Source organism: Anaeromyxobacter soli (assembly GCF_022808855.1).
GTDB lineage: Bacteria > Myxococcota > Myxococcia > Myxococcales > Anaeromyxobacteraceae > Anaeromyxobacter > Anaeromyxobacter soli.
Genome location: NZ_JAKZLF010000035.1, coordinates 1 through 43,530, shown reverse-complemented (window position 1 = coordinate 43,530; position 43,530 = coordinate 1). Strand labels below are relative to the sequence as shown.

Genomic DNA, 43,530 nt, shown 5'->3' with positions numbered 1-43,530 from the left:
CCCCGCCCCCCCCCGGCGGCGCCCCGCCACTGCCGGCAGTGCCGCATGACCCGGGCGTCCAGCTCGCAGGCCACCTGGACGCGCTCCAGCTCCTCGGCGGTCGGGCCCCGCTGACCGGTGCGACCGTAGTGCGTGCCGTGCTCGGGCTCCGAGATCAGCGGGACGAGGTTCACGAGGAACGCGCCGGCGCGGCGGACTGCCCGGGCGACGTCGGGGAGGTGCGCGTCGTTCACGCCCGGGATCACGACCGAGTTCACCTTCACGAGCACGCCGCGCGCGGCGAGCGCCGCGATCCCCTCGAGCTGCTGCGCGGACAGGAGCCGGGCGCCCTCGACGCCCCGGAGCTTGCGCCCGCCCCGCAGCACCCACGGGTAGATCCGCTCGCCGACGGCGGGGTCGATCATGTTCACCGTCACCGTCACGTGCCGCACCCCCGCCGCGGCGAGCCGCGCCGCGTGCTCGGGCAGGGCGAGGCCGTTCGTGGAGAGGCACAGGCGAAGATCCGGCGCCGCGCGCCGCACGCCCTCCAGCGTGGCGAAGGTGGCGTCCGGGTTCGCGAGCGCGTCCCCCGGCCCCGCGATCCCGACCACCGACAGCTCCGGGAGCTCCGCGGCGACCGCGAGCACCTTGCGCACCGCGTCCTCGGGGCGGAGCCGCTCCGACACCACCCCGGGCCGGCTCTCGTTCGAGCAGTCGTACTTCCGGTTACAGTAGTGGCACTGCACGTTGCACGCGGGCGCCACCGCGACGTGCACGCGCGCGAAGTGGTGGTGCGCATCCTCGCTGTAGCAGGGGTGATCGGCGACGAGCGCGGCGACGTCGGCGGGGAGCGCCGGCGGGGCGTCGCCGCAGCCGCGGCCGAACGTGCAGTTCGCCGCGGGGGGCGCGGCGTCGGGACGGGCGAGGACGGGCAGGCGCATGGCGTCCTCACGCCGCCAGGGGCTCGAACGAGAACGCGCCCTTCTTGCAGGTCCGGCCGCAGGCCTCGCAGCCGATGCAGTCGTCCGCGTTCTCGACCGCGGCGAACATCTTCGCGGACTCCTCCTCGTCCACCTCCGCCGGCGCGAGCACGCCGTGCGCGCAGATCTTGATGCACCGGCCGCACCCGATGCAGAGCTCGGGATCGATGTTCCGCACGAACCGTGGGGTCCACTCCCGCTTCCCGCGCGTCAGCCCCGTGATGAACGCCATGACCGTCTCCTCTCCCGTGTGGTGCGCCCTTCACGGCGCCGTTCAGTCGTCCTTCGCCTCGTCCGCCGGCGTCTCCGCCGCGGCGCCCGCTCCCGCGGGCGCCATCGCCTTGCGGAGCCACGGCGGCGGCCGGCCGCGCAGGACCTCCTGCAGCCGCTCGACCACCTCCGCCACGGCCACCTCGCCGCTCGTCCTCATCGGGTGGATGCGGCGCGAGACGAGCTTCGCCGCGGCGGGTCCGCCGATCTGCGCGGTGTAGACGATGGCGCAGCCGGCGAGCGCGCTCGCCCGCGCGGCGATGCGGTCCTCCTCGTCGTCGGCGCTCGTGATCGCGCTGACGCGCTCGAGGAAGCGGGCCGCGCCGGGCCCGATCTCCCACACGTAGAAGTGGTCCGCCCGCCCGAAGTGCTCGTCGATCCGCTCGCCCGTGGTGCTCGTGAACGCGATCCGCATGGTGACCTCCGCCGTCAGCTGTGCGCGAGCCGCTGCGCCTCGGTCGCGCTCGCCTGGAACAGGTTCGCCACCTCGAACACGAGGTTCATCGTGCCGCGGTAGCCGGCCCAGACCTTCTGGTGCGCGCCGAGCCGGTCGAACACCGGCACGCCCGCGCGCAGGTGGGCCTTCACCCCGAGCTTCGCGACCGCCTGGCGCCCGTTGGAGCTCGCGACGACGAGGTCCGCCCCCCGGGCCGCGGTCTCCAGATCCTCGAGGTCGCCGACGGACACCGCCCGCGCGGGCAGCGCGTCGAGGCCACGGGTCCGCGTCGCGGCGAGCGCGGCGCCGATCTCGCACCCCATCCCGTGCAGGAAGCGGGTGAGGCCCTTCAGGTGATCGGCCTCGAGCGCGAGCGCCACGCGCTTCCCGCCGAACGCGTAGTGGCTGTCCACCATCGCGTCCATGAGGCGGCTCCGCGCCCGGCGGAGCGCGCCGGGGACGGGCCGACCCGAGATCGCCGCGAGCGTCGCGACGAGCCGGTCCACCTCCCCGAGGCCCGTCACCGAGGTGAAGCCGTGGGCCGGGATCCCGAACGCCTCCTCCAGGCGGAGCGCGGCCCGGGCGAGCGAGTCGCCGACGTAGATCGTGGCGACGCTCCGCCCCGCGGAGCGGATCGCGTCCACCCCCACGCCGCCCGTCGAGAGCGGCGAGACCTCGTCGTCGATGTGGCCGTCGAGGGCGTTCGCGATGTCCGGGACGGCGACGACCGAGAGTCCGAACGCCTCGATCATGCCCTTCAGCTCCTCGACGTCGGCGGGAGTGAGGTGGGCGCCCGGGAGCAGCGTCACCTGCCCCGGGATCGGCGTCCCTCCCTCCGCGAGCGTGGTGACGAGGGCCTCCACCGCCGCGGCGTACCCCTCCTGCAGCGAGCCGCAGTAGTCCGGCGTGGACGCCCAGACGATGGGCACGCCGGCGTGCTCCGGGCGCTCCCGGCGGAACTCGGCGATCGCGCTCCGCACGTCGTCGCCCATGGTCTCGGTGAGCCCCGAGGTCATGACCCCGACGACGCCCGGGTGGAACTTCTCGATGACGCGCGCGAGCCCGGCCTTCAGGTTCCTCCAGCCCCCGAAGATGGCGGTGTCCTCGCTCATGGCCGTGGAGTTGAGGGCGATCGACTCCTTGAAGTGCCGCGAGAGCTGCAGCCGGATGAACGTCGAGCAGCCCTGCGCGCCGTGGAGGAGCCCGAGCATGCGATCCACGCCGAGGTACGCGAGCGTCGCGCCGAGCGCGGGCGAGTTCTTCTGCGGGTTCACCGTCGCGGCCTTGGCCGGCACCGCGACGCGCGACGCGGAGAGGTCCTCGGCGGCGAGCGCCGCCGCGTGGCCCCGCGCCGCCGCGCGCTCGGCCTCGAGGGCGGCCTCCGGCAGCTCCCAGGGCGCCCGCGCGGAGAGCGCGGGCCAGATGGGGTTGTTCACGGTGAGATCGAGCTGGCGGGCGAAGGTGACCATCCCCTCGTAGCCCGCGTACGGGTGCGCGCGGCCGTGGTTGATGTCGAGGAACGGCGTCCGCGTCTTGAGCGCGAGGAACTTCGTCTTTCCGCCCGCCACGACGAGGTCGGGCAGCTTCTCGCGCATGATCCCGAGGAGCCCGGCGGTCGAGGTGTCCTCGATGATGCGGGCGTCGCGGTGCATGAGCGCCTTCATGCGGTGGAAGTCCTCGAGCGTGGAGTTCTGCGTCCCCGCCGCGAGGATCTCGACGCCCAGCTCGCGCAGGGCGTTCACCATCGACCAGGTCTTCACGCCCCCGGTGAAGAGCACCGCGCGCTTGCCCTCGAGCCGCGCCCGGTGCGGCGCGATGCGCGCGCGGCAGCGCGCCTCCTCCTCGGCCACGAGCGCCTCCACCGCGTCGGCCATCGCGCTCGCCCCGTCGCCGCGCCCGCGATCGAGCTCGCGCGCGATGTGGCGCAGGGCGGTCGCGGTGTCGGTCATCCCGTAGAACGACTCCTCCAGGTACGGGATGCCCCAGCGCTTCTTCATCTTCCGCGCGAGGTTCGTGAGGCTCTTCGAGCAGATGATGACGTTCAGGCGGGCGCGGTGCGCGTGGCGCAGGTCGTCGAAGCGCGCGTCGCCCGAGATGCAGGACAGGATGCGGATCCCGAGCCGCTCGAAGAGGGGCAGCATCCCCCAGAGGTCGCCGGCGATGTTGTACTCGCCGATGAGGTTCACGTCGTACGGGGTCGTCGTCTCGGGCTCGGCCGTGCCGATCACGTGCTCGAGGAGGAGCTCGCCGGCGAGCCGGTTGCCGATGTTCTTGTCCCCGACGAACCCCGGGGTGTTCACCGGGATGACCGGGACCGGCACCTCCCCCGCGACCGACCTGCAGACGGCCTCCACGTCGTCGCCGGTCATCGCCGTGACGCAGGTGGCGTAGACGAAGATCGCCCGCGCCTCCGGGTAGCGCGACGCGAGGTCGACGATGGCGCGGCGGAGCTTCTTCTCCCCGCCGAAGACCACGTCGTTCTCGAGCATCTCCGTCGTGAAGCCGCGCCGGTAGAGCTGCGACCCGGAGGAGCGCGCGCCGCGGTTGTCCCAGGAGTTGCCGGCGCAGGCGATCGGCCCGTGCACGAGGTGGATGGCGTCCGTCACCGGCATGAGCACGACGCGCGCGCCGTCGAACGCGCAGCTCCGCTCGGTGCCCTCGCCGGGCTCGGACTTCTTGCAGAACCTCGGGGCGCCCTTCTCGCTCGTCTCGCAGTCGGGCGCGTCGTAGTAGTCGGGCCGCGGCATGGCCGCCTCGCTCGGGTTCGGGGTCGGGATCGAGCGCGGCCGCTACCGCATCATCTCGAAGAAGCGGTCCTCGCAGCCGTCGTCCTGGAGATCGATGAACTTGTTGCAGATCTCGGTGACCATGTTGACGACGCCCTGGTAGCCGACGAGCGGGTAGCGGTGCCTGTTGACGCGGTCGAAGATGGGGAAGCCGAAGCGGAAGAGCGGGATCTTCGCGTCGCGCGCGGCGAACTTGCCGTGCGTGTCGCCGATGAGCGCGTCCACCGGCTCCGTCACGAGCAGGGACCGCAGGTGCCACAGGTCCTTGTTCATGTAGACCTTCCCGTCCTTGCCGTAGGGCGAGGCGTCGAGCAGCGAGTGGAGCTCCTTCTCCAGCTTCTTCGAGCCCTTCGAGCAGAGGACGTGGACGGGCCTCGCGCCCATCTCGAGCAGGAAGGAGACGTAGCCGAGGAGGTAGTCGGAGTCGCCGTAGACGGCGAACCGCTTCCCGTGGACGTACTGGTGGGCGTCGGTCATCGCGTCCACCGCCCGGCCGCGCTCCGCCGCGAGCGCGTCCGGCACCGGCTTCTCGAACAGCTCCGAGAGCTTCAGGAGGAAGGCGTCCGTCTTGGCGATGCCCATCGGCATCGGCATGGAGACGTGCTTGCCGGAGTAGTTCTCCTTCACCCACCCGAAGGTCTTGGTGGTGGCGTAGGGCGCGACGGAGAGCGTCGCCTTGCCGTTGATGGAGTCGGCCGCCTCCTCGAGCGGGGTGCCGCCCGGATACAGGCGGTAGGTGCCGTCGAGGGGGGAGTCGAACGTCTCGGAGATGTCGGCGAGGAAGGTGTACGGGATCCCGAAGGCCTCGAAGATCCGCTTGTACTCACGGTAATTGCCGGTGTTCGCGTCGAAGCCGGCGATGAAGTTGAGCTTGCCGGTGCAGCGCCCCTCCACCGCCCTCCCCTCGGTCAGGGTCTCGAGGATGGCGCCGAGCATGGCGTCGTAGCCGTGGACGTGGGAGCCGCTGAAGCTGGGGGTGTTGGCGTAGGGGGCCGGGAGGTCCTTCGGGAGGTGCCCCTTGGCCCTCGCGTTCTTCAGGAACGACGAGACGTCGTCGCCGATGATCTCCGGCATGCAGGAGGTGAAGATGGCGATCATCTTCGGCGCGTAGAGCGCGCAGGCGTTCTCCAGCCCCTCGTGCAGGTTGTTCTGCCCGCCGAACACCGCGCCGTCCTCGGTCATGGCGCTGCAGACCGCCGGCGCGGGCTCGCGGAAGTGGCGGTTCAGCGTCGAGCGGTAGTAGGACGCGCAGCCCTGCGAGCCGTGCACGAACGGCAGCGTCCCCTCGAAGCCGTGGGCGCACAGCTCTGCGCCGAGCGGCTGGCAGGCGTGGGCCGGGTTCACCACCAGCGCCTGGCGCGCGAAGTTCTTCTCCCGGTACTCCGGCGTGTCGATCCAGGCGCGGACCCGCTCCTCGTCCTCGCGCGTGATCTCGCAGACGGGTTTGACGGTCAGTCCAAGGTTGTTCGCCATGTGTCGGTTCCTTCGGGCAAGCGGGTGGCGTTCCGTCCGGCGGGACGGCGGATCGAGGTCTCGAGAGGTGGCGGGGGCCGTGGCCCCCTCCGGCTAGAACGGCGACTTCACGAAGCCCCAGGTCGGGCTGTTGATCGCCATGTCGATGTCGCGCGCGAAGATCGGGAAGCCCTTGTACCCGTGGTACGGGCCGGAGTAGTCCCAGCTGTGCATCTGCCGGAAGGGCAGCCCCATCTTCTGGAACAGGTACTTCTCCTTGATGCCGGAGGCGACGAGGTCCGGCTTCAGGTCGTGGACGAACCGCTCGAGCTCGTACTCGGAGGCGTCGTCGTAGATGACCGTCGCGTCGGGCATCTCGGGGGCGGTCCGGTCGTAGTCGTCCGCGTGGGCGAACTCGTAGCCGGAGCCGACGACGACCATGCCGAGGTCCTCGTAGGCGCTGACGGTGTGGCGCGGTCGCAGGCCGCCGACGTACAGCATGACCTTCTTGCCCTCGAGGCGGGGCCGGACCTCCTCGATCACCTTCTGCATCATGGGATCGTACCTGGCGATGACCTTCTCCACGTTCGCCTTGATCCGGTCGTCGAACCGCTCGGCGAGCTTGCGCAGGCTCTCCTTGATCTTCGTCGGCCCGAAGAAGTTCAGCTCGATCCACGGCACGCCGTACTTCTCCTCCATGACCTTGCACATGTAGTTCATGGAGCGGTAGCAGTGGATGACGTTGAGCTTCACCTCGTGCGTCGCCGCGATGTGCTCCATCTGGCCGTCGCCCGTCCAGACGGCCTTCACGTTGAAGCCGCACTCCTCCAGGAGCGGCTTCGTCGACCACGCGTCGCCGCCGATGTTGTACTCGCCGATGAGGGCGATGTCGTACGGCGTCTCCGGCTCGGAGAACTCGCGCGTCTCGATGATGTAGTCGCGGATCGTGTCGTTGGAGATGTGGTGCCCGAGCGACTGCGAGACGCCGCGGAAGCCCTCGCAGTTGCAGGGGATGACCGGGAGGTCGAGCTCCTTCGACATCTGCTTGGCGACGGCGTTGATGTCGTCGCCGATGAGGCCGACCGGGCACTCCGACAGCACGGAGATGCCCTTGGCGAGCGGGAAGAGCTCCTTCGCCTCCCGCAGGAGGACGGCGAGCTTCTTGTCCCCGCCGTAGACGATGTCCTTCTCCTGGAAGTCGGAGGTGAACTGCATCGCGAAGTTGGAGACGCCGTTCACGCCGCTCATGAGGTTGCGGCGCGTGCCCCACGAGTACCAGCCGCAGCCGACCGGCCCGTGGGAGACGTGGACCATGTCGCGGATCGGCCCCCACACGACGCCCTTGGCGCCCGCGTAGGCGCAGCCGCGGGCGCTCATGACGCCGGGGACCGTCTTCCTGTTCGACTTCACGCAGGCGCTGCCCGACGCCTGGTCGTTCGGGGCGAGGTGTGGCGCGCGCTTCTTCTTCCCCTTCTCCGGATACGCCTCGAGCGTCCGGTCGATCATCGCCTGGGTCGACTCCTTCGTGATGCCGTCGACCGATTTCACCGAATTGGACATCGTCGTTCTCCTCGCCCGTGCCCTGCGCTACGCGCCCGCTGCCTCGGCGACGCCGACCTGGGACTCGTCCTCGTCCGCGATGATGCCGTACTGCATGAGCAGCTCCTCGAGCTCCTCCATCTGCAGCGGCCTCGGCACGACGAGCTTCCTGTTCTCGGAGATCTTCCGCGCCAGCTCGCGGTACTCGCTCGCCTGCTTGTGCTCCGGCGAGTACTCGATGACCGTCATGCGCCGCAGCTCGGCGCGCTGGACCTGGTTGTCGCGCGGGACGAAGTGGATCATCTGCGTCCCGAGCTTCGCCGCGAGCGCCTCGATCAGGTCCGCCTCGCGGTCGGTGTTGCGCGAGTTGCAGATGAGGCCGCCGAGCCGGACCTTGCCCGACGAGGCGTACTTCAGGATGCCGCGCGCGATGTTGTTGGCCGCGTACATGGCCATCATCTCGCCGGACACCACGATGTAGATCTCCTCGGCCTTGTTCTCGCGGATCGGCATGGCGAACCCGCCGCACACGACGTCGCCGAGCACGTCGTAGAAGACGAAGTCGAGGTCGGGGGTGTACGCCCCGTTCTCCTCGAGGAAGTTGATGGCCGTGATGACGCCGCGGCCGGCGCAGCCCACCCCCGGCTCCGGGCCGCCGGACTCGACGCACTTCACGTCGCCGTACCCGACCTTCAGCACGTCGGAGACCTCGAGGTCCTCGACGGTGCCGCGCTCGCGCACGAGGTCCATCACCGTCGTCTGCGCCTTCGAGTGCAGCATGAGGCGCGTCGAGTCGGCCTTGGGATCGCAGCCGACGATCATCACCTTCTTGCCGAGCGAGGCGAGCCCCGCGACCAAGTTCTGCGTCGTCGTGGACTTGCCGATGCCGCCCTTCCCGTAGATCGCGATCTGCCTCATGTCGTCTCGTTCTCCTCGCGGGGACCGTCCCGCGCCGTGTTCGCGAGGAGAGAGAGCAAGGGCCGTACCGCGGCCCCGCGCGCGAATCCTGCGCGCCCGGGAGGCGATCCGCCCCCGCGCGCGCAAGGCTCTCGCGCCGCGCGGCGCCGAGGCCTCCGCGCGTGTTCGACATCGGACGCTGCTCGCTGGGTGAAACCCGACATCACGTGCGGAACCCGACAGCGGGTCTTATGACCGGGGGCTGCGCCCTCAGGATTCGTCACATCTTCGGCTGCTGAACCGAGGGAGCGGCTTCGGTCGGCCGAGCGGCGCACCGCGCGCTCCGGCTGGGCATCGACGGGTCAGCACGCGCGCGCCGGAACGCTCCGGGCGGAGCACTGCGGGCGGCAGAGCGGTGAGCGTCACCGGCGGGGGCGCAGGGGTTCGGAAGCCCGGAAGTACGCGAGCGGCGAGTCGTCGCTCTGGCCGCGCGGCCATGCGACCCAACCCCGGTTCGCCGGAGGTTCTCCCAACTCCGGGCCGGCTGCCGCAGGGTCACGGCGCCCACATTCCCAGCTGCCTGACGGGACGCAGCGGCGCCACGTCAGCGAGCGAGAGCGACGATGGCCCGTCGCCCGCGTCGCGGCGGAAGCGATCCATGTGCTCGCGCCCGAAGGTGCTCTCTGCGTGAAGCAGGTTGTGAGCTCGGCAGGCGAGCCGAAGATTCTCGATCGTGGACGGTCCCCCGAGGGCGGCGGGCTGGATGTGGTCGAGCTCGAGCTTCCAGCGGCTGTTGCAGCGGCAGCCGTCCGGGCCGACCCAGGCGCAGCGCCCGCCGTCGCGCGTCCACACCGCGCGGCGCACTATCGCCGGGATCGTGGTCCTCGCGGCCGGCGGCTTCGCCGCGGTCTTCTTCGACGCGCTGGCAATCGTCGTCCCGGCCTGCTTCGCTCTCTTCGTCTTCCGCTCCGGCGCGACCGCGCCCTTGCGCTTGCCGTGCTTTTCGATGGCGCAGCGGATCGCCTCGTGGAGCACCGCCGCGAGGTCGCCGTCCGGGACCTTGTGCGACAGAAGCGACCGGAGCGTCTCGAGGTCCTCCTTGCAGGCGCGGTCGAGCGTGACCCGGAGCGACCAGTGGCTCTCCGAGACGGCGAGCGTCTCGGCCCGTCGCTTCGGCTGCGCTGCGGGGGGCGGGGGCCCCGGCAGAGCGCCGGCCGCGGGTCCCGGATCGAGGGTCGGCTTCGCGGTGCCGGGCTCGGTCGCCGTCTCGGCCTGCCCGGCATCGGAAGCTGGGAGCTGCAGCGCTGCGCTTCCCGCGGTGGGCGCGCGTTCGGTGAGCTTGCGGAGGCCAGCACGCGGAGCGGTGCGCGCCTGGACGGAGGCGACGAGGTGCTCGACCTCGGCCCGGGTCCGGAAGGCGGCGCGAGCGAGGAGGTCGTCCACGTTCTCCTCGGTGAGCACCTGGCCGAGGAGCGCGACGGTGGAAAGGCAGAGACGGCCATCGCGGAGTGGGGCTTCCAGTGTCGGAAAGCGTCGCAGCACGCGCATCGCCTGGATGCGCCGCCCGGCGGCGCCCTCGCGGAGGTGGAGCGCCTCAAGGCAATAGGCCCACAGGGACGCATGGCCGGCTTCAACGAAGGCGCGGCGCCGATCGAACTCGTCGAGGTGCAGGAGGAAGTCGACCTGAACGTTTCGTTCCTCTCCGGCGAGCTCGCGCAGGCGGATCGCGAGCGCGTTCGATTCGAGAGCAGCGGGCGCAGACATGGGTGTGCACCTCCAGTACACCCTTCGTAACACGCGATTTCCGGAGCTCCGGAGACGCTCCAGGCTCGCGCCTGCGCGGCGTTCTCCGCTGCGCCCTCGTCGGAGCCTCAAACCGATCGGCGCGCGCTTCACGCGCGGGGCACGTTCGCGAGAGCGGCCCTCCCGCGCCTACTCATATGCCGAGCGCGATCGAAGCGAGAAGGCGTCAATGGGAAATGTCTCACCCACCGCATCTGGGACGTCTTGCTTCGTCGCGAGAAGAGCCGCGGCACCGACCGGCACTACCGCTGGCGATAGTTGTCACCCAAGGTGAATACGGTCGACCTTCCGCGACGCTCCAGGGCGTGCTTCGGGGCGAGCTGCGGAGGCGCCTTCGAGAAGTCCGCGAGCTCCCCGCGCGAAGTCACGCCGTCGCTGGGCCCGGTTCGACCACGACGAGACGCTCGCCTGCTCCGCCGCCTTCCCGCGTTCATCGGGGTCGAGCACGAGCGCGTGCGCCGACCCCGTCGATGCCCCGAATCCGTCATGCGCACGGAAGCCGTGGTCGAAACACCCGCCGCTCGTCCGGCGAGTACCCGAACTTGTGACGAATGATGAGGGCTGCGCCCCCGCCCCGCCGAGCAGAGCTCGTCGGGGCCCCACCCCGGCGCGCCGGGTCCCGTGCGCCGCCGCGGGCGGCTTCGCCGCCATCGCGGTGGCGCCCCGCGGACTCGCTTCGCTCGTCGACTCGATTTCCGGAACATGATGCGCCGTTCAGGCTCAGCGGCCGCCGCGCCGCAGGCACACGAGGCGCGTCGCCCGCCAGCCCGTCCGCGCGTAGAAGGCGAGGGCCGGGTCGTTCTCCCGATCCGCGAGGAGCTGCAGGCGCGACGCGCCGCGCGCGGCGGCCCAGCCCTCGATCGCCTCGAGCAGCCGGCGCCCCACGCCGCGTCCGCGCTCCGCCGCCTCGACCACCAGGTCCTCGACGAGCGCCGCCGGCCCGCCCTCCGCGGTGGAGACGACGAGCTGGGCGGTGACCATCCCGACGACCTCGCCCCCGCGCTCGGCGACGAGCACCGCGCGCCGCTCCGGCTCGCCCAGCATGAGCGCGAGCCCGCGCCGCTGCCGCTCCGGGTCGGGGCGGAAGTCCGCCTCGATGGAGAACAGGATCCCGAGGAGCCGCGCGAGCGGCTCCGTGTCCGCGGGGGTGGCCCCCCGGATCCCGACGTCGTCGTCCACGTTCACCTCCGCGCGGCGCGCGGGCCGTTCAGAACCGCTCGACGGCGATCCCGTACTTGCGGACGCGCCAGTCGAGCTGGCGGACCGTCATCCCGAGCAGGCGCGCCGCCTTCGCCTTCACGAACCCGGCGCGCTCGAGCGCGAGCCGCACCTCGCGCTCCTCGCCGGCCGGGACGGCTCCTTCCGCGGCCGCCGCGGGCGGCGCGTCCAGGCCCGCCGCCCTCGCCCTCGCGTCGCGGACGCACGCGCACGCGTCCCCCGGCGCCTCGCGCGCCGGCTCGAGCCCGAGGTGGGCGGCCCGCAGCACCGCCGCCTCGGTCGAGACGATCGCCGCCTCGAGCACGTTCCGGAGCTGCCGGACGTTGCCCGGCCAGTCGTGCGCGAGGAGCGCCTCGAGCGCGTCCCCGCCGAGCCGCACCTCGCGCCCGTTCTCCTCCGACAGCTCGCGGACGAGGTGCTCCGCGAGGGCCGGGAGGTCCTCGCGCCGCTCGCGCAGCGGGGGGAGCAGCACGGTCACGACGGAGAGGCGATGGAAGAGGTCGAGCCGGAACTCGCCTTCCTTCACGGCGGCGTCGAGATCGCGGTTCGTCGCCGCGACGATGCGGACGTCGACGGTCACCGGGCGCCTCCCCCCCACGCGCTCGAACTGGCGCTCCTGGATGGCGCGGAGGAGCTTGGCCTGCGCGGAGAGGGACAGCTCGCCGACCTCGTCGAGGAACAGCGTCCCGCCGTCGGCGAGCTCGAAGCGGCCCTTCGTGCCGGCGGCGGCCCCGGTGAACGCGCCCTTCTCGTGCCCGAAGAGCTCGCTCTCGAGGAGCGCCTCCGGGAGCGCCGCGCAGTTGAGCGCCACGAAGGGCCGCCCGGTGCGCGGGCTCGCCTCGTGGAGCGCCCGCGCGACGAGCTCCTTCCCGGTGCCGCTCTCGCCGCGCACGAGCACGGTCGCCCGGCTGCGGGCGACCCGCTCGACGCGCTCGAGCACCTCGCGCATCCGGCGCCCCACCCCCACCATGCCCGGGAGCCGCGCCTCGGGCGCGCCGGCCTCCTCCTCCAGCACCGCCCGGCGGCGCGGGTTCTCGAGCTCCTGCAGCCGGACGCGCGCGCCGATCATGCCCGCGAGGATCTCGAGGAAGCGGAGGTCGCGCTCGAAGGAGATGGGGCCCGCGCTGTGGCGCCGGTCGACGGTGAGCACGCCCAGCGTGGTCCGGCCGTGGCGGACGGGGACGCCGAGGAACGCCCGCGGCTCCTCCCTGAGATCGCGCCAGGTCCCGGTCCGGTTGAGGAACAGCGGCTCGTCCCCCACGTCGGGCACGGCGATGGGCATGCCGGTCGCGAAGATCCGCCCGATGATCCCCTCCCCCGGCCGCAGGCGCCCGAGGATCCGCTCGCGGTCGCGCATCTCCGGCGCCGCCTCGATGAACACCTCCCCCGTCACGGGGTCGAAGAGCGAGAGGGTCCCGTTCTCCATCCCGAGCTCGAGCTGCAGCACCGCCAGCGTCGCGTCCAGGGCCTCGCGGAGATCCGTCGCGAGCCAGAGGACGCGCGCGGCGTCGTGCAGGGCCTGGACCTCGCGCGCCTCGCGGCCGTGCATGCCCTCCCCCATCGCAAGCGCGGTGCCAGCGTCTCGAGCGGGCGAGGGGGAGGCGCCGGTTCTTGCAGGACGCCGTGAACACGGCCGGATCCCGCGGGCTCCCGGCGCGACCGACCATGACGATCTCGCTCAACCGCTGCAACCTGCCTCCCTGGGTGATCGCGAGCTGCCAGTTCAACGAGCACCCCGTGCCTCTGGAGATCCAGGGCGTGCGGTCCTCGAACGCCTTCCTCTTCCGCGCGCTCGACGCGCTCGACGACCCGGTCGCGCGGGCGCTCATGTTCGACGACTGGCTCTCGGTGCGCTTCCAGCTCCATCACTGGGCCGAGCAGGCGACCGCCTCGGCGCGGCGGAGCCTCAAGAACTCCTACCTGCGCTTCCTGCGCGGCTGGGGCGTCGACGCGTCGAGCGTCGAGGGCGCGGTGCTGAAGGGCTGGGTCGAGAGCCGCATGGGCCTCCCGCCCTGCTTCCACCGCGCGCCGATCCGCGCCGTCGACGGGCCCGAGTACGCGCGCTACGCGCAGGACCGCACGCGCGGCAGCGCCTGCACGAGCGCGATCCTCGACCAGCTCGACCTCGTCTACACCTTCACGCAGTACGAGCTCGCGCGGCGTCGCCCGGGCGCGCGCTGGGTGACGCTCTGGCGCGGGGTGAACGATCCCGGCGACCACGAGATCGTCTCGCAGGTGGGCCGGCACGAGTGGATCGTACGGCTCAACAACCTCTGCTCGTTCACCGACGATCGCGAGCGCGCGTGGGAGTTCGGCTCGACCGTGTGGGAGGTGCGGGTCGCGCTCCCCCGCGTCTTCCTCGCGCCGGACGTCTTTCCCCGCGCCATCCTGCGAGGCGAGCGCGAGTGGCTCGCCGTCGGCGGCGAGGCGCGGGTCCGGCGCGTGCTCTTCTGAAGCCGACTCAAACCCGCGGTGGCGCCCCGCGACCGACGGGTGACAGCTCCACGAGGCGCGTCGAGAGCCGCCCGAGCTCCTCCACGAGCCCGGGGTCGAGCCGCCTGAGCCAGCGCCGCGGGATGGCGTCGGGGCCGTGGTACGCGCCGGCGATGGCACCGGCGATCGCCGCGGTCGTGTCGGCGTCGCCGCCCTGGTTCACGACCGCGATCAGGCACTCCTCGAACGATCGTGTCGCGAAGAAGAAGTGGAGCACGGTCTGGAGCGTGTCGACGACGTAGCCGGTGGCGAGGCCCGGGTACGGCGCGAAGCGGAAGCGCGGCTCGGCGGTGACGAGCGCGGCCGCGGCGGCGCCCAGGCGGCGCAGCGACAGCCCCAGGCAGCCGAGCTGGACGAGCTCGCCCACGAGCAGGCACGCCGCGTCGGAGAGCGGGTGGTGGTGCGTGAGGTGGCCCTGCTCGAGCGCGACGCGGCGGAGCATCGCGGGATCGCCGAGCGAGAGGAGCGCGACGGGCGGCATCCGCACCGCCGCCCCGTTGCCCGCGTCGCCGTCGTGCGGCGGTCCCTCGAGCGTGCCGTCGAGCATGTAGCGGCGGAGGCCGCGCCGGCAGGTCGAGCCGACGTCCACCGGTCCGGCCCGGAGCCAGCCGGCGAGCGCGTCCGCGGCGCCGCGGAGGGACCAGCTTCCCGCGGCGTCGATCGCGCGGGCGAGGCAGAGCGACATCTCCGTGTCGTCCGTGACGGTCCCCGGCCTCAGGTGAAGCCAGCCGCCGCCGGTGATCTCCCGATGCACGCCGAGCGAGGCGCGGATCTCGCTCGCCGTCATGAACTCGACGGTCGCGCCGAGCGCGTCGCCGACCGCCGCGCCCAGGAACGCCGCCCGGGCGCGGTCGCGCACGTCGGGGAGATGCAGGGAGAGCGGTGGCACGAGCGCCAGCCCTGCGAGAAGCGTACCCCGGTCGCCGCGGTGCCGCTCCTCCCGCGCCGACGAGCTGGAGGAGCTCGTCGAGCGGGACGACCAGGGCGCGACCACGGCACCGGTGGTGAAGTCGTCCCCGAGCCGCGAAGCGAAGCCGGGTCGCCTCGCCCGTCGCGTCGAGCTCTGGGTGTGGCCAGCGAGCGAGAGACCCCCCGGCCGCTGTGGCCAGGGTGCGGGCCATGGGCGACCTATCTGGGGGGGTCACGCCCTGGCGACCGGGATCTAGCTTCGGAGGTCTGCGGCCGAACAGGCGGCCGCGCCAGGTGACACCATGCCCGTCGGGATCGCGCTCCTCACCCTCTGCGCCGCTTTCGTGATGACGCTCGCCCTCGCGTCGCGCCGACGCCGCCGGACGCGGGCGCTCCCGGGTGGGCTCGACCTGGCCTCCACGGCCGACCTCCTCCCGGCCGGCCTGAAGCACCTCGGCGCACGGCTCAACGAGCCGCTCTCCCTCGGGCTCCGCATCCCCGCGCCCCATGCGGGGACCGCGCAGAAGCGGCTCGGCCAGCTCATCGGGCTCCGCTGACCCGAGGCGCCGCGCTCACCGCGCCACGATCCGCGCCACCACGTCCTTCTCGGGCGGGCAGGTCCCGCGGCCGTCGCAGTTGCTCGTCGTGACCCACACCGCGCCGTCCGGCCCCTGCTGAACGTCGCGGACGCGGCCGAGCCCCTCGGGCGGCTCGCCCTGCAGGTAGACCTCGTGCGCCTGCACGCGTCCGTCCTCGCGGAGCACGATCCGGTGCAGGTGGCGCGCGCCGAGGATCCCGACGAGGAAGCTCCCCTTCCACGCCGGGACCGCCTCACCGCGGTAGACGCTCCCCCCGCCCGGCGGCGCCGCGCGGCTCCAGACGATGGCCGGTGTGGTGACGCCCTCCCCCGTGTCGCAGGAGTACACGTCCGGCCAGCCGAGGTTCGCGCCGGCGCGCGCGACGTCCACCTCGTCGTGCCCGCTCCGGCCGGTGTCGCCGCTCGGGCCGTGATCGCCGACGACGAGCGTCCGCGCGTCGAGGAAGTCGAACGCCTGCGTGTTGCGGATCCCGAGGAGGAAGACCGGGCTGCCGGGGAACGGGTTCCCGTCCGCGGGCGCCCCCTCCGTCGTGACGCGCAGGAGCTTTCCGCCCAGTGAGCCGCGGTCCTGCGCGCGCGCCGGCTCGCGCGCGTCGCCGGTGCCGACGTAGAGCTGGCCGTCGGGACCGAAGCGGAGGCGCCCCCCGTCGTGCACCACGGCCGCCGGGATGCCGTCGAGGATCACGCGCTCGACGCGCGCCGAGCGCCGATCCTCGGCGAGCAGCCAGCGGGTGACGCGGTTCACCCTGCGGCCGTCCTCGTCCGCCGTGTGGTACGTGTAGAAGCGGCGGTTCTCCGCGAAGCCGGGGTCGGCGGCGATGCCGAGCAGCCCGCCCTCGCCCTCCGCCACCACCGGCACGGTCGCGACCGGCTCCGCCTCGAGCGCGCCGCCGCGCAGGAGCCGGATGCGCCCGGGCCGCTCGGTGACGAGCGCGTCGCCTCCGGGGAGGAACGCGATCGCCCAGGGCACCTCGAGGCCCGTCGCGACCCGCTCGACCCGGATCGGCACGGTGCCCGCGGGACCCCAGCCGTCCTCCACGAGCGTGCAGCCCGGCGCTGCTGCCCCGTCGCCGCTCGCGGCCGAGCCGCCGCAGCGCGCGGCGGCGAGGAGGCAGGCGGCGGCGAGCGCACCGGGGCGGCGCATCCTGCGGTTCTGCCGGCGCCCCGCCACCCGCGCCGCTCCCGTTCGCGGGGCGAGCCCGGCCGCGCGAGTCGGTCGCCCGGCCGCACGGCCGATCGCGCACCCCCGTCAGCGGGTGCGCGTTCCCGGAGCCCGCGCGGCGCGGCGCGCCTCGCGCCAGCTCCGGACGAGGACGGCGGCGAACGCGGCGTCCTCGACGAGGTAGCGGCGCCACAGCCGGCGCGGCTCGCGCAGGAGCCGGTGGAGCCACTCGAGGCCGGCGCGCGACATCCAGGGCGGCGCGCGCGGCACGGTCCCCGCGACGAACGCCAGGCTCGCGCCGACGCCGAGCACGACCGCCGGGCGGAGCAGGTCGAGGTGGCGGTGGATCCAGAGCTCCTGCTTCGGCGCCCCGAACGCGGCGAGGACGAGGTCCGCGCGCGCGGCGCGCACCCGCTCGGCGGCGGCGCGGCCCGCCTCCTCCCCCGCGGGTGAGGGATCGAGGGTGGGCGCGTCGACGCCGGCGATCGTCACCCCGGGATCGCGCGCGAGCACCTCCGCCGCGCGGGCCGCGTCCCCGGGCGCCCCACCGACGAGGTAGAGCCGCCAGCCGCGGCGCGCCGCCCGCGCGGCGAGGGGAACGACGAGATCGGCGCCGGCGACGCGTTCGGGGAGCGGCGTGCCGAGGAGCCGCGAGGCCCACACGAGCGGCATGCCGTCGGCGACCGCCAGGTCCGCCGCGGCGTAGGCGGCGCGGAGCCGCGGATCTCGCTCCGCCTTCACGACATGGTCGACGTTGGGCGTGAACACCGCGCCGCCCCGTCCAGAGAGGACCAGCGCCTCGATGGCGTCGAGCGCCCCCTCGCGGTCCAGCACGTCGATCTCGAGGGAGCCGATGCGGACGCGGCGAGGTGCGGCCGGGGCGCGGGCGTTCGTCACGCGCCTCTTTTCCCGCGGGCCCGCCCCGCGCGTCCACTTTTCCGGAGGGGGCCGGCGGCGGTCTCCGCCTCAGGCCCCGAGCTCGTAGAGCGACACGCCGAGCCGCTCGTAGCCGCGCTCGCGGGCCAGCACGTCGAGGTGCAGCGTGGGCCAGTCCGCGAGGACGAGGTCGAGGTCGCGCGTGCCGGTGTACGTCTTCACGTAGCCCTTGCACTGCTCGCACACGTCGAGCCGGAGGCCCGGCTCCTGATCGATCTCGAGGACGCCGAGCCGGTGGGCGTCGTCGTTCCCGCAGAAGGGGCAGGCGACGCGCTTGAACGCCCAGCGCGTCCGGCAGGCGCCGCAGGCGAGCCTCCGGCCGCGGCCCTCGGCGACCGTCACGAGCGCGCCCATCGTCGGAGCCGAGCCGCAGGTCGGGCAGTCTCCGCGGCCCCAGCGCTCCTCGTCGCGCCAGCGGTCGAACTCGGCGACGACCGGCGCGAGCACGTGCTGGAGCGCGGTCCAGCCCAGGTAACGGACGAGGCCTCCGCCCTCCGGCTCGCCCTTCTCCGGCGCGCCGCACACGAGCCACGCGATCGCGGCCTCGGAGGCGCGCGGATCCTGTCGGAGCTCCTCGTCGAGCGCCCGCGCCCCCTCGGCGATGGACGGGGGCAGGTCGGCCGCCGCGACGCGCGCCACGATGGTCCGGAGCGCGGCGCCGCCCTCGGGCGCGACGTCGAGCTGGGCGCGCGCGCTGCGCAGGAGCGGCACGCCCGCGGCCAGATCCGCGACGTAGGCGTCCCACGCCGGGCGGCGCGTCAGCGGCGCGGCCCCCGCGGCGGCGCCCTCGACGAGCGCCTGGAAGGCCGCGACGCCCTCGAGGTAGGGGTGGCTCTCGATCCACTTCTTCGTCGCTGCGTCGTTCGTCATCGTCCGGTGATCCTAGCAAGTGAAGAGGCCCCCGGCCGCGAGCGACCGGGGGCCTTCGGAACGGAGCCGCGCGAGCGGCCCTGCTACGCGGCGGCGTCCGCCCCGCGATCCGCCTCGGCGGCCGCAGGGCCCTCCTGCTTCGGCAGGACCGGCATGTGCCGGGTCGCGAGGCCGAAGAGGAAGATCGTCGCGGCGACGAGGCCGATGGAGATGCCCCACTCGACGACGCTCGGGAAGTAGCCCTGCGGCGCGATCTGCGGCGCGGCGCCCTTCAGGTCCATCGCGAACACCACCACGTTCATGCGGTTGAACACGACGCCGAGGGTGGCGAGGAGCGAGCCGAGGAACAGCGTCCTCGGGTTCGCGCGCAGCCTCGCCGAGCCGAGGACGGCGAGCGGGAGGAGGCCACCCACGAGCAGCTCCGCGGCGAGCAGCCCCGCCTTGGGGCCGGTGAGCGCCGCCGCGAGCTCGCCGCGGAACGCGAGGTCCCCGACGCGGAACGCGAGGTAGGTCGCGAGCGCGAAGAACGCGATCTTGCCGAGCGACGCGAGCTGGTCCATGCGGAGCGCGCGCTTGAAGCCCTTCGCGATCCACATCTCCACGAGCACCATGAGCGCCACGCCGGCCGCGACCGCCGAGAGGAAGAAGTAGACCGGCATCACCGGCGACCACCAGCCCCTGGCGAGCTTGTCGGGCATGAGGAGGAACAGCGACCCGAGCGAGCTCTGGTGCATCGTGGAGAACGTCACCGCCGCGATGGCGAGCATGATCGGCTCGGCCTTCTTGCCCGGCTGGGCGCGGAACGCCCAGGCCATGAAGCCGAAGGTCGCCGCGGCGAGGCCCGTGTACACGAGGTTGCGGGACATGAGGTACACGAACGCCGAGATGGCGAAGACCACGTAGGCGGGCGACCAGCGCTTCCAGGTCTCCATCGCCCCCGCGAGGCCCCACCGCTCGAACGGCACCGGCAGGAACTCCGCGAGGAGGACCGTCACGTAGAGGCCGACGCACCAGGAGACCTCGAACATCGCCGAGTGCTCGGGGGCGTTCAGCGCGAGCTGCCAGAAGTGCCACGGCAGGCCGAGGTCGGCGAGCAGCGTCACCGTGACGAACGAGTAGCTGAGGAGCCCCATGAGCACGGCCGAGCGCCCGATGGAGTAGAGGTCCTTCCGCTGGAACACGTAGATGAGGCCCGCCGTCGCGAAGGCGCCGGCCGCGACCGCGATCCAGACGAGGTCGAAGACGATCCAGAGCCCCCACGCCCAGGTGTCGGAGAGGTTCGTCGCGCCGCCGAGGCCCAGCGCGAACCGGGCCACGAACGAGCCGCCGCCGAAGGCCATGAGCGCCGCGAGCAGGATGTTCGCGGGCGTCCAGAGCTTGGACTTCACGGGCGCGAACTCGACGTGGGCGTCGTGCGCGTCCGGCTTCGCGGCGTGCGCCGCCTTGAGCTGCCTCGGCTCCATCCTGGCGACCTCCTCGCGCCGCTTGTGCAGCGCGTAGGCCCCGCCGAGCGCGGCGCCCACGCCGATGACGGCGGGCGGCACCGCGCCGAGCGCGACCGCGCTCCGCCGCGGGAGGGGCTCGGTCCCGACCTGCGGGAACCCGAGCGTCGAGAACGGCACGGAGGCGAGGTACAGCATGTTCGTGCCGCCGGCCTCCTTCTCTCCGTAGACGTGGTCGACGTACTTCCCCGGGCTCGCCGCCATCCGCTCGCGGGCCTCGCGGAGGAGCTCCTCGCGGTCCCCGAACTTCAGCGCCCCCGCCGGGCACTGCTTCACGCAGGCCGGCAGCGCGATCGCCGCGGCGAACCGCTGGTGATCCTCGCCGGTGAGCGCCTCGCCGTTGCGCAGCGCGGGCGCGGGCTCCTGCGCCCGGCCGTGGCACATGTCGCACTTGTGGATCTTCGGCGCGAGCGAGTCCCACTCCGCCATGGGCACGCTCCACGGGCAGGCCCACATGCAGTAGCGGCAGCCGATGCACTTCGACTCGTCGTAGACGACCGGCCCTTCCTTGGTCTTGTGGATGGCGGTCACCGGGCAGGCCGACGCGCAGGCCGGCTCGTCACAGTGCATGCACTGCCGCTTCGCGAAGACGTACTGCAGCCCGCCCGGCGCGCTCGGCGCGTCGACCTCGTGCGGCGTGACGACGGTCAGGGTCTTCGCGGAGAGCGTGAGCGGGTTCTGCAGGCCGACGGAGGGGTTGAGCTGCGTGCGCTCCGCCGGCATGTCGTTCCACTGCTTGCAGGTGACCTGGCACGAGCGGCACCCGATGCACTTCGTCGTATCGATCAACGTGGCGTTGCTCATGGTCTTGTCCTTTCGGCGCGTCGCAGCCGGCTACCGCTGCGCCACCGCCTCCTCCACGGGCACCACGTTGACGAGGCAGGCCTTCGTCTCCTGCGTGCCTGCGCCCGGATCGACGGCGTCGATGGTCAGCACGTTCGTCGACGGGCCGGTCGAGAGCCCCTTGAACCCCCAGTTGTAGGGCATCCACACGACCGGCACGTCCTGGCCGGCGATCTTCATGACCTGCATCCGCTTCGTGACGACGGCCTTCACGACCATCTCACCGCGCGCCGACGAGACCCGCACCTTGTCGCCGCCCTTCACGCGCAGCTTCTCGGCGAGCTGGGTCGGCAGCTCGACGACGCACTCCGGCTGCAGCTCGTTGAGCCACGGCACGTTGCGGGTCGTGGACCCGGCGCACCAGTGCTCCGCGATGGAGGACGTCATGAGGACGTACGGGAAGTCCTTCGCCGTGCCGACGGGCTGCTTGCCCGGGACGCGCGGGTACTTCACGCACGGGTTGTGCTGGGCCTTCGGGTGCAGCACGTTCGCGACCGGGCTCTCGATGGGCTCGTAGAACTCGGGGAACGGGCCGTCCTTCGGCGTGTACGAGCCGTCGCGCGGCAGCCCCTTCTCCTTGGCGTCGGGGTCCTTGTAGACCGCCGCCATGAGCCGGCCGATGCCCTCGCCGTTCATGCGGAACGCGCGCTGGCCCTCCGGCGTCTCCGGGCCCTTCGTGGCGTCCGGCACGTCCGGCGTGTCCACGCCCTTCCACTTCTTCTCGGTCGCGTCCCACCAGACGAGCGGAGTCGTGCCGGGCCAGGGCTTGCCGTCCGCGTCGCAGGAGGCGCGGTTGTAGAGGATCTTCATGTTGCCCGGCCAGGTCCACGCGAAGCCCGGGAACATGCCGAGCCCCGAGGGATCGGTCTTCGCGTCGCGGCGCTTCGAGAGGTTCTTCCCGCCGCCGAAGACGCCCGCGTAGATCCAGGCGCCCGAGGAGGTCGAGCCGTCCGCCTGGAGCTGCCCGATGCCGCCCACGAAGGCGCCCGGCTTCAGCACCTTGCCGTCGGGGAGCGTGACCTCCGAGAGGACGCGGCCGCCGATCTCCTGGAGCACCGCCTCCGCCGTGTGCTCGGCGGGGTAGTTCCAGACCGCCTTCGCGAGCGGCTCGTCCTTCGGATCCGTCGAGCCCGCGTACAGGTCCCGGACCTTGCGGAAGACCGTGTCGATGATCTCGAGGTCGGCCTTCGCCTTGCCGGGCGGCTTCACCGCCGCGTAGCGCCACTGCACGAGGCGGCCGGAGCCGCTGATCGTGCCCTCCTTCTCCATGAAGTAGGCGGCGGGGAGGAGCAGCACCTCGGTCTTGATCGCCTTCGGGTCGGCGCCCGGCCGCTGCCAGAAGCTCGCCGTCTCCGTGTCCCAGAGCTCCTGCACCACGAGCATGTCGAGCTTCGACAGCGCCTCGTGCACGTAGTTCAGGTTCGGGTTCGTGACCATCGGGTTCTGACCCACGGCCCACAGGAGCTTCAGCTTCCCGGCGTAGGCGTCGTCGATCATCCCGAAGACGGTGTAGTCCTTCGCGCCGTTCTTCTTCGGGAGCCACCTCCAGCCGAAGTCGTTCTCGGCGGTGGCGTTCTCGCCGAACCACGCCTTGAGGCCGTTGACGGTGAACTTCCGGCGGAAGGTGCCGTTGTCCTTCGTCCACGCCTCGAGCGTCGGGTGGTTGTGGTTCGGCGCGTTGATGTAGCCGAACATGTAGCCGTTCAGGACGGACATGTCGCAGGCGCCCTGGACGTTCGGCTCGCCGCGCAGCGCGTTCACGCCGCCGCCGGCCTTGCCGATGTTGCCGAGGAGCAGCTGCAGGATGCCGTAGCAGCGGATGTTCTGGATGCCCACCGTGTGCTGCGTCATCCCGAGCGCGTACAGGATCGTGCCGGGGCGGTTGTTCGCGAACGTCTCGGCGATGAGCTTCACCTGCTCCGCCGGCACGCCGGAGATCTCCTCGGCCACCTCGGGCGTGTACCGCGCGAAGTGCGCCTTCAGCTTCGAGAAGACGCAGCGCGGGTCGTCGAGGCTCGCCGCCTTCTTCGGCTTCTGCGTCGCCGCGTCGAGGTCGTACGCCCACGAGGCCGTGTCGTACTTGTGCTTGTCCTCGTGGTAGCCGGTGAAGACGCCGTCCTCGAGGGCGAACTCGTCCTTCGCGAGCAGGAGCGCGTTCGTGTGCAGCTTCACGTACTCCGCGTCGTACAGCCCCTGCTGGAGGACGTGGTTGATGACCGCCCCGAGGAACGCGATGTCAGCGCCCGGGCGGATGCGCGCGTAGATGTCCGCGATCGACGAGGTGCGGTTGAACCGCGGGTCGACGTGGATGATCTTCGCGCCCTTCTCCTGCGCCTTCCGGATCCACTTCATCGACATCACGTGGTTCTCGGCGGCGTTGCTGCCCTCGATGAGGAACACCTTGGCGTTCTGCAGATCCGCCCAGTGGTTCGTCATCGCGCCACGGCCGAACGTGGCCCCCAGACTGGGGACCGTGGGGCTGTGTCAAAGTCGGGCCTGGTGCTCGACGAAGTTCGTCCCGAAGAGCCTCCCCATCTTGTTCCAGAGGTAGCACTCCTCGTTCGTGTTCTGCGCGCCGCCGAGGAAGCCGATCGCGTCGGTGCGGTTGACCGGGTACTCGACGTCGCCGTCCCGCTCGGTGGCGATCCAGGTCGAGTCGCGGACGTCCTTCACCTTGCGCGCGAGCTTCTCGAGCGCCTCCTCCCAGGAGAGCTCCTGCCAGCGATCAGAGCCCGGCGCCCGGTACAGCGGCGTCTTCACGCGCCGGTCGGACTCGTGGGTCGCCTGCATCGCGGCGCCCTTCGAGCAGAGCGCGCCCTGGTTGATGACGTGGTCCGGGTCTCCCTCGAGGTTGACGAGCTTGCCGTCCACCACGTTGCAGACCATCCCGCAGCCGCAGGAGCAGAAGTTACAGGCGGTGGTGAACTGCTTCGCGCCCGTGAGCTTCAGGTGCCCCGTCGCCGCCTGGACCTTCGACGCGCTGAACCCGAGCTCGGCCAGCGCGAGGCCGGTGCCGCCGCCAGCCGTCAACTTCAGCCAGTTTCTTCTGCTGATGCTCATCGCTTCCCTTTCCGGTGACTGCTGCCGACTGCTGCTGGAGTGCGAAGCCTTCGCGACGACCGCCGCATGTACCTGACTGCTCAGGTCTTTTTTGGCCTTCGTGCGTCGGGACGCCCCAGAGCAAGACACCTGCCAGCGGGCGGAGGCGAAACGGTTGCGCCGCCGCGTTCCGGAGAACCGGCGCGCGACGGAGTTTGCGGGGCCGGCGGCCGCCTCAGGCGGCCGGACCGTCACAGGTGTCACGGGTGCGCGTGTGACATGTCACGCGGACGGTGCGTGACATCATGTTCGAACGGGGGCTGCGCCCCCGCCCCGACGAGCAAGCTCGTCGGGGCCCCACCCCTGCGCGCCGGGTCCCGTGCGCCGCCGAGGGCGAACGCAGGCGCAGCCGGATGAGGCTGCGCCGGAGCGAGCAGGGGGTCCGGGGGGCGCGTCGTGTGCGCCCCCCGGCACGAAGCCGCTTCGCCGCTTCCGCGGCGCCGCCCCGGCGGGCTCGCGTCGCTCGCCTGTGATTCGCGTCACCGACGGTGATCGCGAATCCACGAACTGTCGTTTAGCGCGTGATGCCGAACTTCCGCAGGCGCCGGTAGAGCGTCATCCGCGAGACGCCGAGCGAGGTCGCGGTGCGCGCGATGTTCCAGCCGCACGCGTCGAGCGCGGCGACGAGCTCGTCGCGCTCCGGTCCCTCGCCCTCGCGGACCGGCGGCGCGGGCGGGCGCTCCGCGGCGGGCGCAGGCGCCACCTCGGCGCGGACCGGCGCCGGGAGGCCGCGCACCGGCGCCAGCCGCAGGTCGGCCGGCTCGATGCGAGGTCCCGCGACGACCGCGGCCGCGCGCATGAGCACGTTCTTGAGCTCCCGGACGTTCCCCGGCCAGGGGTGGGCGAGGAGCAGCGCCTTCGAGGCCTCCGACAGCTCGAGCCCGTCGCGGCCCATCCGCTCCTCGGCCTCGCGCAGGAACGCGCGGGCGAGGAGCGGCACGTCCTCGCTCCGCTCGCGCAGGGGCGGGATGTCCACGTGGAGCACGTTGAGGCGGAAGTAGAGGTCCTGGCGGAACCGGCCGGCCTCCACCTGGTCGTACAGGCGCCGGTTGGTCGCGGCCACCACCCGCACGTCCACGCGGCGGGGAGCGCTCCCGCCCAGCCGGACCACCTCGGACTCCTGGACGACGCGCAGGAGCGCCGTCTGCGCCTGGAGCGGGAGCTCGCTGACCTCGTCGAGGAAGAGCGTCCCGCCGTCCGCCTCCTCGAACTTCCCCGCCTTGCCCTCCCGCTGGGCGCCGGTGAACGTCCCGGGCTCGTAGCCGAAGAGCTCCGCCTCGACGAGCGCGGCGGGGATGGCGCCGCAGTTCAGCACCACGAACGGCGCGCCGGCGCGGGCGCCGCCGGCGTGGATGCCGTGCGCGAAGAGCTCCTTCCCCGTCCCGGACTCGCCGTGCAGCACCACGGGGAGATCGTTCCGCGACGCGACCTCGGCGAGCTGGAGCGCCGCGCGCAGCCGCAGCGACTCGCCGAGGATCGCCTCGAGCCCGTAGCGCGTGGTGAGCCGCTGGCGGGCCGCCCCTCGCGCCGCGCGCGGCGCCGCCGGCGCGGGGAGGCGCAGGATCGCGCCCACCGCGCGCCGCTCGTGCGCCACCACGGAGCCGACGGCGCGCCGGCGCTCGTCCCCCGCGCCCGGCCACTCCAGCGTGAGCTCCTCGTCCCGGGAGGCCTCGCCCGCGCGCAGCGCCGCGAGGAGCCGCTCCCGCACCGCGCGCGGGAGCTCGCCGTCGTCGAGCGGGAACCGCCGGCGCGCGGCGTCGTTCTCCGCGATCACGCGCCCGCGCGCGTCGACCGCGACCACCGCCTCGCCCGTGCTCCGGGCCGCGCGCAGCGCGTGGCGCACGAGCTCCTCGCGCACCTCCTGGCGCGCGCGGAGCCGCTCCTCGATGGCCGCCGCGACCGCCGAGGCGACGACGAGCCCGTGCCGCTCCCGGGCGTCCCACGGCCCCGTCACCTGCACGATCGCCGAGATCTCGGCGGAGCCGGGCGCGAGGATCGGCGCCGCGGCGCTCGCCCAGGGGTGCCACGCCTCCACGAAGTGCTCGGACGCGAAGACCTCCACGGCGCGCCGCTCGGCGAGCGCGGTGCCGGCCGCGTTCGTGCCGGCCGCCTCCTCGCGCCAGCTCGCGCCCGGGCAGAGGTTCAGCTCGGCGAGGTGCGCGACGGTCTGCGGATCTCCGCCCACGGACAGGACCGCCCCCTCCGCGTCGAGGAGCACGAGGGCGTGGCCCGCCTCCCCGAGCTGCGCCGCGAACCGGGCGAGCACCGGGCGCGCGAGCTCGAAGGTCTCGTCCTCGCCGCGGCGGCGCAGGACCTCGCCGCTCGCGTCGAGCGGCGCGCGCCGCAACGCCGGGTGCACGGCGTAGAGATCGCGGGAGCGCGTCCACGAGCGCGCGATCTCGGGCCGGACCCCCTCCAGCCCCCCGTCTCGCAGGAAGCGCTCCCACGCACGGTCGAGGCGCCGCCGGAGTGACGAGCGGTCTGTTTCATCCGGGAGCACGAGCATCAGGGCGCACCGACGGCGGCGCGCCTCGCGAGATGGCGCGCTTCGCGGTATATCCCCCCTTACTTACAGGTTTCGCGGACGCGCGGCTCACGAAAGTGCTGCCTTACGCCTGCCCGGACCGCCGCCGTGGCGGCGCGATTCTCGCAGGCGCGGGCTCTCCGAGCCCTCACCGGAGGAGACGTGTTGCACAAGCGAACGACGGGCCTCGACCTGCGCCGCAAGATCCTGGTCGTCGCCCTGCTCCCCACCGCGCTGCTCGTCGCCGCGTTCCTCGTCGTCTTCGCCGCGCAGCGCAGCCGCATCGCCGGAGACGTCGAGCTGAGCATGGGCCGCCTCGCCGAGGAGGGCCTCACGCGCGCCGCCCGCGACCTGCGCACGCTGTGCGAGTCCGCCCATCGCGAGCTCTGGCTGCAGGTGCCCCGCAGCCTGCGCGTCGCCCGCGATCAGATGGAGCGCCTCGGCCCCCTCTCCTTCTCCTCCGAGACGGTGCGCTGGACCGCGGTCAACCAGCTCGACCGCAGCGTCGAGGAGGCGGTGCTGCCGAAGCTCCTGCTCGGCGGCGTCTGGGCGGGGCAGAACGCCGAGCCCACCCACCCGAGCCTGCTCGTGGACCGCGTGCGCGAGCTCGTCGGCGCCGAGGCCACGCTGTTCCAGCGGATGAACGAGCGGGGCGACATGCTCCGCGTCGCGACCACGGTGCCGGACGGGAGCGGCCACCGCGCGATCGGGACCTACATCCCCGCCGTCGATCCCGACGGCAAGGCGAACCCCGTCGTCTCGACGGTGCTCCGCGGCGACACGTACCGGGGGCGCGCGCGGGTGCTCGATCGCTGGTACCTCTCGGGCTACGAGCCGATCCGCGACGCGAGCGGCCGCGTCGCAGGGATGCTGTTCATCGGCCTCCGCCAGGACTCCCTCGAGGGCATCCGCGCCGGCGTCGCCGCCTCCCGCATCGGCGAGACGGGCGCGATCTACGCGCTCGGCGCGAGCGGGAACCAGCGCGGCCGCTACCTCATCCCGCCCCCCGGGCACGCCGACGGCGAGGACGCCTGGGACGCGCGGGACGCGGGCGGAGAGCCGTACGTCCAGCGGCTCGTGCGCGCCGCCATGGCGGCGAACGGCGAGACGGTGCGCGTGTCGTTCTCCCGGCCGGAGGGCGCGGGGGCCCGCGAGCGGGTCGCGGCGGTCGCCTACTTCGAGCCGTGGGACTGGGTGATCGTCGCGGAGATGGATCGGGACGAGGCCATCGCGCCGCTGCTCCAGGTCCGCTCCTCGCTCGAGACCTCGGTCGTCACGGTCGGCGGCGTCGCGCTGCTGCTGCTCCTCGCGACCGTCTGGGCGGCGCGCAAGTCGGCGGGCCGGCTCGCCGCGCCGCTCGAGGCCATGGCGGTCGCGGCCGAGCGCATCGCGGAGGGCGACGTCCAGCAGGCGGTCACCTACCGCTCGGGCGACGAGGTCGGGCGGCTCGCCGAGGCGTTCCGCGGGACGATCCGCTACCTGCAGGAGGTCGCCCGCGGCGCGGACGCGCTCGCGAAGGGCGACCTCTCGACCCCGCTCGTGCCGCGCTCCGAGCGCGACGAGCTCACCCGGAGCTTCCAGTCGGCGCAGTCCGAGCTGCGCCGGCTCGTCGAGGAGATGCGGCGGCTGGCCGACGCCGCCGTGGAGGGCCGGCTCGACGCGCGCGCCGATCCGGCGCGCCACCACGGCGACTACCGCAGGGTCGTCGAGGGCGTGAACGCCACGCTCACCACCCTCGTCGGGCACCTCGACGCCATGCCCGCGCCGGCCATGATCGTGGGTCCCGAGTTCGACATCCGGTACATGAACCAGACCGGCGCGAGCCTCCTCGGGCGCACGCAGCAGGAGCTCATCGGGACGAAGTGCTACGACAGCTACCGCAAGGGCGACTGCCGCACGGCGCGCTGCGCCTGCGCCCGCGCGATGGCGGAGGACCGCGAGGTGAGCAGCGAGACGGACGCGCACCCCGAGGGCCTCGACCTCGAGATCCTCTACTCCGCGGTCCCGCTCCGGGACGGCGCGGGGCGCGTGGTGGGCGCGCTCGAGGTCGTGACCGATCAGACCGCGGTGAGGCGCGCCGCGGACGGCCCGGGGAGCGGCGAGAGCGGCGCGGGCCCGGAGTGCCGGCCGTGCCTCGTCCGCTGAAGGACAGGGCGCCGGGCCCGGCGCGGGCGGCGCGCGTCGAGGGGCGCATCGCGGGCACCTCGCTCGTCCGGCCGGGAGACGGCGCCGCGTCGGATCTCGTCGCGCTCGAGGAGCCGCTCGAGGTGCGCATCGCCGGGGAGACGGTCGGGGTGCTGATGCGCACCCCGGGCGACGACCACCGCCTCGCGCTCGGCTTCCTGTTCGCGGAGGGGATCATCGCCTCCGCGAGCGACTTCAGCGCCGTCTACCACTGCGGCCGACCCGGGGACGAGGCGTACGGCAGCGCGATCGAGCTCGCTCCGGCGTCGGGCGCCCGCATCGACTGGGAGCGGCTCGACGGGACCCGGCGCAGCTTCGCCTCGAGCTCCGCCTGCGGCGTCTGCGGGAGGCGCGCCGTCGAGGATCTCGTGGCGGGGCTCGTGCCGCCGGACCCCATCGCGCCCGTCCCGGTGGCCCTCGTCGGGGAGAAGATCGCGGCGCTCCGCGAGCACCAGCCGGTGTTCGAGGAGACCGGCGGAACTCACGTCGCCGCGCTCTGGACGCGCGACGGCGCGCTCGTCGCCGCGAACGAGGACGTCGGCCGTCACAACGCCGTCGACAAGGTGATCGGCGCGCTCCTGCTCGCCCGCGCCGAGGCGGCCGCGGGCGCGCAGATCGCCGCGCCCGCGCTCCTCACCGTGAGCAGCCGGGCGGGCATGGAGATCGTGCAGAAGGCGGCGCGCGCGCGGGTCCCCATCGTCGCCACCGTGTCGGCGCCGACGTCGCTCGCGATCGAGCTCGCCCGGGCGGCCGGGCTCACGCTCGCCGGCTTCGTCCGCCCCGGACGCATGAACGTGTACGCGGGCGCGGAGCGGCTCTCCGGGCTGTAGCGCTCCCGCGAGGGCCACGCGCGGGCGACCGCCCGCTCCCGGAGCTTCGCACGGCCCCGGATCGCACGCTCCGGTCTGGGCATCGACGCGATCGGGCCGGTCCGCGACAATGGGGGCGCCGCTCGGGACCGGCGGAGGAGCCGGCGCGTGCGCCGGGGGGGCGCCATGAGGTGGATCATCGGCCTGGACCTTCGTCCGCGGAGCCACGGCGCGCTGCACTTCGCGACCTGGCTCACGAAGACGGTCCCGAAGAGCGACGAGCGGTTCATCGCGGTCCACGTGCTCGAGCCGGAGCACCTCCGCGCCGCGCTCAAGTACCACCACCTCGACGAGCTGATCGCGGCGGCGCGCGAGTCGGGCCGGCGCACGCTCGAGCGCGAGGGGGCCGGCGAGCGCGTCCAGGAGCTCGAGATCCTGGAGGGGATGGGCGCCGACGACGGGCTCATCGAGGCGCTCGCGCGCCACGACGCCGACGCCCTGCTCGTCGGCCGCATCGCCGGCCGTTCGGAGGCCGCGCTCGTGCGGCTCGGTCGGGTGGCGCGTCGCCTCCTGCGCCGGCTCCCGGCCCCCGTCGTCGTCGTCCCGCCGGACCTCGAGACCGCCGACATCGGGGGCGGCCCCATCGTCGCGCTGACGCGCCTCGACGAGTCGTCCACCGAGGCCTGCCGGTTCGCCGGGCGATTCGCCGCGCAGACCGGGCGCCGCCTCGTCCTGCTCCACGTGGTGCCGTACCTCGAGCTGCCGTTCCTCGCGGGCGCGTCGGTCGACGAGATCGCGCGCGAGCAGAAGCGCGCCGCCGAGGTCGCGTGCGCGGCGTGGATCGAGCGCCTGCAGCTCCACGTGGACGAGGCCGTGGTCGAGCAGGGCGACGTGCTCGATCGCGCCGACGCGATCGTCGAGGCGCGGGAGGCGCCCCTGCTCGTCGTCGGCGCGTCACGCCGCGTCGCGCTCGACCGGCTCGCGACCCCGAGCCTGGCCCGCGAGCTCGCCGCGACGGCGGCGGTGCCGGTCGCGGTCGTGCCGCCGCGCGCGTGAGGACGCCGAGAAACCGTCCACCGGCAATTCGATTCGCGCCCGGCCGCAGGAGCTCGCGGCGCTCATCCGGTCATCACCTCGCAGCCGTCGCGAGTCACGACGATCGTGTGCTCGAACTGGGCCGAGAGACTTCCATCCGCGGTGACGGCGGTCCATCCGTCGGCCAGCAGCTTCACCTCTGCTCGGCCGAGGTTCACCATCGGCTCGATGGTGATGGCCATCCCTGCCTTCAGCTTCACGCCCTGTCCCCTCGCGCCGACGTGCATCACGAGCGGCGGACCGTGCATCATCTTGCCGATGCCGTGACCGCCGTATTCGCGCACCACGCTGCAGCCTTCTGCTCGCGCGAGCTCTTCGATGGCGGCGCCGACGTCCCCGAGCCGGACGCCATGCCGCACGACCGCCACTCCCGCATCCCGGCAGCGGCGGGCGACCTCGACGATGTGCCGCGCCTCTGCGGAGACCTCGCCGATGCAGAACGTCGCCGAGGTGTCCCCGTGAAAGCCATCCAGGAGCGTGGTCACGTCCACGTTCACGATGTCGCCAGGATGCAGCCGCTCGTCGGTGCGCGGGATGCCGTGACAGACGACCTCGTTCCGGCTCGTGCAGACCGCCGCGGGGAAGCCGTGGAAGCCGAGCTGGCTCGGCTTGCCTCCCCGACGTGCCGTGTCCTCGCGCACCCAGACGTCGATGTCCGCGGTGGCAACTCCCGCGGCGAGTCGCTCGCCCACGTGCGCCAGCGTCGCCGCAGCGGCGTTCCCGGCGCGCCTCATCCGTTCGACTTCTCGTTCGCCCAGAAGCGGGATTCCCATGCTGGCAAGGCTGCCAGCAAGGTGCAGCGGCGATCCAATGCTGTCTCGGTATCGGGTCCGCTGCAGCGGGCTCGAAAATCCGCTTACGGACACGAGCTCCTCTCGAGGGCCGGCCCGTGGGCCTCGGCGACCTGACACGCAGGCCGACCTTCAGGTACCGTTCCGCTCGTGAGCCTCACGTACATCCAGTCCTTCGTCGCGGTCGCGGAAGAGGGCCACGTCGGTCGCGCCGCCCGGAAGCTTCACCTCACGCAGCCGCCCCTTTCGCGACACATCCTCGCGCTCGAGGATGAGCTCGGAACCCGCCTCTTCGAGCGGACGCCGCGCGGGATGAAGCTCCTTCCCGCCGGAGAGGTCCTTCTGTCCCACGCTCGGCGGATCCTCGCGGAAGTCGACATGGCCATCGAGCGCACGAAGGGCGCGGGCACTGGCGGGCGTTGAGGCCGCAGAGCCGACCGGGTCGAGGTCGAGGTCGACGGAAGCCCGCCCCGAGGCGCGCAACGGCGCCGCTGGGGCAGGCGCGTCCCCGCCGCGCCGGGCGCTCCGGCGCGGCGGAACGCCCGACGTCACGGGCCGCAGCGCGTCGAGTGGCAGCGGCAGCAGCTCGCGGTCCCCGACGCGGGGCTCACGAGGTACTGCCGGCCCCACACCGGCGCGTCGCCGAGGTGGCAGGCCACCCCGGAGCAGCGCTTCGTCGCCGGGTCGTACGCGGCGCCCGACAGCTCGATGGAGAGCGTCGTGCCGTCGAGGACCGCGCCGGCCGGGACGGCCTCGCAGAACCGCGAGGGCGAGACCCAGTACGGGCGCGTCGGCGTGTTCGGCGCCGCCGGCAGGCCGGCGAGCGGCGGGAGCGCGGTGCGCGGGTCGAACACGACGTCGCGCCGGCCGTTCACGTGCGTGAGCGGCAGCACCTTGCCCCGCGCGACCGGGGCGCCCCCGGCGACGTGGCAGGTCCCGCACTGCGTCGCCTTCCAGCGCGGATCCGCGAGCCGGGCGGGATCGCCGCCCGCGAGCACGTAGCTCCCGGTCGTGTCGAGCCAGTAGAAGCGAGAGGGCCCCGTCGCCGTGGGATCGGTCGTCGCGTAGTGGCAGGTCTGGCAGGTGACGGGCGCCGCCGCCTCGCCGGCCACGGCACTGCCGTGCTTGCTCGCGTGCGCCGGGCCGCCGAGACCGACGTAGTGGCCGAACTCGCGCCCCTGCTCGGTGAGGCCGATGTGGGCGTTCGCGTCGAGGGCGCCGGCGCCGCCGGAGGCGTAGCTCGGCGGGTTGCCGTGGCAGCCGTCGCACCCGAGCGCCGCGCCGGAGGTCCAGGCGGGCGCCGTCGCGTACGCGGGGAGCGCCTGGCCCGACGAGTGGCAGTAGACGCCGCTGCACCGGCCGGTGGCCGCGTCGTACACGGCGTCCGGCGCGTTCCGCGCGCGCAGGGAGCCCGTCGCCGCGCCCGCCGGCGTGAGCTCCACCTCGACCTTCAGGTCCATGTGCTTCGCCGCGTCGAGCGGGTGGCAGTTGCCGCAGCCGAACTGGTAGCCCGAGGCGCCGCCCGGCGCGTAGGCCTCCAGGATGCGGAGATCGCCGTATTGGGGCACGTCCGGCGTCGGGAACGCCGCGTGGGCGAGGTGGGCGCCGTTGGCGGGCGGGACCCCGTGGCAGGCGCCGCACTTGCCCGTCGCGTCGAGCTTGCCGTCGATGTGATGTCCGCCCTCGACGTCGATCGAGCCGTCGGGCTTCACGGTGTCGGGGTGACAGCCTGCGCATCCGGTGGGGGAGGAGGTCGGGTGCGGCGCAGGCGGCGGCGCACCGTGGCAGGTGCCGCAGGCAGCCTGCGTGCCGTCGACCCTCGTCCAGATCGGGGTCGTGTTCTTGCCGCCCGCGGCGAGCGTCTGGCCGTGGCAGTAGTTCGTGCACGTGAGGTCGCTCGGGTCGAAGCCCGCGATCGCCTCGCCCGCCGTGGCGAGCGGGCCCCACGCGAGGTCGACCGTGCCGTTCGAGTGGATCGTCTCGGTGGGCACGACGTGGCAGTCGCTGCACCTCAGCGCCTTGCGCAGCGTGCCGTCCCGCACGTGCGCCTGGTGCGCGCCGACCGCGCGGGCGGTGGTCGCCGTCTCGAGGTGGGTGCCGATCGGCGGCGCGGGGTTGTCCGTCGAGCCGTGGCAGGAGCTGCACGTCATGCCGGCCACGTCGACGTTTCCGTCGATGTGGCGGCCGCCGGCCACGTCGATCGTGCCGTCGATCGCGACGGTGAGCGGGTGGCAGGAGTTGCAGAGCGGGTTGTCGGGGTGGTTCGTGGTCGGCGGGCTCCCGTGGCAGGTGCCGCACGCGGCCTGCGTCCCGTCCACCTTCGTCCAGGTCGGCGTCACGAGCGAGCCGCCCGCGGCGAGCGTCTGGCCGTGGCAGTAGTTCGTGCACGTGAGCGTCGTCGCGTCGAAGCGCGGGACCGCACCGTTCTTCGAGGCCAGCGTCCCCCAGGTCAGGTCGGCCGTGCCGTTCCGGTGCGTCGCGTCGGAGAACTGATGGCACGCGTCGCAGGTCATCGCCTGGAAGAGCGCGCCCTCGCGCACGTGCGCCTGGTGCGCGCCGACGGCGCGCGAGGTGGTCGCCGTCTCGCCCTTCGTGCCCACCGGCGGCGCCGGGTTCGCATCCGAACCGTGGCACAGGCTGCACCCGCCCGAAACCTGGACCGCGCCGTCGATGTGCCGTCCGCCGGCCACGTTGATCGTGCCGTCCGGGTTCACCGTGTCCGGGTGACACGCCGCGCAGTCCGCGCTCTGCGGGTGATTGCCGGCAGGCGGAGCGCCGTGGCAGGTGCCGCACGCCGCCTGCGTACCGTCCACCTTCGTCCAGGTCGGGGTCGTGTTCTTGCCGTCCGCGGCGAGCGTCTGCCCGTGGCAGTAGTTCGTGCACGTGAGCGTCGTCGCGTCGAAGCGCGGGACCGCGCCGTTCTTCGAGGCCAGCGTCCCCCAGGTGAGGTCGGCCGTGCCGTTCCGGTGCGTCGCGTCGGAGAACTGGTGGCAGGCGTCGCAGGTCATCGCCTGGAAGAGCGCGCCCTCGCGCACGTGCGCCTGGTGCGCGCCCACCGCCCGTGCCGTGGTGGCCGTCTCGCCCCTCGTGCCCACCGGCGGCGCCGGGTTCGCATCCGAGCCGTGGCACAGGCTGCACCCGCCCGAAACCTGGATCGCGCCGTCGATGTGCCGCCCGCCGGCCACCTTGATCGTGCCGTCCGGGTTCACCGTGTCCGGATGACACGCCGCGCAGTCCGCGCTCTGCGGGTGATTGCCGCTCGGCGGCGCCCCGTGGCAGGTGCCGCACGCCGCCTGCGTCCCGTCTACCTTCGTCCAGGTCGGGGCGGTGTTCTTGCCGCCCGCGGCGAGCGTCTGGCCGTGGCAGTAGTTCGTGCACGTGAGGGTCGTCGCGTCGAAGCGCGGGACCGCACCGTTCTTCGAGGCCAGCGTTCCCCAGGTGAGGTCGGCCGTGCCGTTCCGGTGCGTCGCGTCGGAGAACTGGTGGCAGGCGTCGCAGGTCATCGCCTGGAAAAGCGCGCCCTCACGCACGTGCGCCTGGTGCGCGCCCACGGCCCGTGCCGTGGTGGCCGTCTCGCCCTTCGTGCCCACCGGCGGCGCCGGGTTCGCGTCCGAGCCGTGGCACAGGCTGCATCCGCCCGAAACCTGGATCGCGCCGTCGATGTGCCGCCCGCCGGCCACGTTGATCGTGCCGTCCGGGTTCACCGTGTCCGGGTGACACGCCGCGCAGTCCGCGCTCTGCGGGTGATTGCCGCTCGGCGGGGCGCCGTGGCACGAGCCGCAGGGGGTCGGGCTCGTGGACACGACGGTCCACGTCGGCACCGTGGCATTCCCGCCCGCCCCGAGCGTCGCGCCGTGGCAATAGGTCGAGCTGCAGGTCGCGCCGTTCCAGACCGGCGTCGTGCCTCGCGAGGCCAGGCCCGTGAACGGCATCGAGACGGTGCCGTTCGCGTGCTCGGTTCCGAGATCCGTCACGAGCGCGTGGCAGTCGCTGCACGCGAACGCCTTGCGGATCGCGCCGTCCACCACGTGCTTCTGGTGCGCGCCCACCGGCCGCTGGGTCGTCAGCGTCTCGCCGCGCGTGCCGAACGGCGGCGCCGGGTTGACGCCCTGCCTGCCGTGGCAGGCCGTGCAGCTTCCGCGGCCCTCCACCTGCACGATGCCGTCGATGTGCTGGCCGCCGGCGACGTCGATGCCGCCCGTCGCGAGCACGGTCCCCGGATGGCAGCGCGCGCAGTCGGTGGCCTGCGGGTGCGGCAACGGAGGCGGCGCGCCGTGGCAGGCGTTGCACGCGGTCGGGCCGTCGGACACGGCCGTCCAGACCGGCGCCTTCGCCGTGCCGCCCCCGAGCGCGAGCGTCGCGCCGTGGCAGTAGGTCGAGCTGCAGGTCCCGCTGGCGCGGGTCCACTCCGGGGCGGTTCCCTTCGCGGCGAGCGCGCCCCAGGCGAGGTCCACGGCGCCGTTCGAGTGCAGCGGCACGGTCGGCTCGACGTGGCACTCGGCGCAGCCCACGGCCTTGCGAATGCTTCCGTCGCGCACGTGCTGCTGGTGCGCGCCGACGGCGAGCTCGGAGGTGGCGGTCTCCCCGTGCGTGCCCGCGGGAGGCGCGGCGTTCACGCCGTCCGTGCCGTGGCACATCGTGCAGGTGAGCGGCGCGAGGTCGAGGTGCCCGTCGATGTGCTTGCCGCCGGCGACGTCGATGGCCGAGCCGTCGGCGGTCAACGTGCCGGGGTGGCAGCGGCCGCAGTCGGTCCGCTGCGGGTGCGGCAGCGGCGGAGGCGCGGCGTGGCACGCGCCACACGAGGCCTGCCCCTCGCCGACCCGGGTCCACACGGGCGCGGTGAGCTGGCCGCCGCCGAAGGACAGCGTCGCGCCGTGGCAGTAGGTCGCGGCGCACGTCGCGGTCGCGGGGCTGAACGACGGGCTCGCGCCGTCCGCGGTCGCGAGCGCGCCCCAGGTGAGCTCTGCGACGCCGTTGGCGTGGAGCGCCGCGGTGGGAACGACGTGGCAGTCCGTGCAGCCGAGGCGCGCGCGGACCGCGCCGTCCCGCAGGTGCGCCTGGTGCGCGCCGACCGCGAGGCTCGTCGTGGCGGTCTCGCCGGCGGTCCCGATGGGGGGAGCCGCGCTGGTCGCCGAGCCGTGGCACGTGTTGCACTCGAGCGCCTTCACGTCGACCTTGCCGTCCACGTGCGTGGCGGCGACCACGGACGAGGCGGTGTAGCCGAGGTGGCAGCGCCCGCAGTCGGGGTTCTGCACGTGGGGTGGCGGCGGAGGGAGCCCGTGGCACGCCCCGCAGGCAGCCTCGGAGGCGCCCCGGTTCCAGACGGGCGCCACGTGAGCGCCGCCGCCCATCGTCCCGCCGTGGCAGTAGGTGCCGCTGCAGGTCGCGGTCTCGCGGGTCCAGCGGGGTGACGCGCCGCCCATGACCGCGACCGCGCCGAAGGTCACCTTCTCCCGGCCGTTGTCGATGTGGCCGGGCGCGTCGACCGTCTGCGGGACGACGTGGCACGCGGAGCACGCGATCGGAGCGTGCAGCGGGCCGCCGCGCACGTGGACCTGGTGCGCGCCCACGACGGGGTCGCTGGCGTCGCGACCGCCCGTGACCGACAGCGGAGGCGCCGCGTTGTCGGCGCTGCCGTGGCAGCGCGAGCAGGTCGCGGGGTCGGGATCACCGTGGACGCTCCGCTCGTTACCGCAGGCGAGCGGACCGGCCGAGATCGCGGCGACGCACAGCAGCAGCGCAGGTAGGCGCGGCGGCGCCAACGAACCCAGTCCGGACTGCATGACGGAACCCTCCCCTACTCGTAGGATCCGGAACTTAGGTGCTGTCGCAAGATCTCAGGTGACTGCGATCAAGCGACGTGCCGGACGGATGGGGGCTTCCCCCTCCGGCATTGCGCTTCACGGCGCGCACAAAGGTATGCGCGCGCGCCTCGCGCATGCCCCTCACTCTTGCTTGCTGTGGATCAACACGCCTCGCGGTGCCCGGGTGTGCGCGCCGGCGCGCTCCCGGGGTCGAGCAAGCCTCGGATGGCGCCTCGAAGCTTGTTCACGGAACGTGCTGTCTGGGAGGTCGAGGTCGAGGTCGAGGTCGAGGTCGTCTTGACGGCCACCGTCCTGCCGGCCGGCGTGGGCGGCGCTACGGGTTCTCGAGCAAGAAGCGCTCGATCTCGCCCACGTCCTCGTTCGTGAGCGCGAGGTCCGCGGCCGCGACGAAGCCGTCCACCTGCTCCGCGCTGCGGGCGCCGACGATCGCGCCGGTGACGGCGGGGTGCAGCAGCGTCCACGCGACCGCCGCGGCCGCGGCGGTGGTGCCGTGTCTCGCGCCGATCCGGCCGAGCAGGTCCTGCAGCGCGAGGTTGCGGGAGAGCCGCGGTTCCTGGAAGTCGGGGTTGCGCCGGCGCCAGTCGTCCTCCGGGAACGCCTCGACGCGGGCGCGCGTCATCTTCCCGGAGAGGAGGCCCGCGCCCATCGGCGAGTAGGCGATGACGCCGATGCCGTCCTCGCGGCAGTAGGGCAAGAGATCCTGCTCGACGTCGCGGTGCAGGAGCGAGTAGCGCGGCTGGACCGACGTGACCGGCGCAACGTCGCAGGCGCGGCGGAGCTGCTCGCAGTCGTAGTTCGAGACGCCGACGAAGCGGACCTTCCCCTCCTGCTTCAGCGCCGCGAGGGTGGACCAGCCCTCGTCCATCTCCGCCGGGTCCTGGACCGGCCAGTGGATCTGGTAGAGGTCGATCGCGTCCACGCGGAGGCGCCGCAGGCTCGCCTCGCACTCGCGCCGGACGGAGTCGGCGCGCAGCGAGCGGCCGATCTTCCCGCGCTCGTCCCAGACCATCGAGCACTTCGTGAAGACGTACGGCCGGCGCGCCACGCCCTCGAGCGCGCGCGCGACGACCTCCTCGGAGTGGCCGAGGCCGTACACCGCCGCGGTGTCGATCCAGTTCACGCCGCGGTCGAGCGCGCGGCGGATGGCGGCGATGGAGGCGGCGTCGTCCTGGGGCCCCCAGGCGAATTCCCACTGGCCGCCGCCCACCGCCCAGGCCCCGAAGCCGAGCACCGTGACGTCGAGGTCCGAGCTGCCGAGGCGACGGGTCTTCATGCGCGCTCCCGCAAGAGGGTCCGCGCATGTTGATGACGGAGCCGGGCCGCGGCTGTCACGCGCCCGGGTGGAGCGCGCGCCTGGAGCGGGCAGCCCGGCAGGCGGCGCGGGCCGGAGCGCTCCGGCCCGCCCGCCGCGGGATCAGCAGGTCAGCAGCCGAGCTTCTTGAAGAAGTCGTTCCCCTTGTCGTCGACGAGGATGAAGGCCGGGAAGTTCTCGACCTGGATCTTCCAGACCGCCTCCATGCCCAGCTCGGGGAAGTCGATGCACTCGACCTTCTTGATGTTCTCCTCGGCGAGCACCGCGGCGGGGCCGCCGATGGAGCCGAGGTAGAACCCGCCGTGCTTCTTGCAGGCGTCGGTGACCTGCTGGCTGCGGTTGCCCTTCGCGATCATCACCATCGACGCGCCGTGCGACTGCAGCAGGTCGACGTACGAGTCCATGCGCCCCGCCGTCGTCGGGCCGAACGAGCCGGACGGCTTGCCCGGCGGGGTCTTCGCCGGGCCGGCGTAGTAGACGGGGTGGTTCTTCAGGTACTCGGGCACGCCCTTGCCCTGATCGATGAGCTCCTTGAACTTCGCGTGCGCGATGTCGCGCGCGACGACGAGCGTGCCGGTGAGGAGGAGCGGCGTCGAGACCGGGTGCTTCGTCAGCTCGGCCAGGATCTCCTTCATCGGGCGGTTCAGGTCGACCTTCACGCCGTGCTCGTGCTTGCCCTTCTTGTACTCGAGCGGGATCAGCCGCTCCGGGGCGTGATCGAGCTCCTCGATCCAGACGCCCTCCTTGTTGATCTTGGCCTTCACGTTCCGGTCGGCGGAGCAGGAGACGGCCATCGCCACCGGGCAGGACGCGCCGTGGCGCGGCAGGCGCACGACGCGGACGTCGTGGGCGAAGTACTTGCCGCCGAACTGCGCGCCGATGCCGAGCCCGTTCGCCGCCTCGAGTAGCTTCGCCTCGAGCTCGGTGTCGCGGAACGCCACGCCGTGCTCGTTGCCCTTCGTCGGCAGCCCGTCGTAGTAGCGCGTCGACGCGAGCTTCACCGTCTTGAGGCACTGATCGGCGGAGGTGCCGCCGACGACCACCGCGATGTGGTACGGCGGGCAGGCCGCCGTGCCGAGGTGGCGCATCTTGTCGACGAGGAACTTCTCGAGCTTCTCGGGCGTGAGGAGCGCCTTCGTCTCCTGCCAGAGCTGGGTCTTGTTGGCCGAGCCGCCGCCCTTGGTGACGAAGAGGAACTTGTACTCGGCGCCGTCGGTCGCGTAGAGGTCGATCTGCGCGGGCAGGTTCGTGCCCGTGTTGACCTCCTTGTACATGTCGAGCGCGGCCGTCTGGGAGTAGCGCAGGTTCTCGGTGGTGTACGTCGCGTAGACGCCCTTCGAGAGCCACTCCTCGTCCTTCGCGCCGGTCCAGACCTGCTGGCCCTTCTTCGCGACGATCGTCGCGGTGCCGGTGTCCTGGCAGATGGGCAGCTCGCCGCGCGCGGCGATCTCGGCGTTGCGGAGGAACGCGAGGGCCACGCCCTTGTCGTTCTGCGAGGCCTCGGGGTCGCCGAGGATCTTCGCGACCTGCTCGTTGTGCGAGGGCCGCAGGAAGAACGAGACCTCGCGGATCGCCTCGCGGGCGAGCCGCTCGAGCGTGGACGGCTCGACCTTGAGGACCTCCTTGCCGTCGAAGCTCGCCACCGACACGCCGTCGCGCGTGAGGAGGCGGTACTTCGTCTCGTCCTTCGAGAGCGGGAACGGATCCTGGTATTGGAAAGCTGGGGTCGCCATCGCCTTTCCTTCTCCTTGGGCTGCGGCGTAAGTGCCTGGGCGCAAAAGAGAACCACAGGTCGGCCGCGCGTGTCGACGGCGGCGAGCCCGCACGCGCGCCGCGCAAGCGGACGGCTCGGGTCCAGAAATCGTGCCGGCGCGTCACGATGACGCGTCGCCGGCGGGCCTCGTGATCAGAGGGACCGGGCCCGCGCCGCCACGTAGCCGGCGGTCACCACGTCCATCGAGCCGGTGTGCGAGACGAACCAGCGCGGGACCACCTCGAGCAGGTACCGGCGCAGCCGCGCCGTGTCGCCGCTCCGGCGGTACGCGGACGCCTCGGCGTCCATCTCCGCGAGCACACGGTCGTGCTCGCTCTTGTGCGGCAGGTACGCGGGGAAGCCGGTCTCCCGCATCACGGCCTCCTCGTGGAGGAAGTGCTCCCGCGTGTGCACCGCGAGGACCGCGAGCCGCTCGAGGATGCTCTCGACCGCACCCTTCCCGTCCCCGTGCGCCGCGAGCGCGAGGCCGAGCTCCTCGAGGAGCCGGAACTCCTCGGCATGGTCGCGGTTCATGAAGGGGAGCGGCAGGTCGGGAAGCTGGCTCGGGTCGACGTAGGGCATTCGCGGAGGTTCCTCGAGGTGAGCGCCGCGGCGATATAACCGGCGCTCCCCTGCTCCGCGAGAGGGTCCCGCTCCTCCCCGCCCGGGCGGTCGCACGCTCGCGCGCTCCGGGAGGGGCGGCCCACCGACCCCTCGAGCGGGGCTCAGCGGATGGCGCCCGCGGCGCGCGCCCGGCGCAGGCCGCGCGGCACGAGCCAGCGCTCCGCGAGATCGAACAGCGCCTGCGCGGCGAGCGCGAGCAGGGCGGCGGGGATGGCGCCCTCCAGGATGAGGGGCACCGAGGCGAGTCGCACGCCGGCGAGGATCGGCTGTCCGTAGCCGCCGGCCCCGACGAGCGCGCCGAGCGTGGCGGTGCCCACGGCGATCACCGCCGACGTCTTGACGCCCGCCAGGATCGCGGGGGTGGCGAGCGGCAGCTCGACCAGGCGGAGGCGCGCGCCCGGAGGGAGCCCGAGCGCCGCCGCCGACTCGCGCAGCTCGAGCGGGATCCCCGTCAGCCCGGCGTGCGTGTTCCGCACGATGGGCAAGAGGCCGTACAGGAAGAGGGCCGCGACCGCCGGCCGGGCGCCGATGCCGAGGAGCGGGATCATCATCACGAGCAGCGCGAGCGAGGGCACGGTCTGGACGACGCCCACCGCGGCGAGCACGACGCGGCCCACGCCCGGCCGGCGCGCCGCCACGACGCCGAGCGGGACCGCGAGCGCGATGGCGGCGAGGAGCGCCACCGCCACGAGGGCCACGTGCTCGCGCGTCCGGCGGAGCACGCGGGCCGTCCGGCCCTCCTCCTCCGGCGCGGCGGCGACGCCGAGCGTGGCGCGCAGGAACTCGCTCGCGACGCGGGCGGGCGCGACGCCGTCGAGCTCGGCGCGCGCGTTCAGCGCGATCATGGCGGCCGCGTCGATCCGGCCCTCGAGCCGCCGGATCGCCTCGAGCGCCGCGGGCGCGCGCCGCTCGAGGTCGAGGCGGTAGAGGTACACGGCGTCGTAGGGCGGGAAGGCGTGGAGATCGTCCTCGAGCACCACCAGGTCGTGGCGGCGGATCTCGGGGTCGGTCGAGTACAGGTCCGTCACGTCGATCTCGCCGGCCGCGAGCGCCGTGTACGCGACCTCGTGCTCGAGCCCCCGCACGTCGCGCTGCGGCAGCCGGTAGCGCGCGCGCAGCGCCGGCCAGCCGTCCCCGCGGTCCATGAACTCGTTCGTGAAGCCGAGCCGCAGCCGCGGCGAGCGCGCGAGGTCCGACACGCGGGAGATCCCGAGCTCGGCGGCGCGCGCGCGCCGCATCCCCAGCGCGTACGTGTCCTCGAACCCGAGCGAGCGGGTCATGCCGACGCCGCGGGCGGCGAGCGCCGCCCGGAGCGCGGCGGGATCGCCGGCCGGCACCGCGCCGCCGAGGAGCTCGCGCGCGACGGTCCCGGTGTACTCGGGGTAGAGGTCGACGTCCCCACGGACGAGCGCCTCCCAGACGACGCGCGTGCCGCCGAGCGCCGCGCGGTGCTCCGCCGGGACGCCCACGTCCCGGGCGAGCTCCACGGCCAGCTCGCCCAGCACGAGGGACTCGCCGAACTGCTTCGACCCGACCGTCAGCGAGCCGCCGGTGGCGGCGAGCGCGAGCGCCCCCGCGAGCGCAGCCCCCATCACGGCGCGGCCCCCGCGGGCAGCCCGAGCGCGCGCTGCGCGTGGACGAACCGCGCGACGAACGGATCCGCCGGGGTGCGCACGAGCGCGTCGAGGGATCCGCGCTGGAGGACCCGGCCGTCGCGGAGCAGCACGAGCTCGTGCGCGAAGAAGACGGCCTCGGCGAGGTCGTGCGTGACGAGCAGCACGGTCTTCCCGAGCGAGGCGAAGATCTCGCGCAGGTCGGCCTGGAGGTCGGCGCGCGTGATCGGATCGAGCGCGCCGAGCGGCTCGTCGAGGAGGAGGACCTCCGGCTCGAGGAAGAGCGCCCGCATGAGGCTCACGCGCTGTGCCTGGCCGCCCGAGAGCTCGTGCGGGAAGCGCGCGAGCGCCTCCGCCGGGAAGCGCGTCAGGGCGGCGAGCTCGCCGAGGCGCGCCGCGACGCGCGCCTCCGGCCAGCGGAGGTGGCGCGCGACGAGCGCGGCGTTCCCGCCGGCGGTGAGGTGCGGGAAGAGCCCGCCGCCCTGCACCACGTACCCGAGGCGGCGGCGGGCGGCGTGGTCCTCGGGGCGGAGCGGCGCGCCGCGGAGGCGCACCTCGCCCCGATCGGGCGCGACGAGGCCGAGCACGAGGCGAAGGAGCGTGGACTTCCCCGCGCCGCTCGGGCCGATGAGGGCCACGGTGCGGGCCGCGGGCACCGCGAGAGAGACCGGCCCGAGCCCCTCCGCGCCGTACCGCTTGACGACCTCGCGGAGCTCGATGGCCGGTGCACCCTCGGTCGATTGAGCCGCGCGCATCCTGCCGTCCCCGCTAACCGCGGCCGCGCCCGCTTCCAGGGCTCTGCCGGGTCGTCGGGGCGTACGCATCGTAGGGGGCGAAGGGGGACGGGATGCCCACGAAGAGCACCACACGGAAGGCGAAGGCGGACCTCCGGGCCGGGAAGCGGCCCTCCACGGCGGCGGGCGAGTTCGTCCGCGAGGAGATGGAGCACATCCGCGAGGGGAAGCATGGGGCCCGCTCGTCGAAGCAGGCGATCGCGATCGGGCTCTCGAAGGCCCGGCGGGCGGGCGTGCCCCTGGCGCCGCCGAAGAAGGGCACGACGAGCGCGCGCACGCGGCGCTCCGCGCAGCGTGACGCCGAGGTGGGACAGGGCAAGCGCAAGCCGCGCGCGCCCTCGCGCCGGAGGAGCGCCGCCGCGAAGGGCGCGCTGAAGCGCGAGGGGAACGCGGCCGCGTCGAAGCGGTCGCTGTCCGCGCAGGCGAAGCGCGCG

Annotated in this window: 31 protein-coding genes; 7 read left to right on the top strand and 24 right to left on the bottom strand. The window is 73.3% G+C overall.

Annotated features, from left to right (window positions below):
• The 10 genes from nifB to MLV88_RS19620 all read right to left on the bottom strand — a co-directional run.
• Nucleotides 1-920 (bottom strand): nitrogenase cofactor biosynthesis protein NifB (gene nifB / locus MLV88_RS19665; protein ID WP_243338419.1); only part of this gene is annotated, 920 nt, incomplete at its 3' end.
• Nucleotides 921-927: 7 nt separating this feature from the next.
• Entirely contained in the window at nucleotides 928-1,191 is a 264-nt protein-coding gene (gene fdxB / locus MLV88_RS19660; protein WP_242355439.1) for a ferredoxin III, nif-specific, read from the bottom strand.
• Between the two features lie 42 nt (nucleotides 1,192-1,233).
• A complete protein-coding gene (gene nifX / locus MLV88_RS19655; RefSeq protein ID WP_242341249.1) occupies nucleotides 1,234-1,644 on the bottom strand; it encodes a nitrogen fixation protein NifX in 411 nt (136 codons plus the stop codon).
• Nucleotides 1,645-1,658: 14 nt separating this feature from the next.
• Complete coding sequence (locus MLV88_RS19650) at nucleotides 1,659-4,412, bottom strand: bifunctional nitrogenase iron-molybdenum cofactor biosynthesis protein NifEN (protein ID WP_242355441.1); 2,754 nt, start codon at nucleotides 4,410-4,412, stop codon at nucleotides 1,659-1,661.
• A gap of 42 nt (nucleotides 4,413-4,454) precedes the next feature.
• Nucleotides 4,455-5,924 (bottom strand): nitrogenase molybdenum-iron protein subunit beta, encoded by a 1,470-nt coding sequence (gene nifK, locus MLV88_RS19645; RefSeq protein WP_242355443.1) that lies wholly within the window; start codon nucleotides 5,922-5,924, stop codon nucleotides 4,455-4,457.
• Nucleotides 5,925-6,017: 93 nt separating this feature from the next.
• Entirely contained in the window at nucleotides 6,018-7,463 is a 1,446-nt protein-coding gene (nifD, locus tag MLV88_RS19640; RefSeq protein ID WP_242341246.1) for a nitrogenase molybdenum-iron protein alpha chain, read from the bottom strand.
• A 27-nt stretch (nucleotides 7,464-7,490) separates the two neighbouring features.
• On the bottom strand, nucleotides 7,491-8,360 hold the full coding sequence (nifH, locus tag MLV88_RS19635; RefSeq protein WP_242341245.1) for a nitrogenase iron protein: 870 nt from the start codon (nucleotides 8,358-8,360) through the stop codon (nucleotides 7,491-7,493).
• Between the two features lie 534 nt (nucleotides 8,361-8,894).
• Entirely contained in the window at nucleotides 8,895-10,103 is a 1,209-nt protein-coding gene (locus tag MLV88_RS19630; protein WP_243338417.1) for an HNH endonuclease, read from the bottom strand.
• Nucleotides 10,104-10,862: 759 nt separating this feature from the next.
• Complete coding sequence (locus MLV88_RS19625; RefSeq protein WP_242355448.1) at nucleotides 10,863-11,321, bottom strand: GNAT family N-acetyltransferase; 459 nt, start codon at nucleotides 11,319-11,321, stop codon at nucleotides 10,863-10,865.
• 28 nt (nucleotides 11,322-11,349) lie between these two features.
• Nucleotides 11,350-12,909, bottom strand: coding sequence for a sigma 54-interacting transcriptional regulator (locus MLV88_RS19620; RefSeq protein WP_242355449.1), 1,560 nt, complete (start codon nucleotides 12,907-12,909; stop codon nucleotides 11,350-11,352).
• A 116-nt stretch (nucleotides 12,910-13,025) separates the two neighbouring features.
• On the opposite strand from MLV88_RS19620, the gene MLV88_RS19615 reads away from it, so the two are divergent.
• Nucleotides 13,026-13,814 (top strand): NAD(+)--dinitrogen-reductase ADP-D-ribosyltransferase, encoded by a 789-nt coding sequence (locus tag MLV88_RS19615; protein ID WP_242339319.1) that lies wholly within the window; start codon nucleotides 13,026-13,028, stop codon nucleotides 13,812-13,814.
• 7 nt (nucleotides 13,815-13,821) lie between these two features.
• On the opposite strand, the gene draG is transcribed toward MLV88_RS19615, so the two are convergent.
• Entirely contained in the window at nucleotides 13,822-14,742 is a 921-nt protein-coding gene (gene draG / locus MLV88_RS19610; protein ID WP_242339321.1) for an ADP-ribosyl-[dinitrogen reductase] hydrolase, read from the bottom strand.
• Nucleotides 14,743-15,064: 322 nt separating this feature from the next.
• Between draG and MLV88_RS19605 the strand changes: the two genes are divergently transcribed.
• The gene (locus MLV88_RS19605; protein ID WP_242339323.1) at nucleotides 15,065-15,319 is read left to right on the top strand and encodes a hypothetical protein; all 255 of its coding nucleotides are present in this window, start codon (nucleotides 15,065-15,067) and stop codon (nucleotides 15,317-15,319) included.
• 15 nt (nucleotides 15,320-15,334) lie between these two features.
• Here MLV88_RS19605 and MLV88_RS19600 read toward each other — a convergent pair whose 3' ends face one another.
• The 6 genes from MLV88_RS19600 to MLV88_RS19570 all read right to left on the bottom strand — a co-directional run bounded on the left by MLV88_RS19600 (nucleotide 15,335) and on the right by MLV88_RS19570 (nucleotide 26,278).
• Nucleotides 15,335-16,504 (bottom strand): PQQ-dependent sugar dehydrogenase, encoded by a 1,170-nt coding sequence (locus tag MLV88_RS19600; protein WP_242339325.1) that lies wholly within the window; start codon nucleotides 16,502-16,504, stop codon nucleotides 15,335-15,337.
• A 105-nt stretch (nucleotides 16,505-16,609) separates the two neighbouring features.
• The gene (locus tag MLV88_RS19595; protein ID WP_242339327.1) at nucleotides 16,610-17,419 is read right to left on the bottom strand and encodes a WecB/TagA/CpsF family glycosyltransferase; all 810 of its coding nucleotides are present in this window, start codon (nucleotides 17,417-17,419) and stop codon (nucleotides 16,610-16,612) included.
• A 69-nt stretch (nucleotides 17,420-17,488) separates the two neighbouring features.
• Nucleotides 17,489-18,328: a formate dehydrogenase accessory protein FdhE gene (locus MLV88_RS19590; RefSeq protein WP_242372285.1), complete on the bottom strand. Its 840-nt coding sequence runs from the start codon at nucleotides 18,326-18,328 to the stop codon at nucleotides 17,489-17,491.
• Between the two features lie 83 nt (nucleotides 18,329-18,411).
• Nucleotides 18,412-20,634, bottom strand: a complete 2,223-nt coding sequence (locus MLV88_RS19585) for a 4Fe-4S dicluster domain-containing protein (RefSeq protein WP_242372282.1) — start codon at nucleotides 20,632-20,634, stop codon at nucleotides 18,412-18,414.
• A 30-nt stretch (nucleotides 20,635-20,664) separates the two neighbouring features.
• Nucleotides 20,665-23,733 (bottom strand): formate dehydrogenase-N subunit alpha, encoded by a 3,069-nt coding sequence (fdnG, locus tag MLV88_RS19580; protein WP_255821619.1) that lies wholly within the window; start codon nucleotides 23,731-23,733, stop codon nucleotides 20,665-20,667.
• A gap of 553 nt (nucleotides 23,734-24,286) precedes the next feature.
• Complete coding sequence (locus tag MLV88_RS19570; protein WP_242355459.1) at nucleotides 24,287-26,278, bottom strand: sigma-54-dependent Fis family transcriptional regulator; 1,992 nt, start codon at nucleotides 26,276-26,278, stop codon at nucleotides 24,287-24,289.
• Nucleotides 26,279-26,461: 183 nt separating this feature from the next.
• Here MLV88_RS19570 and MLV88_RS19565 point away from each other — a divergent pair, with 183 nt between their 5' ends.
• From MLV88_RS19565 to MLV88_RS19555, 3 genes are all read left to right on the top strand, one after another.
• The gene (locus MLV88_RS19565) at nucleotides 26,462-28,441 is read left to right on the top strand and encodes a Cache 3/Cache 2 fusion domain-containing protein (RefSeq protein ID WP_242339340.1); all 1,980 of its coding nucleotides are present in this window, start codon (nucleotides 26,462-26,464) and stop codon (nucleotides 28,439-28,441) included.
• Complete coding sequence (fdhD, locus tag MLV88_RS19560) at nucleotides 28,426-29,310, top strand: formate dehydrogenase accessory sulfurtransferase FdhD (protein ID WP_242339342.1); 885 nt, start codon at nucleotides 28,426-28,428, stop codon at nucleotides 29,308-29,310. The genes MLV88_RS19565 and fdhD overlap by 16 nt, the downstream gene beginning before the upstream one ends.
• Nucleotides 29,311-29,457: 147 nt before the next feature.
• The gene (locus MLV88_RS19555; protein WP_242360962.1) at nucleotides 29,458-30,345 is read left to right on the top strand and encodes a universal stress protein; all 888 of its coding nucleotides are present in this window, start codon (nucleotides 29,458-29,460) and stop codon (nucleotides 30,343-30,345) included.
• Nucleotides 30,346-30,407: 62 nt separating this feature from the next.
• Here the strand turns inward: MLV88_RS19555 and map are convergent, their stop codons facing one another.
• On the bottom strand, nucleotides 30,408-31,157 hold the full coding sequence (gene map / locus MLV88_RS19550; protein WP_242339346.1) for a type I methionyl aminopeptidase: 750 nt from the start codon (nucleotides 31,155-31,157) through the stop codon (nucleotides 30,408-30,410).
• Nucleotides 31,158-31,325: 168 nt separating this feature from the next.
• Between map and MLV88_RS19545 the strand changes: the two genes are divergently transcribed.
• Complete coding sequence (locus MLV88_RS19545; protein WP_242339348.1) at nucleotides 31,326-31,598, top strand: LysR family transcriptional regulator; 273 nt, start codon at nucleotides 31,326-31,328, stop codon at nucleotides 31,596-31,598.
• A 125-nt stretch (nucleotides 31,599-31,723) separates the two neighbouring features.
• On the opposite strand, the gene MLV88_RS19540 is transcribed toward MLV88_RS19545, so the two are convergent.
• The 6 genes from MLV88_RS19540 to MLV88_RS19515 form a co-directional block, all read right to left on the bottom strand.
• The gene (locus MLV88_RS19540; protein WP_243338414.1) at nucleotides 31,724-36,958 is read right to left on the bottom strand and encodes a CxxxxCH/CxxCH domain c-type cytochrome; all 5,235 of its coding nucleotides are present in this window, start codon (nucleotides 36,956-36,958) and stop codon (nucleotides 31,724-31,726) included.
• 355 nt (nucleotides 36,959-37,313) lie between these two features.
• Nucleotides 37,314-38,273: an aldo/keto reductase gene (locus MLV88_RS19535; RefSeq protein ID WP_243338412.1), complete on the bottom strand. Its 960-nt coding sequence runs from the start codon at nucleotides 38,271-38,273 to the stop codon at nucleotides 37,314-37,316.
• A gap of 149 nt (nucleotides 38,274-38,422) precedes the next feature.
• On the bottom strand, nucleotides 38,423-40,045 hold the full coding sequence (locus MLV88_RS19530; protein ID WP_242339354.1) for a fumarate hydratase: 1,623 nt from the start codon (nucleotides 40,043-40,045) through the stop codon (nucleotides 38,423-38,425).
• Nucleotides 40,046-40,218: 173 nt separating this feature from the next.
• Nucleotides 40,219-40,647, bottom strand: coding sequence for a bacteriohemerythrin (locus MLV88_RS19525; RefSeq protein WP_242339356.1), 429 nt, complete (start codon nucleotides 40,645-40,647; stop codon nucleotides 40,219-40,221).
• Between the two features lie 143 nt (nucleotides 40,648-40,790).
• Complete coding sequence (locus MLV88_RS19520; protein WP_242372681.1) at nucleotides 40,791-42,281, bottom strand: ABC transporter permease/substrate-binding protein; 1,491 nt, start codon at nucleotides 42,279-42,281, stop codon at nucleotides 40,791-40,793.
• Nucleotides 42,281-43,057, bottom strand: a complete 777-nt coding sequence (locus MLV88_RS19515; protein ID WP_242339361.1) for an ATP-binding cassette domain-containing protein — start codon at nucleotides 43,055-43,057, stop codon at nucleotides 42,281-42,283. The genes MLV88_RS19520 and MLV88_RS19515 overlap by 1 nt, the downstream gene beginning before the upstream one ends.
• A 92-nt stretch (nucleotides 43,058-43,149) precedes the next feature.
• On the opposite strand from MLV88_RS19515, the gene MLV88_RS19510 reads away from it, so the two are divergent.
• On the top strand, nucleotides 43,150-43,530 hold a 381-nt coding region (locus MLV88_RS19510; RefSeq protein ID WP_242372679.1), incomplete at its 3' end, for a DUF6496 domain-containing protein.

What these genes read in the sequence shown, in the direction of transcription:
- fdxB (WP_242355439.1), bottom strand. Translation starts at nt 1,191, where the DNA reads ATGGCGTTCATCACGGGGCTGACGCGCGGGAAGCGGGAGTGGACCCCA.
- nifX (WP_242341249.1), bottom strand. Translation starts at nt 1,644, where the DNA reads ATGCGGATCGCGTTCACGAGCACCACGGGCGAGCGGATCGACGAGCAC.
- MLV88_RS19650 (WP_242355441.1), bottom strand. Translation starts at nt 4,412, where the DNA reads ATGCCGCGGCCCGACTACTACGACGCGCCCGACTGCGAGACGAGCGAG.
- nifK (WP_242355443.1), bottom strand. Translation starts at nt 5,924, where the DNA reads ATGGCGAACAACCTTGGACTGACCGTCAAACCCGTCTGCGAGATCACG.
- nifD (WP_242341246.1), bottom strand. Translation starts at nt 7,463, where the DNA reads ATGTCCAATTCGGTGAAATCGGTCGACGGCATCACGAAGGAGTCGACC.
- nifH (WP_242341245.1), bottom strand. Translation starts at nt 8,360, where the DNA reads ATGAGGCAGATCGCGATCTACGGGAAGGGCGGCATCGGCAAGTCCACG.
- MLV88_RS19630 (WP_243338417.1), bottom strand. Translation starts at nt 10,103, where the DNA reads ATGTCTGCGCCCGCTGCTCTCGAATCGAACGCGCTCGCGATCCGCCTG.
- MLV88_RS19620 (WP_242355449.1), bottom strand. Translation starts at nt 12,909, where the DNA reads ATGCACGGCCGCGAGGCGCGCGAGGTCCAGGCCCTGCACGACGCCGCG.
- MLV88_RS19615 (WP_242339319.1), top strand. Translation starts at nt 13,026, where the DNA reads ATGACGATCTCGCTCAACCGCTGCAACCTGCCTCCCTGGGTGATCGCG.
- MLV88_RS19605 (WP_242339323.1), top strand. Translation starts at nt 15,065, where the DNA reads ATGCCCGTCGGGATCGCGCTCCTCACCCTCTGCGCCGCTTTCGTGATG.
- MLV88_RS19600 (WP_242339325.1), bottom strand. Translation starts at nt 16,504, where the DNA reads ATGCGCCGCCCCGGTGCGCTCGCCGCCGCCTGCCTCCTCGCCGCCGCG.
- MLV88_RS19590 (WP_242372285.1), bottom strand. Translation starts at nt 18,328, where the DNA reads ATGACGAACGACGCAGCGACGAAGAAGTGGATCGAGAGCCACCCCTAC.
- MLV88_RS19585 (WP_242372282.1), bottom strand. Translation starts at nt 20,634, where the DNA reads ATGAGCAACGCCACGTTGATCGATACGACGAAGTGCATCGGGTGCCGC.
- MLV88_RS19570 (WP_242355459.1), bottom strand. Translation starts at nt 26,278, where the DNA reads ATGCTCGTGCTCCCGGATGAAACAGACCGCTCGTCACTCCGGCGGCGC.
- map (WP_242339346.1), bottom strand. Translation starts at nt 31,157, where the DNA reads ATGGGAATCCCGCTTCTGGGCGAACGAGAAGTCGAACGGATGAGGCGC.
- MLV88_RS19540 (WP_243338414.1), bottom strand. Translation starts at nt 36,958, where the DNA reads ATGCAGTCCGGACTGGGTTCGTTGGCGCCGCCGCGCCTACCTGCGCTG.
- MLV88_RS19535 (WP_243338412.1), bottom strand. Translation starts at nt 38,273, where the DNA reads ATGAAGACCCGTCGCCTCGGCAGCTCGGACCTCGACGTCACGGTGCTC.
- MLV88_RS19530 (WP_242339354.1), bottom strand. Translation starts at nt 40,045, where the DNA reads ATGGCGACCCCAGCTTTCCAATACCAGGATCCGTTCCCGCTCTCGAAG.
- MLV88_RS19525 (WP_242339356.1), bottom strand. Translation starts at nt 40,647, where the DNA reads ATGCCCTACGTCGACCCGAGCCAGCTTCCCGACCTGCCGCTCCCCTTC.
- MLV88_RS19520 (WP_242372681.1), bottom strand. Translation starts at nt 42,281, where the DNA reads ATGGGGGCTGCGCTCGCGGGGGCGCTCGCGCTCGCCGCCACCGGCGGC.
- MLV88_RS19515 (WP_242339361.1), bottom strand. Translation starts at nt 43,057, where the DNA reads ATGCGCGCGGCTCAATCGACCGAGGGTGCACCGGCCATCGAGCTCCGC.